This window comes from candidate division KSB1 bacterium, assembly GCA_034506395.1.
Taxonomy (GTDB): domain Bacteria; phylum Zhuqueibacterota; class Zhuqueibacteria; order Thermofontimicrobiales; family Thermofontimicrobiaceae; genus Thermofontimicrobium.
In genome coordinates this window covers 1-57,671 of the sequence record JAPDPQ010000013.1, presented here as the reverse complement: position 1 = coordinate 57,671, position 57,671 = coordinate 1, and the positions used below count along the sequence as shown (strand labels likewise).

Genomic DNA, 57,671 nt, shown 5'->3' with positions numbered 1-57,671 from the left:
TTGATGAGCTGCACACCATCGTCGGGGCTGGCAGTGCCTCTGGCTCGCTCGATGCATCGAATATGTTTAAGCCAGCTCTATCGCGAGGTGAGCTGCAATGCATCGGCGCTACCACGCTTGACGAATATCGCATGTACATCGAGAAAGATGGCGCGTTGGAGCGACGATTCCAGAAAATCATGGTCGATCCGCCCTCCGCTGAAGAGACGATAGCGATTCTGCACGGACTTAAAGATCGTTATGAGGCGCATCATCAGGTGAAGTACACCGACGCGGCCATTCAGGCAGCGGTTCGGCTTTCAGAGCGCTATATTACCGATAAATACCTGCCAGATAAAGCTATCGACGTGCTCGATGAGACCGGGGCGATGGTTCATTTGGCCAATATCGTAGTTCCCAAGGAAATTGTGGAATTGGAGGAGGAGATCAAGCGGATCCAGCAGAAAAAGGATGCGGTGATCAAGGCGCAAGAGTTCGAGCAAGCAGCCATCTATCGGGATCAGGAGAAGCGCCTGGCCCGAAAGCTGGAGGCTGCGCGCAAAGAATGGCAAGAGAGCGAAAATAAAGTGATCGCTACGGTCACCGAGCAGGACATCGCTGAGGTGGTCTCCATGATGACCGGCATCCCAGTCAAGAAAGTGGCGCAATCCGAATCAGAGCGATTGCTTGGGATGGAGAATGAACTCAAGAAACGGATCGTTGGGCAGGATGAAGTTATCGCCAAACTGAGTCGGGCGATTCAGCGGACTCGCGCTGGCCTCAAAGATCCGAATCGACCGATCGGCTCGTTCATCTTTCTGGGACCCACAGGCGTTGGCAAGACGCAATTGGCGAAAGAGCTGGCGGCTTACCTGTTCGAAAATGAGGATGCGCTGATCCGCATTGATATGTCCGAATACATGGAAAAATTTGCTGTGTCGCGGCTCATTGGAGCCCCTCCCGGTTATGTGGGGTATGAAGAGGGTGGTCAGCTCACTGAGAAGGTCCGACGCCATCCCTATTCTGTGGTATTGTTCGATGAAATCGAAAAAGCGCATCCCGATGTGTTCAATATCTTGCTTCAAATCTTGGATGAAGGCCGGATCACCGACAGTTTGGGACGACGGATCGACTTCAAAAACACGATCTTGATCATGACTTCTAACATTGGCGCTCGCCAAATTCGGCAAGGCGGCGGAATTGGTTTTGCGAAAGGCGATGAACAAGCTGATTATGAATCCATGAAAAATAGGATCATGGATGAAGTCAAACGGGTTTTCAATCCAGAGTTTCTTAATCGGGTTGATGAAATCGTGGTATTTCGCCATTTGAGCAAAGAGGATATGGTTAAGATTGTGGATATCGTGGTGGAGGAGATGCTCGAGAAAGTGGCGGATCGGGATATTCAAATCCAACTCACGAAGGGCGCCAAAGAATTCATAGCAGAGAAGGGATTTGACCCAGTATTTGGAGCGCGGCCGCTAAAGCGGACCATCCAGCGCTATATCGAAGACCCGATTGCAGAGGAGATCCTTCGCGGCAATTTCTCCGATGGAAGTCGAATTCAAGTCAGGAAAAAAGGGGACGCGCTGGATTTCATCGAGGTTGGCAAGCGAACCACCGAGCCCATTGACACCAATCCAGATGATATTGATGAGGTCGCCAATTAAAATGAGGCAATAAGACTTCGAGACCTTTGAGACCGGCTTGAAAAAGATTAATGAATTTTTGGGGCAGGAAAATCGATGGATCTGGGAATAAGCAGATAAATGTTTTCGCCATTCAATCCCAGCACCAAGGGTGCTGGGATTTTTTTATTTTACCAATTTGGATATCTGTTTGAATTCTGGTGTGCCAGCTTGTTCCAGCAGTTCGAACAGAACGGCTTCGGTAGTGGTCGGGATAACCCCGGCTTGAACCATTCGATCGATCGCGGCCTCGTGATCCAATTTTCGGCGCGACGAAATCGCATCAGTTACCAGATGGACCTGAAAGCCATGAGCCAACAGATCCAAGCATGTTTGCAAAACACAGACATGCGTTTCGATGCCGCAAACGGCCACTTGTTTTATCTGATGGGTGCGCAATTGCTCCATCAGCGGCTGAGCCATGCAACAACTATAGGTCATCTTCTCCACAATTGTCGATTGATTGATCAAATCTAAAATTGGCTTTTCGGTTGGCCCCAATCCCTTGCGATATTGTTCGGTTACGAAGATTGGCACATTTAAAATTTTTAAACCGCTGATCAATTTCGCAGTATTCTTCACAACGCGCTCTCGGTATTTCATCACTGCATTAATTCGCTCCTGAATATCAATTACCAATAAACCCGTTGTCCCTTTTGTTAAAACAGTCTCATGCCGTGTCATAATTCGTTCTCCCTTTTTGAGTTCACCAATCATTATCTTGCGATAACCATTTGCTTGTGCAACTGACAGCATTTACCTGGTTCGGGCTTGCAACAATTGTCTCTTTACGCAGGTTTTGGTCAATAATAAGAAACGCCCAAAACTGGGCGTTAGATTTTACAAACAATCAGAATAAAAAGCAAGGATTATTTTCAATCGTCTATCATGATTGAGGAAAATGCCTGGGCAAATAACGAGAAAATGAAACGGTTATCGGATCAAACCCAACGCCGGCAGGCTTTTGGGCTTTTCATGGGAGAATTTTAGGAATAGGCATTCCAAAATCACTTCTGGAGCCTGGTAATTGAGCTCTGCGTATAGCGGAGTAGTCCTTCGAAATGAGTTGACATCAATGCGAAGCTGATAGAGCCGTTCTTCTCCAAATTTGCAAATTACTACCCCATGATTGGGTGTCTCGCAGGTGAAAATCCCTTTGCCGAGGTAAATCCCAAAATATTCCGTTTCAGGATTAAGCTCATCGAATAGCGTCATTGAGTCGCCGAACATCAGCTCGTCGATGCTTCGGGGAAACATCGTGGCTTCGCTCTCGATATTCAGCACTTTTCTCAGCTTATTAAACTTGCGACGTTCCAAGGTTTTCAAAATCTGTTGAGCTTCTGCCATAACCTTGACGAATTCTGACGGATTCTGATCGGCGATCGGGGCGATATTGAAATCCTCTTTATAAGCATAACGCGTTACGATTCGGGTCCACACGGCTTTTTCAGATTCGATGGTGGGCACCGCTTCCAGATCCAAGATTTTGATCTCATAACGAGCCGCCTTTGGTTGGCCCTGAGTTGGGATATTCACGTACATCGAGTACTCGCGCATCAAATTATCGGGGCGCGGTGGTTGCGATTCCAGGATCGTATCCAGATCGTCTCGCAAACTCACCTTGCGGTTGCGAATGGATTGGATAATCGCACGATACACTGCGCGGATCGAATTTTGCTCAATATCATCCTCTTCATAAGCACAACCAAATGTCTGGATGAAATCGTGTTGCTTATAAACATCTTCTATCGGCTTCAACATAACAGAGAGCATGGTATCTAACAGCGTGGTGTAGCGCTGCGATTTCCAGCAATTGTCATAATTTGGGGATTGAGCCATCGAAGGCGATGGAATAAAAAAAAGCATCACCGCGATCCAAGGCATCAAATAGCTATGTTTTCGTTTCATACTTGTTCTTCCTTAAATCTCCTTCAGACAGAGATAGACCAATTTAATGAGTTCTGTTGGCACATCGGTTTCTGGGCTGAATTTTTCTGTAATTTCCTTCGCGATGATCCAGGAGAGCATCCAGCGGCTCCAGCAATTGTGGTAGTTTGGTGTCTCGATATGGGCGTTTAAAATTTCTGCGACCGTATTGGCAAATTTATTGCGGATCCAGGGGTCTTTGATGTTAAAGATTTCGTCGGCAGCGACTTTCTCGAGCGCCGAATTCACAATTTCCGCTAAGCGAATCACCTTTTCCATGTAAAGCCGTTTATCTTTGCTGCTCCCCGCTTTCGCAAAGACAAGGTCTTTTCCATTTCCTGAGACGCTTGATCGTTGATCGGCTGCTAATCGAGCCAACCGTGGTTTCTGGCTTCCTGGGGATTCGTACATAATGAACCAATTGACCAACGGTTCCACATAGTAGTTATGCTGTTGATTGGCGCGGATGTAGAGCGCAGAAAGATAGACATGCCGCGATGAGCGCCCCTTGGTCTTTGACTTGATGAAGTAGGAGCCCTCTGGCAAAGCTAAAAAGGTGCTACTGCGACCGTCATTGACAAGGACTTTTTTGAAGGTGTCTTTTATGCGGTCTTCTGCCAACAGGTAAGTATACTTCATTTTATCCGATGGACTTGCCACACGCATGAACTCCATTTCATCGATGTCCAGATTGGTGGTGATTTTAAAATTCCGCAAATTGAGATTCACTTTCCCAAATGCATAAAGATCGCTGCCTTTGAAATCGATGACATCGATCAGGCGAGTGTATTCTTTTGCACCAACCAAAACTGGATTCGGGAGTTTTTTGAAGATCGCAGGGATCGCATCGCTTGATTCGAACATCGCCAACGCCTGGTAATAGTCATAACAGGCTTTTTCATAATATTCCAAATTGAGGGGTGCCTTTTCCAAATAGATCAATGCGCGATAGATGAGCGCCCGCGCTGCAATATCTCGAGGACGATCCAAATTCCCATAGCCAGAAAGCGACAGCGTCTCGTAGATTTCCAGCAATTGAGACACATAAATCGAAATGATATCTTCGAATGCACGCAATTCGGCAAGACTGGATTTTTTCTCATAATAGATTTTTTGATATTCTCGATAGGTGTTCTGAATATCATTTTCATACCGTTCCATTTGTGGAAGTAAAATCCGATCAAGCGATTGTCCATGAGCTGAAGCGATCAAATTCGCCATTAGCAATAACCAGAACCACCAGAACCTGCTGCGCATAATAAACCTTCTATTCGTTGATGTCCTGTAAAGAATTGAGCAAATTAAACGCTTTATTTTTATCGTCCAGAAGATCGGCCAATCGGGTATACATCTTCCGGCCGATCCAGACCTCGTAAGGTAATTTTTTGTTCATAATCGGAATGGAAGTGCCCTTATAGAGCTGGAGCGCATACTTGTAATCGGCTACCGCCTTGTTGAAATTCTCCTTGGCCTGCTTCGAGCGCTCCAAATAAGTCAGCGATCGAAAGATCAGGGCTCGCGCCGCAACCCCGCGATAGGTCTCCAGCGATGAACCCGCTAATCGTTCCATTGTGCTGTAAATTTCTAAAATCCGATCCACATATATCGATAACAAGTTTTCAAAGGCGATCATTTCAGCAAGATTGCGATCCTCTTGCTCCAAAAATTTCTGCATCTCATTATAACAACGAACTACATCGTTCTCATAATCCACCATTTGTTGTTCGAATTTGGTTTTGATCAAAGATTGCGCCATGTTCACAGAGCTGAATAACATTATCACTATCGCACTGGTCAAAATGATCTTTGCTTTCATGGTCAATATCCTCCTCCTTTGGTGGTATAAAACGATTTCTGGGACAGGGTTTTTATAATTGGCCGCAACCAATGTAGCACGGATTGCAGCCCAAATCGCTCGGCAATTTGCTGATAGACTTGGGCGAATTGCAATAGTTCTTTTGCGGTTTGCGGCGGAATTGGGCCATAGATCTGCTGCAATTGAATATGATTGATTTCCAACACTGCCTTCCAGGCTTTATCTACCATATCAACCGCAAATTTTTCATCACCGAGCTCGTACCCGACATCGGACAGTTTCAAATAAAGATCCTCATAGCCTTCCCATTGGAATTTCTGTTTCAACCCCCCCTGACCGTCAGGGACCAAAAGTTCTTCGCCGATGCGACGGGCGGTTAAAAACGAGTTCATGCGGTCTTTCGATGTCGTGATACTAAAATAGTAATCCACCAATCGAAATATCGCATTGCCATAGACCTTTTTGATCTCGTTTTCCAGCTCTCGAGGGATGTCAGAACGATGCTCCTGGAGAATGGTGTACGCTTGACTGGCTTTTTCCCGTGCATATTGGAGTTCTGTTTCCCTGCGACTATTGCGGCCCTCTTTTTCCATGTAGAGTGCCACCTTCGTGAGTTCTTTCAGCATCTCGGCCTTTCGTTGGGTGCTTTTCGCGAAGCGCAATGCCAGCTCTAAGTAGCCGCGGCAAATGCGATAGGTAGAATCATAGGGATTGGCTTTAAAGATCTGTTCTGCCTCAAAACCTCGGGCGCGCCATTCGTTGCCGCGGAGGTTGTATTCATCGTCGATGGCTCGTCGATAATAAACATTGAAAAAAATGCTATCCTCCCGCGCTAATGTTCGCTTCTGCGCAAGATCGCAGGCCAACCGAATCATAAAACTGGGGAAGCGACCCGTAGTAAGAGCACTGTCCGGCGGTGTAATCGATATCTCGACCGCCTGCTGAATGAATATTTTGAGCTTGTTCAACAAATCATTTGACACTGTCCATTCGTCCCTCGCGTAAATACCCAAAATCCCACGCCACGCATTCACCAGGCCATCCAGATCCCGACCGTTTTTCAACTTGATCGCTCGAAGCGATTGCATGTAGCCATAATTGAACGAGATTTCTGGATCACCATAGAGCTCATAGCTTTTCGTAAGCGAATTAATCGCTTCCTCCAGTTGATCCATGTTTTGTTCCTGAGTATAAATCCGGAACTCGGAGAATCCCTTGTACCGATAAACATTCTTCATGACATCGGTATATCGGCATTCGGCGTCGGGATAATTTTGCTCGCAGCGCTCGATGATCTGCTTGCATAAATTGACTACGGTGGCGAAATTGCCAGCCTCATATTCTTTGCGAACTTTATCATACAATGTTCGCACATCTTGCGTTAAGCCAATTGATACCGAGGTAATCCAATAAACGAACACAAGGGATAGACCAAATTTCTTCATTGCTGCACTCTCCAATTTTTATTAAAAAATGAAACGGCATTATTTGGGTGGAGAGGAATTGCTTCGCCATTTTTGCCACTGCTCCCCATCCTCACGATAATATTTTTGGCGGAGTGTTTCAAATTCCTTTTGTTCTTCAGATTTAAGCTTGCCTTTTTCTGCCAGATCAAGGGCTAACAAAATAATGAACCGCGCAAAGACCCCTTGATAATTTTTGTTGGGGACCGGTTCGGTATATCGCTCTGCAATGCGAATGAACAGCTTTATTTTATCGAGCAATTCTGCTGAAACCTGCCAGCCTTCCCGCGCATGGAGGCTTAATAGCGCCTCCCAAGCTGTGACCAGGCCCGACAAATCGGTGCGATTACCGATTCGGATCGCATTGAGGGCGATCAGGTAACCCTTCACAAATTGAACGTCTGGGTCTTTAAATAAATTGAAGCTAATGGTCAGCGATTCAATGGCATCGGTTAACCGCTTGGGATCCTGCTCAGCTTTGAAAAGCTCAAATTCCGTGAACCCTTTGTAGCGGTAAATATCCTTCATGATATTGGTATACCAGCATTCTGGTTCTGGTGCGGTTTCGCAACGCTGGATCACTTGTTTACATAAGTTGACCGTGCTATAGTAGCTCTTGTCATTAAAATAGGCCTTGATCCGTTCATATTGGTCTGCCACAGACTGGCACCAAACGACGCTGACAAACAGAAAGGATGTCGCTGTTATGAGCCAACCGCCCAGAATTTTGACTATCTTATGAGTTCGGTGCATCATTGCAATTCGCATCTATGATTGATTTATGCTCCCGCAGTCTGATCGTTTGGTGAAAAGCAACGTTCATTTTCCTAACTCTGCCGAATTTTCCGAGCAGCATTGATTTGATCGAATCTTGCAGGGCTTATTTGAAAGGCATATCTATTAAGGCTGTTATCTTTTCAACAAAATCATCTCCCCTCGAAAGCCAAGTTGCCCATCCGCTTCAGTGATCGATTGCGCCAGCAATTCCCTTCCAATCTATGGATTATTGGCTTAGCAATGGTCTAAATAGAACGCACCCCTTCGCTCGGTAATATTCACAGTTCTGGTTGGGGAGCACCATACGCGCATAGGAAATTAATTACGACACATTTCGGTCACAGCAATTCTTTATCAGCCTGTTGCTTCGCACAATATTGAATGAAATAATCGAAACTAGGGGCACGTTTCTTGATGGTTTAGAGCAAAGTTAATTGGATCAATGCATCCAATGCTTTTTGCAGTTCCAATATCTGCTGTTGAGGACGGTTACCAGTAACACGTATGACCACTTTTCCTCCTTTTGTCCAAAAGATCTCATGAATTACTCCATCAGAATAACTCAAAGTGATGATCAAACCATTGCCGCTTCGTTGCACATTCTCTGGAAGCTTCCCAAAGCGGTTCTTATCTAGACGATCAAGTGCGGCATTGATCTTGTTCCACAAACGATATTCGCTCGTCCCAATTGTCGATTCTGATTCCCTGAGAAGAAATTGGTTTCGATTGATTGGGATCAACTCCGCTTCAACCGGTTTCGTCTCCGCTGGTTTCGATGAAGTCTCCATTGAAAGGGGAGGGCTGTCTAAATTTGCCCCAGTGTCGACAAATTTTTTGCTGGTAGTCGCTGTGGTCGGATCAAAAGTCAAGCCTGCATCAGCATATCTGCCGATATTCGCGCGATTCGGCGCCAGATCTAGGGAGGCGCCTCGATCATCCATCCGATTTCGCATCATCATCGCATAATTGAAATTATCAAGCTGCGAGTTAGCAAGAAGATTATCCGTCGGTTTCACCTCTAATTCTAAGGTGACATCCTCCAATTCCTCTCGGAGCTGGTGAATATCGTTATGATTGTTTTTAATCACTACTGAATAATCAGTGATCATCTCTTGAACTGGAGGAGGGGGCGGCGGAGGCTCCTGTTTCGTCACCGGTATCTCTACCATTTCTAATGCAACCGTGACCAAATCTCGTTCTTTGTTCCGATCGTTGCGGCTAGGGAACAGTTGAAAAAATATGAGCGCAATCAACAGACTCAGTGCAAGTGACATTTCGATGCGCTTTGCGTAATTCGCGCTATGATCCGTGAGCTCTTTTTCATGGGTCTGTCTTGCAATGACAAATTCTTGGCGTCCAGCGAAAAAATCCTTAATGATCATCGGTATCCTTCTTGCCAAATACAATGTTGCCTTGTTAGATGTTTATGGGAAATTCTCAAATTCTGTGCCACTTGATTTGACACATTCAACCGTGTGATTCTAAAACAATTAATCTTTCAAATAGCCAATTGGCGCGATCAAACGACTGTTTCACAACGGAACAATGTATCCTTTGATTCAAAATGAAGGAGAAAAACATTATTTTTGTCTTGCTATTCGTGCAATTTTTAACTTAAAACTTGATTTTCAGATTTTTTTTTGTAAATTAGACCAGCGAATTTATGCCAAACTGATTCAATTTAATACAATCCACTGAAAAGAGAAAGCGGCCCGTTGAACCAATCGAACGAGTGATACTTGAATCCATCCAGAATGGCAAGCTTTGATCCAGGACCGGATAATTGCTTTTAATGGGAAATTTGGTTAGAGTTTCATAAGTTAAAAAGAATTCAAAATGAGTCGCTGGGCTAAATTAACCGAAACAAAAGCCCATCCCGAATTATTGGGACAAATAATGGGTTGGCACTGAAATTTCGATGGAAACGCAAGCTCTTTTTTGGATATTGGCAATTATCGTATTGCTACATGATTTTCTGTGTCAGCCAAATCGTTATCGATTTAGATTTATTGAAAAATTTCGAGGAAACGCTATTCTCCTTCCTTCAATTCCTTCGTAGCTCTTGGCCGTTTCAGGGGCAAATAAGGCTGTGCGATGTGATATTGAAACTTGATCCAGCCTTCCGAAACAAGAACTTGTGCCAGGCAAACAGAAGAACCACCCTTCTGCAATCAGAAAGGAAATAGTGGTTTCGTGAAATAATGAATTATTAATCGGATGAACTCCCATGAACCTGTTAAAAACGTCCCTTATTGGGCTATTTATATTTTTTTTCATCATTGTTATTGTTATTCCGATGGTATTTCTCATCTTTGGGATACAATCGCAACCGAGAGTCAAATCGGGTAGTACGCTGTCGCACGAAGATGTCGCGCGGGTGAAAATGTTTTTGCAAGAGAATGATCCCAGAAATTTGAAGCCAGGTGAATTGAGGCGCACAGTGATCTCTTGTCGCGATTTAAACCTCTTGTTGAGTTATGGTCTGGTTCAATCTAAAAATCGACAAAAAGCATTGGGCCAGGTCCGCTTTTTTGATAATCAAATGCAGGCTGATATCACATATCAATTACCAGAGAATTTTTTGGGAAAATATCTCAATTGTTCGATCTTTCTGGAGCCAAAAGATGGCCAATTAGAGATTCGACGGCTTGTCATCGGCAGCCTCACAATCCCGCGTTGGGTGGTCCGGTCTATTCTGATTTTTTCTGATTGGTTGCTGAGGAAAGATGCTCGGTACCAAATGGTTAATGAGCTATCAAATTCGATAAAATTTGTCGCCATAGAAAATGAAGAGCTCGTTGTGCATTATTTTTGGCGGCCAGAGCTGTTTCGAAAGCTGCGAAGCCGGGGGGAGGCTTATTTGTTGACCGCTGATGAAAAGGAGCGGCTGAGACTTTATGCGGAGCAACTTGCCCGGGCATCAAAACCATTGAATGGTCAATCGGCATCGTTAATACATTTCTTTGTCCCATTGTTCAATTTTGCCCAGCAACGTGCCCAGAAAGGAAATAATCCCATAGACGAACATCGCGCTTTGATTTTCAATTTAGCAGCGTTCTCGATCGGTCGCGATATGAGCAAATTGATCGGATCGAAGGATGGCAAGGGCTTTCCGCGAGCAAGCAGGGTTAGGTTGACGCTTTTGGGACGCAATGATCTTGCCAAACATTTTTTAGTATCGGCAGCGATCACGGTTTCGGGAGGCACGGGACTGGCGAATTTGGCTGGTGTTTTTAAAGAATTGGATGACTCCCGCTATGGCAGCGGATTCAGTTTTGCTGATCTTGCAGCCGATCGGGCTGGTGTCCGATTCGGCGAAATGGCCAGCGGTTCGCTCCAATCGGCCAGGCTCCTATTGGAACGAATGACGATGCCCCTTGACGAAAGCGATTTTATGCCAGCTATCGAAAATCTCCCGGAGGGTATTCAAGAACTGGCATTTAAGCGCACGTATCGCGACTTGGAGAGCGAAACATATCGGGAAATAGAAGCGGAGATCGATCGTCGCATTGCCTCCTGTCGGATATATCGACAATGATCTGGGCGACAACAGCGATTCGGTCTTACCGCACTGCAATTTCATCTGAAACCGATTGAAAAGACAGACGATCAGATAGCCAGGATGTAGTTGTCTGCGAGTCTTTGAAACTGCACGATTTGGGATTGCACCCAATCCTGAGTTCTACCCAGGTGCTGAGCCATGATTTCGGCAACGGCGGGTGCGATCTCCCGGCTGGCACGGGCATCCAGCAGCAAAGCACGGGTGCGTCGCGATAAAAAGTCTTCTACAGTTCTCGCCATCTCATGCCGTATTGCCCAAATTACCTCGCCATATCGAATCGGTAGCTTTGGATGGAGCTGCCGGCGATAAATTGGTTTTTCCTGGAGAAGGTCTTGAATGGCTGGCGCATCGGAACCATAGACGGCAAGCTCACCGAATTGTTCTGGGTGACGATGGTAGCCATGAATTTGAAGCGTTTTTGTGATGCATGGCTGGGCATCCAATCTGGCTAAAATTTCAGCCTGGTCGATGGTATCCTCAGCCATCTTCCGGTAAGTGGTCCATTTGCCACCAGCAATTGTCACTAATCCAGAGCGAGAGATGATAAGCGTGTGATCGCGGGACAATGCCGCAGTGTTCTCCTGATCGGCGCGTCCAATCAACGGACGCAGCCCAGCAAAGACGCTGAGCACATCCTGAGGCGATGGATCTTTGGTCAGATATCGGGCGGTGTGTGACAGCAGGAATGTCACTTCTTCTGGCAATGGGCGCGGTTCTATCGAAATTTCGCTTACTGGTGTATCGGTTGTACCAACAATGACCCGATCGCGCCACGGGATTGCAAACAATACCCGACCATCATCCGTGTGCGGGACCATGATTGCGCTGTTTCCTGGAAGGAACGACTGGTCCAGCACGATATGAATACCCTGGCTGGGACGGATCAATGCTGGCGCATCAGGATCATCCATGCGTCGGATCGTATCGCTGAATACACCAGTGGCATTGATCACTACCTTGGCTTTGATCTGATGCGTGATACCAGTCTCAAGGTCAGTGGCAATAACGCCATTTATCATTTGGTTTGCTCGAATTAAAGCTGTCACTTTCATGTAATTGATGACCGTCGCCCCTTGTTCGACTGCAGTTTCGGCCATATTGATGATCAAGCGCGCATCATCGAATTGTCCATCGTAATAGATCACCCCGCCGCGTAACCCAGCAGTTTCGATGGTTGGAAGCCGCTGAATGGTTTCTTCGCGAGATAGCATTTTTGAAGGCCCAAAGCCATGTTTGCCTGCGAGAATGTCATACAACTTCAGGCCAATGCCATAAAAGGGACCCTCCCACCAATCGTAATTTGGCACAATGAACGGCAGATTATGCACCAGATGGGGGGCGTTCTGCCGCAGGATTCCGCGCTCCTTTAGTGCCTCTAACACAAACGAAATATTTCCCTGTTGCAAATAGCGAACCCCTCCGTGGATCAATTTGGTGCTGCGACTGGACGTGCCTTGCCCAAAATCAGCCTGCTCCAAAAGCAGCGTTCGATAGCCGCGCGAAGCCGCATCGATCGCCGCACCGATGCCTGTTGCGCCTCCACCGATGATGGCGATATCCCATTCCCCGCGAAACAGTTCCAGCCGAGCGATCATATCCTCGCGTCGCATGATTCCCTCATCTATTTCTTTTGAAAAAACCGATAATCTTTGTCAGTGCAAAATTCAATTGATCGGACAACCAAATCATATATTGACTCCGGCCATAATTGAGAAATTCGTGCACCACCTGGGCAAACTGAGGGGCACGAAGATATCCATAGATTTTGTGGGGATTTTTTCTCCCTTTGTAAACATAATTATTGAACACGATCTTGTCAACCACATGAACGCCGCGACTGTTGGGTCGGTAGTCATCACCAAGGTTATAATTCAGTGTCACGCGATCCCTCAGATCCGAAAAATTGTACCAGAATCTCATGACATTTTCTGGCGTCTGAAGTTTGGCGCGCCTCACCAGACGGCCCTTCATTTCAGATGCCACCTTGGCGATGATGATTGGCATTCCCAAGGGCGATCCCACTGTCACCAATGTATCAATAGCCACATCTGGAGCCGTCTGGCTTAAGACATCATAGGCGATGATGGAGCCCATGGAATGGCCGATGAGCATGATCCTTTGCTTGCGATGGCGCCGAAGCACTTGTGCCAACCGCTGACGGATGACTTCTCTCAGCAATTGCTCCTGCCCATTGATGGTAATAGTGGTCGATGAATAATAGGCATCCAGGTCTTTGAAGAAACTCCGCATGATGAAATCGGTTACTGCAACAAAATGAATGGAAAGATTCTTTTTTAAAAAGAGCTTATCAAGTTGACGTTCCAAATAATCCAAAAATCGCTGTCTGACCCGACTTGGTGTTCTAACCTCATTTGGATTGCCTGGCGTATAAGGCTCTTTGAGAAATCTCGGATGTCGCGGATCTGTGATCTTTGGATCGCATGGTTCATGGAGCAAATCTGCCCAATAGACAAGCTTGAACCGAAACCACAAGCGCGGGTGCCCCAGCGCCGATAGTCCCTCTTGAATTGATCTTTTCCACCATTTTTCTAAGATCGGTTCCGCTGGCTTTTTCCCCAGTCCGTGAATGCCAATAATAATCTTCGACAAGCCATTCTCCCCATTAGTTACCAATAAGTTTCTCTTATATGATCTGAAATGTTTTATCCCATTGAGCAAAAAACAAAATCCTCTCACAGCGTTGGCGCCGATTGCTCATCCCTAAAAACAGATCGAAGCTTTGATTTCTCTGCTCAGCCGTTTGAAAGTGCCTAATTCAGCGTGATGATCCGCCTCAAAATTATTTTATAGCAATTTTTGGGCATTGTTCCCATGATGAAGTTGATCATGCCAACCTCAGGTAATGTTGCAGCTCATCAATTGTTGAGCAAGCCAATAAGCGCGGTCACTGGTGATGCCATCGACACCTGCAGCGATTAAATCCTTGGCCGCCTCCAGCTCATTCACAACCCAGACATAAAGCGTCAGACCAGCCGATTTAACCTGCAAAATGAAGCTGGCATCGATGGTTTTCCAATATGATATATCCAGCCCATCCAGATGAGCGAGAACAGCTCGATCAATGAGGCGCTGCAGTTCTGAGCGCCAATTTGCGAGCCAGTCAAAATAGCGAATGTCTCTGACCCAGAAAATTTTGAGTTCTGAAAATAGTTTTTTAGCTTGAGCCATCACTCCCAGATCGAAACCGATGAGCTGGATTTGCTCAGAGGAGAGATCGGTCTCATCCAATTCTCGGCGAAGAGGTTTTAGAATTGCTGGTCCCGACTTGATTTCGATGAGGAGCTTTTTGGACACGGGCACGGTTGATAGCACTTCCCTTAGGGTCGGGATCCGCTCATGTTCCCATTGGCTACCCCGATAGCTTCCAGCGTCAAGGCGCTTCAACTCGGCTAAGCTTAGGTTCCGAACGCGTCGAAATTGGCCGTCCAATCTGCCAGTATGGGAATCATGGATCACCACAATGTGATGATCTCGCGAAAGATGAACATCAATTTCGACGGCATCGACATTCCGTTGCCATGCCAGGTTGATGGCAGCGAGGGTATTTTCGGGAGCATCATAGGATTCTCCGCGGTGTGCAATAAATAGCAATGACGTCCCTTCCAATTTCATTTTAATGGGTAAAAATTGAGCTGCAATTGCAATTCCATCCATGGTAAATTCCACAGAATGGATTTCATCTCAATAAAGTCATCTTTTTGGATTTTGTTTTGCCGTCCGCCTCCATCCGATAAAAATAGATGCCAGCCGAGACAATTCGATTGGCGCTATCCGTTGCGTCCCAAAGCACAGCATAATGTCCGGCCTTTTCTAATTCATCTACCAGAGTTTTGACCAACTGTCCTCTAACATTAAAAATGCGCAGAATGACGCGAGCTTCGGCTGCCAGATCATATTCGATCCAGGTGGTTGAGTTAAATGGATTGGGATAGTTTTGCGCTAAAGAAAATGAACGTCGGAAGAAGTTGCTGTCTGCGGGTGACGCATCGGTGGTCAATCCCTTGATGCAAAAATTGGCGGTGTGATCCCAACTAGGGTCTTCAAAATGATAATCGAATAGATCCATCCAGCGACCCGCAGCCAGATAATAGCTTTCTCCGGGATGAGCGGCAGAAATAACGATCGTGTTCTGTCGTGATGCGCCTAACAGCACAGGAACTTCGGAAGTGCGGTCGATTGGCTGGCCGCCATGAGAGAGCTTGAGGTAAATGAAAAAATCGTCGAGGGCGATCAGCGGGATCGGTTGCTCCAAATCAATAGTATGGAATCCGCAATATGGGATGACACCGCTGACGCTCGCCAGCTCATCGATCAAATTGCCGTTTCTAAAACGATCGAAGACTTTAATTGTGTACGTAACTTGATCGGCAGCAGTAAAAAAACTCACCGATTTGAGCCATTGGTTTCCAGTAGCTGAAAAAGCATTGAATGCCTCACTGATGTCAGTTAGTGTGCTGCGCCAACCGTGATAATCATGGTAATAGATATGATCGTAGGTCATGGGTTCCACATGTTGGAACGAGATGGCACCCATTTCGGAGTGAACGCCGCAATGTTTGTCGTAATAAGAGATCCAAAAATAGCCGCTGTTGCCCCAGTTCTCTCCCCAACTATTCTTGCAAAGCCAAGCTCCGGGGCGTTCGAACTGGGTCTGTTTTTGATCATCCCAACCCACGATGGCGATGGCGTGATTGGGGTCCAAATCGCTGGAAGTGGGTTGATAATGGGTATAACCCAGATTATAATCGATGAAATTTCCGTTGTAGCACATACATGTACCGAGCACGCCGTGCGTCATAATGGCTGTTTTCATCCTGTCTTTGCAAACGTAACTGGAATTCGGAGTGTACCATTCGATATCCCGCACATAAAAGTAATGGTAGCTATCGCTTCGGCGCGCCGGAGGCTTGTCGAACGATTGGCCATCGATATCGCGCACTGCACCTTCGCCGCGGGATAGGTAAGCAGCCGTGATCCGATAATCGCCCCCGTAATGGACCTGCAAGCCAGCGCCGTAAGGCGGAACGAGATCGTCATTATTATGCTCGTTGAAGCCATTCCACCAATCGAGATGGTACTCGGCAAGATTTGGTTCATCCTGCTCACCAGCAGCCGACCAAACGCCAGTCATCAGCAGATTTCCCTCGATTGCTGCCATTGCACCATGCGTCCAACAGGTTCCCCCGCGTTGGTTCTTTACGCTGGTGACGTAATTTTTTCCATCCACATTGCGCAGATCAAACGATCTGGGAAGCGATTGGGGATAAGAGACCGAAAGTAGGAGCGCGATCCAAATCATGCAAATAGTCAGTATCTTTCGCATTTCAGATCCTCCCCAGTTAGGTAGCGATTGATTTCTCCAAAATTGATGATTCAGTGTCTTTCTAAACGGCGCACAGCAGAACGAAGAAACCCTATTTTCCACAGAATTGAACAATCAAACAAATTTCTCCCCGCCAAATCGCAGGATAGGATAAGAGGTTAGCCTATTTTTCAGCACTCTGTCACATTTAGAATGATGAAAGTCTTTTACATGTTTATCGCGTTAGCCGTTCAACTGGATCAGGCAATGGGAAGTGCCTCTGGTTTTGATCGATTGAGGTGATCGAGGACCCGCTCAAAAGCAATTTTGAACCAGACCGTGTAATGATCGGGATGAAGCGCAATATCGCGCCGAAGCTCCGACATGTCTGTCCATCTGTAATCTTCGGCCTCCTCAGCGTTGAGCTGAATTGGTCCATCGTATTGCCCGATGAACACGTGATCGAATTCATGCTCGGTTAAACCGTGATCGAATTCCGCTTGATAGATAAAATGGAATGCGTGCTGCAACTCGGTATCAAAGCCCATTTCTTCCCGGAGGCGACGATGTGCTGCATCCATCAGGTCCTCACCGGGCCGTGGATGGCTGCAGGTGGCATTCGTCCACAGGCAGCCGGAATGATATTTTTCACAAGCCCGTTTCTGTAACAACATTTGTCCCTTGGAATTGTAGATAAAAATCGAAAAAGCGCGATGCAATTTGGCTTCCTCATGCGCTTTGATCTTCTCTTCGATCCCAATTTCACGATCATTCTCATCGACTAAGATCACATACTCTTTCATATCTATATCCCGCCTTTTATCATTGCCCATTTTTTAATTCGATTCTAGGATGAATTTTTAACAACATCAAATTGGATATTTTGCCAAAAGGCTTTTCAAAGTTTCTTTTCTGCTCATATGTTCAAATTCGTGCTTGGTTTCCAAAGTTCCTTTAGGATTCAAAGATGTTCAATTTTAGAAGTCCAAAGATCGATATGGTTATGAAGTTTAATACGACCATTTGGCTGATGAATAAGGTCTTCCGATCCATTTAATCGAACTTTGGTCATTTATAGCTATCAGAAATGAAATTGCCTAAAACAAAGTGAATTGGCTTCTTGTTTTGAAAATTTACGAAGAATGGGATTAATTAAGGTATAGCTTTCAAAAATCCTTCAAGAAAATATGAAATGAGGTGCTAAACAATTCGTAATGGCGCATGAGTATTTGAAGTGCCATTGAAGTGCCCATTAAAATCGACCTGGCCAGCCTCGGTTGAGAGTTTTGAAACTAAACTTCTCACAAGTTGGAAATGTTCAATGGTCCGAGCCTCGTTTATCGCCTAACCCAGCTCAAGGAATTAATCGCCTCAGAATCCTGCTCGGATTAATCACTAAAAGAGATGCTGATCTGTGACCAACGCATCTTCGCCAGGTTCGACCAGAATTGTCTTCTGAACGCCATCAATACTGTCTAAAATTTTTTGCAGCTCCAGCATATTTTGGGGCTGGCATAAGCAATGGACGTTAGGACCGGCATCGATCGTGAAATAGCAAGGGAGCCCAGCTTCGCGCAATTGCTGGATGGTTTTGATAATTTTCAGGGTGGTGGGCTGCCAATAAAGCAGGGATGGCTGAGAGGTCATCATCACCGCATGCATGTAAAGGCAGTTGGCCTCAGCCATTTGTCCCACGGCGTTGAAATCATTTTCCAAGATCAATTTTCGGATTTGCTGAGCTTGCTGTTGGGATTTTCGGATTCGAATTTCATTGAATGGGCTGGTGGCTGCTAGCCGATGTCCTTCGTCAGAAGTGATCGTTTTCCTACCCATGTCTACGATGGCGATCACAGCGTTCATCTCAAAGCAATTGCGCGGGCAAATTTGTTCAGCATAGGCAGTTTCATGCGACTGGCCGCGATAGCAATAGACAAAGCCGCCATGGATCGATCGGGCGGCCGAACCAGAGCCCAATCGTGCGATAGTCGAGAGCTGCTCACGAGTGAAATTGAGTCCCAGCGCCGTAGCAGCGGCCAGCGCCAGCGCAGCGAAGGCCGAAGCGGATGAAGCCAAACCTGCCTGGGTCGGAAAATCGTTCCGACTTACCATGCGGAACCGGTGACTCACCTGGGCCTGCCAGCGAAGGTGGTCCACCACTCGAACCACCCGTTCCAAATGACGGCCAACCACCTCCTGATCTTCAACTACCACAATATCTCGATCCAACTCAGGCGCAAATTCGATTGTGGTGTGAGTTTGTAAATGTATCCCGTTTGTGAGACCGTGTTTCGTCATGCTCACGGTATCGTTCAGCGGGATGTTGAGCTGGGGATCGTGTTGAGAGGAACGCCCCCAATATTTAATTAGAGCGATATTGGAATGAGCGATCGCTGAGGCCTTCATGCTGCATCCTTTGGTTACCCTATTGCGCGGTGGCACTGAATCGAGTTACAAAACCATTAATTGATCCAAGGAACATAATGACGATTCCGAAAATTGCACCGCATTCATCAGAAAATTGGTAGCTTGTTAATCGATGGGAGTAAACTCACCGAATTGCTTTGAATAGATCTTGCATTGTCCGGCTGTTTGCCATCGAGCATTGAAATTATAATAAAATTCCAAGAACTCGGAATCACCGCCGCCGATGGTGGTGATCAAATATCGATTGCGCAACACGCCGATGGTTCTGGCGCGATTGGCAGGGATTGGGGAATCGCCAGCCGAGACATCGACCGGGATCCATCCGTAATTGGGCAGATAGACCTCAGCCCATCGATGCCATACGTCATCAATCCCTTTATCTTGGCTTCTTACCACAATTGAGCCGGCATAGCGCGCAGGCAGACCTGCAGCGCGACACATGGCAATGAAAATGAACGTGTACTCACTACAGGAACCAGTGCCGCGCTTGAGAACCGTGGGCGCAGGATTCCAACCACCTAGCGGCTTCAAATTGTATTCGATCTTATCGCAGATATAATCGAAGATCTTTCTTACCATCCAATACGGATGGCGTTCTTTCCCAACCGCCTGTTTTACCGCTTCCTGAAGGACAGGATGATTGATATCGTACTTCATGCCATCAGAGAGATATTTTGCTGCGATTTCTTTGGGAATATCCTCCAATTTGCCAACTCGCTCTGGAAAAATGATATACTCGGTGTGATACAAGCGCGCATTGACTTTCATTTTCGGATGAAGGATTGTCCCAGATGGAATGTCCTTGAATTGAAAATGGGCCAACTTCTGTCCCCAACGGTCCATCACAATCGCATTGGGCTGCGGTTCAAACTGCACACCATCGAGCAGTTGTTGATTTGGCAGATCGACTGGAATCGCGATATAGCTATCTAACTGAGCGACCGAATCAGGGCCGTAATTGCGAAATTCATGAATCACCTCCCATCGGTAAGCACGTGGGTCTTTTTTGAGGATAAAATCTGGATCGCTGAGATCAAGCCGATACAGCTCTGCCTTCTGGTAATCGGCGCACCAGAGCGTTTTTCCATCCCAGCTCAGGCCATAAGGATACGGGCCTACTGATGGCAGAAAAGTGACCACCTGGCCCGAAGCAGAATCCACCCGGTAGAGCATGTCATCACCGTTGTCCGCTACCCAGATGTATTTTCCATCCCAAGCCAGACCTTTAGAATTGGCTGAAGGCGCTGGGATATTCTCATGCATCATGCCATCGATGCGATTGATTTTGAGCAGCTTTTTCTCTTTATTATCCACCAGCCAGAGAAACTCGCCATCAAATGTGAGCCCGATGGGATCTGGCGAGTTCGATTCAAGCAATTTTTCGGCGATCCCAGTAGTTACATTAATCCCATAGATCCAACCTTCTCCAGCATCTACGCACCAGAGCCGTTGACCATCCCATGCCAATCCTCGTGGATCGAAGCCAGGGGCTTTCATCTGCCGAAGCACACGGCCATCGGCAGGGTCGATCTGGTAGATCAGACAGGTTCTGGCATCTGCCAGCCAGAAGAACTTACCGTCGAACGCCAAGCCAGTTGGATGCTGCGCTGGGGTTTTGAAAACCTTATCAGCATGGCCGATCACTGCGATTGCGTTAGCCATTGGCATGTAACAAAAGGCAATTAGCAAGCAATACTTGAGCCAGAGTTTAAAACGATGATTGTCCATTCGATTTCCTCCCGCCAATGCTTAAAAACTGCGATTATTCCAATGCCGATAAAAATGCTCGGTTATAAATCGCTGCTCTGAAGTTGGTCCGAAAGAGATTTGCATTCTTCCTCTGAGCTACCTTTTCATTTCTGGGGCGTTTCAATGATGAGTATTTCGTTTAAATATGATGAAGTATGTCCAGCAGCCTGACCGAAATAAATGGCGCTGTCATAATCTATTGAATCGAATCGTAAAAGTCAAGCACAAATTCTAATCGGATTTGTTCATATTTCTGAAAAAATCAGGGAAAATCGATCCGGTTTTGATCCATTTTAAAATTAATTGTTCGCAGGGTAGAACGCCAAAGGATCATTCCATTGGAATAGATTTGTGCAATTTTGGCGATGGAGGAATCGATTGAATTATTGGGCTTTGGCCCAATAAAACACCCCCCGTTCCATCTGTCGCGTGTGAACGACGCCCATTTCTATTAACTGACCGAGATATTTATTGACCTCGGTGATGTGGAGTCCCAACATTTGCGAAAGATCTTCTGCTGTACCAGGTCGTCGCTGGATCACTTCTAAAATCGCTGCTGCTACATCTTCGCGATAAACTGGAGTTTCCTTTTTCATCGGAAATTTCGCGATAATTTCAATTGGCCAATCTAATCGTTCAGCAATGTCTTGAAGCTGTTCCAAACTCGCTGATGAAACCCAATGTTCGGTCCCAGGCCGATCCAACGAATTCAATTGCACTAGATCGGGTTTTATTTGATGAATCGCCTCCTTAAGCTTCTCAATATGGTCGGGATGGTCATTTATCCCAGGAACGATAAAAACTTCGAGCCACATCAATCCAGTCTGGATTTTTTTGAGCTCCACCAAACCGGAGATCAACTTTGAAGCCGTGATGAGACGATGGGGGCGATTGATCCGTCGCATGGTTTGGTCATCGGCGGCATCGAGCGAAGGAAGGATCAAATCGATATTGGCGACTTCCTGGCGCAATGCAGGTTGGAAAAATAGTGTTCCGTTGGTAAGCAGCGCAATTTTGTATTGAGGAAATTGCTGTTTTAAAAAAATTATGATCTGTCCCAATCCGCTATGCAATGTCGGCTCGCCAGCCCCAGAAAAAGTGACGAAATCCAGCATGGGTCCTTGGGAGAGGTACTTGGTCAATTCTGCGATCACTTCATTCGTAGGGACATATTCCGCCCGCTCGAGAGTCATGTGCGTCGTTTTGCCGCATTCGCAATAGATGCAATTGAGGGTGCAAGTTTTGTGTGGGACCAGATCTACACCCAGAGAGCGGCCCAGCCGGCGGGATGGAACTGGTCCAAATATATAGCGATAGCCCATAAATTTGCTTGTATTTTTCTTCTGATTTGCTTATTTTCCGTCTCCAAAAGGCAGCCCAATATACGAAAAAAATAATTGAGTTTCAAGCTTATAATTTGATTGCGGTGGTCATCAAATGCGAAGTCGGTCGATGATTGATCTATCTCAGTCAATTTCGACGAAGCTTGCAAGCTCACGAATCGGGTAGTCGGCTAACTCTAAAATATAGAGAACCGTGATTCCGTGAAAGGAATGTTTCTTTTTCAACTTTGGATCTTGAGGATTGTTTCTCCGGTTCATTTTCTGCAAAGGCTCAAAATTGATTCATCTGTTTCTTTTGAAACAATCCAAAAACAGGCTGAAACGTCATGCCGTCCGTTAGCTGACGGACAGGCATCTTTGATCTCTAACTTGTTTTGATTTTTAAAAAGCCATTAGAGATGTTCCTGCATTCGCAGGAGCGACGCGACTGAATTTAATTTCGCATTTTGCACCAGAAACTAATTTGCAGAACTCGATTAAACAAACAAGAAGCTGATTGTACGGATAAGGTAAGCCGGTAAATATTTTTCTGTGGAGGTGACTTTATGATTACCAGAGATCAGTACGAGCGAGCGCGATTGAGGACCTTGGAGTATTTCCAAAAGGCAGGTATTGTATTAACACCAGTCGAGCAGCAGGCCATTGAGGTGGCCGATTTCGGATTGAACGAATTAGAAAGCACTGGCTTGGAGATTATCACCTACGTCAATACCGATCGGGTGTGTGCGAAAGAATTGGTTCTGTTTCCTGGGCAAACCTGTCCCGAGCATCGCCATCCGCCAGTGGAAGGCGAGCCAGGCAAGGAAGAGACATTTCGCTGCCGCTGGGGAGAAGTTTATCTTTATGTGCCAGGCGAGCCAACCCCTAATCCCAAAGCCACGCCACCGAAAGGGAGAGAGAGATGGTACACTGTTTGGCACGAGGTGGTATTGAAGCCTGGGGACCAATATACCCTAAAACCCAATACATTGCATTGGTTCCAGGCTGGAAAAGACGGAGCCATTGTTTCGGAATTTTCGACCAAAAGTCGTGATGAGAGTGATATATTTACTGATCCCGAGATTGCCCGAGCGCCGGTAGTCAGTGATCAGTGATAGAAATCAGTGACCAGTAATCAGTGAGCAGTAATCAGCAAGGGTGAGAGGCAATGAGGATGCGGAAAAATTTCTTGACTTTTAAATGAATAATTTATATTTTAGCTCGCCAAATTTGGGATCAGTTCGTGAGCAAGCGTTTTTTTAATGTGGCGAATCGCCTTATGTCGGCTTCCATGGATGACCGTCGCTGGTCAAATGGATTAACGAGATGAATCAATTGGTCAACTAAGAGCGTGAAGCAGAAAAAGTTGAAAACCCAATATATTTGCCAGAGCTGTGGCTTTGTCTCGGCGCGCTGGTTGGGGCGATGTTCGGAATGTGGGGCTTGGAACAGCATGGTTGAGGAAGCTGTGGAGCCAAAAGCAGATATCCCGGCTGCGGCAATCAAGCCTGCGGTTCCAGCGATGCCGTTAGCCAAGATTCAATACCAGCAAGAGCCTCGGATTCTTTGCCACAGCCAGGAGTTCAATCGGGTTTTGGGCGGCGGCATCGTCCATGGATCTTTGGTGCTCATTGGTGGCGATCCTGGGATCGGCAAATCGACTTTGATGCTTCAGGAAGCTGCCCGCTTGGCAAATGAAAGTTTTAAGGTGCTCTACGTTTCGGGAGAAGAATCGCTATCTCAGATCAAAATGAGAGCCGAGCGATTAGGGCTGACGGCCCAGCACTTATTTGTCCTGACGGAGAACGATCTTGGTAGTATTTTGCATGAGGTCGATCAACTAAATCCCCAATTGATTGTGATCGATTCCATCCAGACAATCTATCGCACTGAACTTGAGAGCTCGCCGGGCAGTATTAGCCAGGTCCGTGAATGTGCCCAGCAGTTGCTCAGGCTCTCCAAGGAACGAAGCATTCCCGTATTTCTGGTAGGTCATGTTACGAAGGACGGCTTCATCGCCGGCCCCAAGGTTTTAGAGCATACGGTGGACACGCTGTTGTTCTTTGAAGGAGATCGAGATCATTTTTTTCGCATCCTCCGAGCGGTGAAAAATCGATTTGGATCGACGAATGAGATTGGCGTGTTTGCGATGACCGATCGGGGGTTGAAGGAAGTACCTAATCCTTCTGAGATGTTCCTCGCCCAGCGAGCCGGCGATAGCTCTGGCTCATCGGTCATTTGTGTGATGGAAGGATCAAGGCCCATTCTTTTGGAAGTGCAAGCCTTAGTTAGTCCCTCAAATTACGGTTTGCCCCAACGCAGCGCTACTGGTATCGACCCAAAGCGGTTAGCCATGTTGCTGGCCGTGCTCGAAAAGCGAGTGGGCGTCCGAATTGGTACCTTCGATGTATTCGTCAACGCCGTGGGAGGGGTTCGCATCGATGAAACTGCGGCAGATTTGGGGATCGCTATGGCCATTGCCTCGAGCCTAAAGAACACCGTGATTCAACCCGATGTGGTTCTGATCGGCGAGATCGGTTTGGCTGGAGAGATCCGACCAGTGCCCCAAATTGAACGCCGCATCAGCGAGGCTGAAAAGCTTGGTTTTAAGCAAGTGATTCTTCCATCTGCCAATGCGAAATCGATCAAGCAACCCAAAGAACGGATCAAATTCCATCCCGTGGATCGATTGGCCCAAGCGGTAGCGCAATTGATCGCTTAATGGCTGCGCACCAGTGAATGGATCGAGCATCCTGAACTGAGTGCTCGCATCTAATTAGTGTCTCAACAGAGACCATTCAATTTGAATGGAAAAGGTCATTCCGAATCATTTGAATTAAAAAAGTCATTCTGAACGAAGTGAGGAATCTGGTTACATTCAGATTGTCCCATTTAAAGATTTCTTTCTGCGATCGAAATGATAAAAAGAGGGGTTTTCGTTCTGGCACTCATCAATGTCTGAGTCTGATCGGAGACCATTCAACTTGAATGGAAAAGTCATTCCGAACGAAGTGAGGAATCTGGTTATATCTAGATTGCTGAACTTACTAATTTCTCCCTTCGGTCGGAATGACAAAAATTCGAGCTCTCGTTCGAGCGCTAATCAACGGCAAAGGACGAGCCTCAGCATTTCAAAATCGGTTATGAATTTGGAAGCAGCGGAAGAAGCCATTACAAGCCTTGAAAAGGTTGTTAGCTATGGATAATGTCCTTTAACATCGTGCTGCTTCTTCATGAATGAGACCATGAGGAAATTGCCAATCGTTTTATTTGATAACCGATAATTATCACATGTCAAAGTCGATCATTGGAGATCGCCTGATGGCTGATGGATAATTAAACATGAATTATGAGATCCGATAATCTATTTTGAAGTTCGAATTAGAAAAAAAAGATCGTTTAACTTCTGCTCGGGCGGGAAGAATTATTCTGGCGCACGGCGAGGTCATAACGCCCATTTTCATGCCAGTGGGAACGCAAGGCACGGTGAAGACGCTTTCTCCAGATGAATTGGAACAAATTGGGGCTCAAATCATATTGGGGAATACTTATCATCTTTATCTGCGCCCCGGAGAAGATCTGATCCACTTCGCCGGCGGTTTGCATCGTTTTATGAGTTGGCCGCGGCCAATACTTACGGATAGCGGCGGGTATCAAGTCTTCAGCCTGGCAGATTTGAATAAAGTTAAGTTCGAAGGAGTGCAGTTCCAATCGCATCTCGATGGGTCATATCATTTTTTTACGCCAGAGCGGGTGATTCAAATTCAGCGCAAATTGGGCTCTGATATTATGATGGTGCTGGATGAATGCACAACCTATCCATGCCCGTTAGATCAGGCCATCCAATCCAACGAGATCACGCTGGATTGGGCGCGTCGCTCGTTGGAGGCCTTTCGAAACAGTGATCCGCTCTACGGCTATGACCAAGCGTTGTTTGCCATTGTACAGGGCAGCACATATGCTGAAGTCCGAAGGCACAGTGCCAATGCGCTGGTAGAAATGGATTTCCCAGGATACGCGATCGGCGGTTTATCGGTCGGGGAACCAAAGGATGCAATGTTCGAGATGACGCAGATTTGTACTGAAATTTTGCCCGAGAATAAGCCGCGCTATCTGATGGGTGTCGGCAAACCAGAGGACCTGGTGCAAGCGATCGAAATGGGAGTGGATATGTTCGATTGTGTGATGCCAACGCGCAATGGACGAAAAGGTACGGCATTCACGTTCGATGGCCCATTGGTGGTCAAAAATGCTACCTATAAAGACGATTTTCGGCCGATCGACGAGGCTTGCTGTTGTTATACCTGTCGAAACTTTACCCGAGCATATATTCGGCATTTATTTAAGGCGGAAGAGATTTTAGGAATGCGGCTGGTTAGTCTCCATAATTTGTATTTTTATTTGGAACTGATGCGCCGGGCAAGACAAGCGATCTTAGAGGATCGATACTCGGAGTGGAAAAATCAATTTCTGGCACGCTATTTTTCAGACAGCGCCATGGTTATAGAAGACACAAGGGACAATCATATCAATTCAATTCATCATCATGTATCAATTTGAGGAGGAAAATAGGTGTTAAATTTCGTTCTACTCATGGCTGGACCGGCAAGTGGCCAGGGACAGGCCAATCCATTGGCATTGTGGTTGCCGATTATTTTGATCTTTGCGATCATGTATTTTCTTATTTTTCGCCCACAGGCCAAAAGACAAAAGCAGCATCGCATGATGCTTGATGCCCTTAAGAAGGGGGATAAGATCATCACTGCTGGTGGTATTTATGGAACGGTTTTAAGCGTCAAAGACAAAGAGAATACGGTTGTCGTGAAAATCGATGATAATACCAAGATTGAACTGGTAAAGAGCTCGGTAGCACAGGTCGTAGAGAAGGCGTAATTTGAGGAACGAGAATTTGGGCGATTGTGCGACTCACTGATTCAAAGAGATATCATATCCGCCCACTGAACTTCGATAGACGATGGAAAATGGAGAAATTGAGAATCATAAAATACGGCAATCCGATTTTGCGGATGAAGGCCAAAAAAGTGGAAAAGATCGACCCATGGATTGAAAAATTGATCGAGAATATGATCTTGACCATGCAGGTTGAAGGTGGCATTGGTTTAGCGGCACCTCAAGTGGCGGAATCGATCGCGCTGCTGGTGGTCGATCATAGCTTAATTTTTGAAGACGGCAAGCCAACAGCATATATCAATCCTGTCATCCTCGCGGCGGAGGGCGAATCGGTTTTAGAAGAAGGCTGTTTAAGCATCCCCGAGATCCGTGCCGAGGTGAAGCGTCCTGAAAAAATCAGGCTTCGCTATCAGACTGTCGATGGCGCAAATCATGAGGATGACTTCGATGGCTTGCTGGCCCGAGTCCTGCAACATGAAATTGATCATTTGAACGGCGTCTTGTTCATCGATCGCATCAGTCCATTGAAAAAGCAAATGCTCAAAAAAGAGCTGAAAGCCATTGCAGATGAAGAAATGATGCTCATGAAAGAAGTCGCTTAGTTGCGGACCGTCCGTAGCTATCCTTCAGATAGCTGGCGGGCGAATTGAATTTTCATCATGGCGATATTTCGGCTGACGCAACAGTTCTCTGGATCGATATATGAAAAAGGGCGGATAGATGAATATCCTATTCATGGGAACACCAGAATTTGCGATCCCCAGCTTGGAAAAACTGATTGCCAGCCACCATCGGGTGCTGGCAGTCGTGACTGGGCCGGATAAGCCAGTGGGGCGAGGCTTAAAGCTCTCTCCAACGCCGGTCAAGCAGGTCGCACAACGCCACGGTATTCCAGTCCTAACCCCAGAGAAGCTCTCGGAGGATTCGTTTATTGCAGCGCTCAGGCAGATACCGGCAGATCTATATGTTGTGGTGGCGTTTCGCATTTTGCCAACAGCGGTTTTTACAATTCCAAGCCAAGGGGCAATTAATTTACATGCTTCCTTATTGCCGAAGTATCGCGGAGCAGCGCCCATTAATTGGGCCATTATTAATGGTGAAAGTGAAACGGGGGTGACCACTTTTTTTATCGAACAACAGGTAGATGCGGGGAATTGGATCTTGCAGCGAGCTATTCCCATTTCTCCCGATGAGACCGCTGGCGAGCTGCATGATCGGTTGAGTCTAATTGGCGCTGATTTGCTGCTGGAAACAGTGGATTTGATTGAAAGTGGGCGGGCACCACGCCATCCGCAACAAGGGGAGGTCACTCGTGCCCCTAAAATCACCCGAGAAATTTGCCATATTGATTGGCAGAAAGATTCTCTTGCCATCTATAATTTGATTCGCGGGCTTTCGCCGCTCCCGCGAGCATTCACGTATTATCAAAATCAAGAATTGAAAATTTGTCGGGCTCACGTCGTGACGCCTGATGTAGCTGCTCCTGGTTTGCCAGGACAGATCATCGATATCAATAAAGAGGCTATCTTCGTTGCAACAGGAAGAGGTGTGCTGGCAATCACCGAGCTTCAACCGGAAAACAAGCGGAGGATGTCTACCGCAGAATATCTTCGGGGTCATCGGCTGCGGATCGGGGAGTTACTGAATTAGCGGGCCGAATGGGTACGTTTGAGATAATTCTTTCGCCGGTTCCGTGCGATGACTGAAGTTGATAGAGGGTAGTTCCACAGAAAATATGAACTCACTTATGAAGTTAGCTCCGCGCCATTGTGTCCTCAAACTGCTCGATCGTCTCGATCAAAGCGATGCTTATGCGGATTTGCTATACGAATCTGAGATGCGCCGATCGCAATATAGCGAATTGGACCGCGCCTTGATTCAACAGATTTTTTATGGGACCGTTCGCTGGCGCAAACGTCTGGAATGGATTGTATCGAAATTTTATCAGGGAAACTATGGCAAGGCTCCTCGATTTGTGCACTATATCCTTGATGCTGCGTGCTATCAATTGCTCTTCCTTGATAAAGTTCCTGCTTATGCCGTAATCAACGAGGCTGTGGAGCTGGGCAAGAAAAAGGGGGGGAAATTCTGGGCGCGGAAGATCAATGCGGTGCTCCGCGCAGTGCAAAAGGGATTGCCGTCTGTGGAATATCCAGATGTGGATCGAGATCCCATCGCTGCCATAGCGATTCGCTACTCGCACCCTGAATGGTTGGTAGAGCGGTGGATCAATCAATGGGGGAGAGATGCAACCTTAGCCCTTTGTCAGGCTAATAATGTGAATCCTCAATTATCGATCCGCGTAAACCGCTTAAAATCGGAGCCAGCTAAACTTCAGGAGATGTTAGCTCGAGACAAGATAACAGCCCAAGCGACGGAATATCTGAGTGATTTTTTGTATGTCGATCACTTAACCAATCTGTGGAATTTTTCGCCCTTCCAACAGGGATATTTCTCAGTTCAGGATGTCAGTGCTGGGTTGGCGTGCCAGTTGTTGCAACCTGAGCCTGGCGAGCGGATTATCGATCTTTGTGCTGCCCCTGGGGGGAAAGCCAGTTACATCGCGGAGTTGACGCAAGACAGTAGCCACATTATCGCGGTCGATGTAAACGAATCTCGCCTCAATTTGGTAGCCAAAAACCGCGATCGACTGGGATTAAAATCAGTGCACCCGATCCTTGCTGATGGTACAAAGTTCCACTGTGAGCCAGTTGATCGGTTGATTTTGGATGCGCCGTGTTCTGGATTGGGGGTGCTGGCCAAGCGGGTAGACCTCCGCTGGAAACGAACGCCAGAACAAATCCAAGAGTTAGTTCAACTTCAAATGCAATTGATCCACAATGCTGCGACGTTGCTGAAACCAGGCGGGGTGATGGTCTATTGTACCTGCACCATTGAGCCAGCTGAAAATCAGCAAATCATCGAACAATTCCTTAAACAACGGCCAGAGTTTTCTATTGAGCCCGCATCGCGCTTTGTTCCGGGCTCGGTGACCACGCCGGAAGGTTATATTTTGACGCTTCCCCATGTGCATGGAATGGATGGATCGTTTGCGGTTCGATTGAGGAAATCGTGAAGCAGGGGAAAAAGCATGATACCTTTGAAAGACTTGGACTGGAATCGTATCGCTAAGGCAATCGGAAAGATTTTTATCGGATTGCTCCTGTTCTATTTGATTATTGATAAAATCGTGATGCCGTTGTATACCCGTCATGGCCAATCGATCACGGTCCCAGATCTGACCAATCTATTCTATGAAGATGCGCGCGAATTATTAGATCGCCTCGATCTTAAAATCGTCGAAGAGGCGAAGAAGTTCGATTCCAAAAGCGAGTTCCCCATTGGGACGATTATGTCTCAAAATCCGAGGCCTGGGGCGACGGTGAAAAAAGGCCGTCGGATTTATGTGATCGTCAGCAAAGGGGAGCCAACTGTTACGATGCCGCGCCTGATCGGAGAATCAGAGCGAAATGCTATTTTCATGCTCGAAAATCTCGATCTGACTGTTGGTAAGATTTATTATGAGCCGTCGGATAGCAGCAATTATTTATTGGTGGGAAAAGTGGTTGCTCAAAGCATTCCGGCTGGCAGCGAAGTCAAGATCGGCACCACAGTAAATTTCACGGTTATATCGAACGCCGAACTGGTGGTGGTTCCTGATTTGGTGGGGATGAATTTGACTGATGCGCAACGGGTTATTGCCAATAACGGCCTGAGCGTCGGCGAAATTTTTTACGAGGAAAAATCGGATCTACTCCCAGAGACCGTGATCGATCAATTTCCTCGGGCAAAAGAGCAGGTGCCACGCGGCGAATTGGTTCGGCTGTGGGTGAGTAGCCTGCCTGGCCGCGACTGAGCAATTCGAATGTTGGATTGCTGGCCTGGGTTATTGCAAATGGTCGTGGGACGAAGCATCATGAGATGGTGAGGATAAAAGTTAATGGTCATTATTGCTCCTTCGATATTGGCGGCTGATTTCGGCCGATTGCCAGAGCAACTCGCCTTAGTGAAAGACGCTGGGGCGAAATGGATCCATATCGATGTCATGGACGGCCATTTCGTGCCTAACCTGACATTCGGCCCAATGATAGTCGCAGCGGTCCGGCGCATGACCGATTTGTTTTTAGATGTGCATCTGATGGTCGAAGAACCAGATTTTCTGATCCCCGCATTTCGTGAGGCGGGTGCGGACATGATCACGGTCCATATCGAGGCTGTAAACCATATTCATCGCAGTGTGCAGCTTATCAAAAACACTGGCGCATTGGCTGGGGTGTCATTGAATCCAGGCACTAGCCCTTGTCAGATCGAAGCGATCCTGCCTGAGGTGCATTTGATTCTGGTCATGACTGTCAATCCCGGATTCGGGGGACAGGAATTTATCCCTGCGACCCTCCCCATCATTTCTCGGATCGCCCGAATGATCAAGGAGCTGGACCGAAATATTTACCTCGAAGTGGATGGAGGGATTTCTCCAAAAACTGCGCCATTGGTGGTGCGTGCTGGGGCCAATGTGTTGGTAGCTGGAACCGCCATTTTCCAGCAGCCCAATATCATCGATGCTGTGAGACAATTACAAGCCGCAGTTCCCAGAAAGGATGAGCTGATCATTTGATTTCGAAAACGATTCAATTTTGAGTTTTTCAATACTTCTCAATTTAGGGTACAAAATGCTTCTTGAGCAATTAGCTTCTATTGCAAAATGGAGAATTGGATTATGCCGTGTCATTGCTGCAAATGCAAAAATCTTTTTAATAATCAAAAGGAGTAAGAGATTAGAGATGCCTACATGCGCAGGCATGACATTTCATCGCGTTTTTGAAATCTTGCAACAGAATCTGATTAGCTGGAACACATCTTCTGGAGCAAATGAGCTTCACAGAGATCAATTCAGAGTTTTGAAAAAAAGGAATTCGAATTTCGATTGTCACGCGCTTTGGCGATCAAATTGGAGTGGCGAGTGAGTAACTTGAGAGCAACTTTCGGGTCGATCAGATCATGGTGTTAACGAAATCAATGCATCGCGGCGTGGTGAAGTGGTTTGATGATGTGAAAGGTTTCGGGTACATTCAAAGCGAAACCGGAGAGGATGTTTTTGTGCATTTCACCGACATTATTCAGGATAAGGGTTTTAGGACATTATCACCGGGGACGAATGTCGAGTTCGAGATATTCTGGGGGGAGAAAGGCCCCAAAGCAATGAATGTCGTGAAAAAATGAGGCTGGTATGGGCGAGATTTTCACTGAGGCTGCGATTGATGAAATTGCAAAAGTTTTAAATTGTGCTTGGAAATATCAGGGCAATAATTACCGGCTCGTAGTGGAAGATCCTGCGACCGATCGGAGATTGGTTCTGGAGATTTACCCTAATATCAAAATTGGAGATCGAGTTGGCAATCTGATCTCAGTGAATACGAAACTAACTCAGCTTCAATTGCACTTTTGCACTGGATATGTGGTGAGTGAGCTGCTGGGGGAGGTGACATTTTACAGCGAGGCGAATGGGAAGGTCTCTGGCTTGGTTGTGGAGCGCGTGGTTGGATGCGCCATGTACGCCAATGTGGATCGCTCGGTGCTATCTGGCGATTTTACCAATTTAGGGCCAGAGGTGTGGCTGAGCGGTATCGCCCTGTCGCTTACTGAACATGTTTTAAATTCATCAAAGGAAGTCAAATCATGACGAAGGATGAGGCCTGGAAATTCATAACAGAATTTTGTGCGCAGCATGAGGTGCCGCTGTACGGAAGTTGTTCCATTGATGAATTGAAGTCCCAATTTTATCTTTCGCCCCAGGAATTAGAAGGCCTCACCCATGCGGTCTCGATGGGCGTGCCGCTCTCTTCGGCGGTGCTGAACGGTATTGTTGACCATCCAACGATGTTGTATAGCTGGCATTATCGACAGGCTAATATCCAATTGGACAAATTGGCATTCTTGTTAAGCATGAGAATTCAGGAAGCGGGTTATCGCGCGTTGCCGATTGCAGCCTCGCAGGTGATCGACTGGAAACGCCAGATTGGGCATGTATCCCATCGCCATGTGGCGCTCAAGGCAGGGCTCGGCTGGCATGGCCGAAATAATCTGCTGGTCACCAAAAAATATGGCTCTCAGCTCCGGCTGGTCACTGTGTTGACCGATCTGCCCTTGCCTGATGGCGCACCTCAGCCTTTCCAATGCGGTGATTGCTACGCCTGTGTGGCAGCCTGTCCAGTCCAGGCTATTGGCAACCAGGCCAGCGAACACAATTTCCAGAAATGTTTTGAATTGCTCGATTTTTTCTGCAAGAAAAAAAATTTGAACCTTCACATTTGCGGCATTTGCGTGAAAGCCTGTCCCAGCAAAAAATAGGAACATTTCATCGTCCAGCGATCGTTCTTTTGCAATCCAGTCGTTTTGCAAGGATCAACATATTGACACATGGATCAACAGCTTGATGATTTTATCACCTTTTTGACGGTGGAGCGCAATTTGGCAGCGAACACCATCTCGGCTTATGCTTCAGACCTGGTCAAATACATCGACTTTCTCTCGAGGCGTGGGATCGAGCGGCTAAATGATGTCAAGCCTGCAGATGTTGTCGCTTACATCACCCAGCTCCACAACGGCGATCTTTCGACGTTCACGATCGCGCGCAATCTATCGGCGCTACGGATGTTCCATCGCTTCTTGGTCACCGAGAATCTCACCGATAGCGATCCAACTGATTCGATGAGTTCGCCTCGGTTGGCTAAGCGGCTGCCTCAGGTTTTGGATCAGGCCGAAGTTGCGCGGCTGATCGAGCAAGCAGACACGTCCACTGTGCTGGGACTCCGCGACCGAGCACTATTGGAATTTGCTTATGCCACGGGCGTGCGGGTTTCAGAGCTGATCTCGGTCAAGTTGCATGATCTGATGCTGGATGATCAACTGGTTCAAGTGGTCGGCAAGGGGAGCCGAGTTCGATTGATCCCCATTGGCGAACAGGCCATTGCCGCTGTAATGCATTATCTCCAAGGCAGTCGACCGATGCTGCTCAAAAACGAGAACGAGAGCACGTTGTTTCTTAACCAGCGAGGTAAGGGACTTACCCGAATGGGCTTCTGGAAAATTCTAAGGAAATATGTGCTCCAGGCGGGCATTACTCGGCCAGTCTCGCCCCATACACTAAGACATTCGTTCGCGACACATCTAATCGAAGGCGGTGCCGATCTCCGAGCGGTTCAGGAAATGTTGGGACATGTGAATATTGCCACCACCCAAATATACATGCATCTTGATCGCGAATATCTGAAGGAGGTGCATCGAACCTTTCATCCGCGCGAAAAGGAATATTATGCCGCGCGTCAAAAGCAGCGACATGCGCAGTGAGTCTCATGACCGCAGTTTTGGTCGATTCATTAATCATTTTAAGAAAGCAGGACCTGGATCAAGTGGGAGCAGAGCGAGCCATGAAGGATAAAGCGGGTTTCGATCTTTTATCTGAAGATAAATTGAAATCGGTGATAAAAACTGAGCTGTTTGCAAAGAAGATCTACTCGTTCTGGAGTATCGGTTCGACCAACGAGTTCGCTCACAATCGAGCAATCCAGGGGGAGCCGGAGGGGACTTTGGTCATTGCTGAGCAACAGGTTCGGGGACGAGGACGAAAAAATCGGCGTTGGGAGTCACCGTTCAACAAAGGACTGTGGTTTTCTGTCGTCTTGCGGCCCAACATCGTTTCTGATCAGGTCGGGTTAATCCCGTTTCTTGCAGGGGTTGCCGTTGCAGAGGGGATCGAAAATTTCACTGGCCTAAAGCCAGAAGTGAAATGGCCCAACGATCTATTGCTCAATGGCAAAAAGATCTGTGGCATTCTCTCTGAGGCTGAGTTCCAAAATGGCAAAATTCGCTTTATTATCCTTGGGATCGGCATCAATGTCCATCATAAACCACACGAGTTCCCTGAGGAGTTCCGTGATCGGGCGACATCGTTGCGGGCAGAATCGAATTTGCGAATTGACCGCTCCGAGCTATTGGCCGAAATCCTACTTCAGCTCGAAAAAAATTATCAAACCATGCAACATCAGGGCTTTGCGCCCATCATTTCCAATTGGAAAAAACGCTGTCCGCATTTAGGGAAACAGGTCACCATCATCCAGGACGATGAACGGCTTGAGGGCATTTTCGAAGATCTGAATGAACAGGGCTGTCTTATGTTGCGGACCAGGGATGGTGAGCTGAAGAAAATTGTCACGGGAGACTTGCTATTTTAGGAGGGCTATGCTGGTAACGATTGATATCGGCAACACTAATGTGGTAGTCGGCATATATGAAGGGACGCAGTTGAAGGCGCATTGGCGGTTGTCCAGCCAGACAGGGCGTACCAGCGATGAGTGCTGGATCATGCTCTCGGCGATGCTGCGCGCAAGCGGCATCCAACCTGATCGATTAACTGGGGCTGCCATTTCTTCCGTCGTCCCCAACCTGACGCCAGTGTTCACCAGATTGCTGGAGCAACATCTGAATTTGAAGCCAGTTGAAGTGAGCTCTGAATTACCTTTGAAATTGAAGATCTTGTATGATGACCCCCGATCCGTTGGCGCCGATCGGATTTGTAATGCCGTCGCTGGCTATCATTTCTTCGGCGGCCCTTTGGTGGTCCTCGATTTTGGCACTGCCACCACCTTTGATGTCGTTTCGAAAAATAACGAATATTTGGGCGGGATCATCGCCCCAGGCATTGAGCTAACCGCTTCGGTGTTGCATCAACGAGCCGCTCGCCTGCCTAAAGTAGAATTGAAATTCCCTCCGTCCGTGATCGGCACAACCACCGAGACCAGCATCCAGTCCGGCTTAATGTTCGGCACGGTCGAATTGATCAATGGGTTGATCGACCGGATCGAGCGACAGCTTGGCAATCCTGTCCGCACGATTGCCACCGGCGGTCTCGCCACTGTTGTAGCTCCCTATACTCATAAAATCGAACGCGTCGAACCGTTTCTCACCCTCGATGGCTTGCGTTTGATTTATGAGCAAGTGAGTAGTTAAAGGGATGGCAAGAAAGAAGAATTGCAGCAGGCAATCCTTTGATTCTGACATCAGCATCGTAGCGATCTGCTGCGTCTCGATCGGGCAACTTCGAGACAGATCCCCACAACGATTCTGTCGATTGGTTTAAAGTCACGAGTCACAAACTGAAGCATTTTAAAGATCACCCTCTTCTTTTGGATCTCATTGATAGATCCTGTTTTCAACAATGAAAAGAGGAGCTCAGCTTAAGGGAGGACGATTGAAAGGGCTTCAGTATAGAATAAATTTTGCCAGCCGGCCATCAATCCCACCGTTTTCCAGGGGTTTCTTCCATGCGGGTCGAAGGCCAATATGCTTCAGCATCGTTCGATTACCAAAATAAATGTACGCTGTCGCTCCCTGGCATTTCTTCTTCAGAAAATCGCCCAACGCCTTATAAAATTGTCCCAAATTTTGCGGATCGCCGAGCCGAATGCCGTAGGGTGGGTTACACAGAATGGTGTTGTCGGTCAGGTTAGCGATGTCTTTGAAATCCATGATCGATAAATGGACACGGTTTCCAAATGGAAGGCTATGAATGTTGGTTGTTGCAGCTTGAATCGCTTTATGAGAGATATCGCTGCCAGCGATCAATCCATCGGGCAGTGCCTGCATTTGCTGATCGGCTTGGTTTTTAATTTGTCGCCAAATGTCAGCTTGGAAATCAGGGAGCATTTGGAACCCGAATCGGTCGCGCAAATAGCCAGCAGGAACCTGACAATAGGCCATAAGCGCTTCGCACAGCAAGGTGCCAGATCCGCATAAGGGATCATAGAGTGGTCTTTGGCCAACCCATTCTGCATAACGAATTATGGCTGCCGCGACCGTCTCCTGCATGGGCGCTTCGACCGATCGTTTCCGATACCCGCGCCGATGCAGCGATCCTCCAGAAGCATCAATGCTGATAGTGGCTTGATCAGATTCGATATGGAGGTTAATCCAAACATCGGGATTTTCACGGTCGACACTGGGCCGCTCGCCAGTCGCATCGCGAAAGGCATCGGCGACGGCGTCCTTCAGCCGCAGGCTGGCAAATTGAGAATGGGTGATCTTGCTATGCGAGATGTTGGCAAATATGGCGAAACGATGATGGATCGAAAACAATTTGCTCCAATCAATGCTTCTTGCGACTCGGTACAATGTCAGCTCATCGGGGCAATCGAATGTGATAAGCGGGGCAAGCACGCGAGTGATGAGGCGAGAGCAATAATTAACGCGATACAAGGTGGCATGATCAGCCGAAAAATAGATACCGCGAAACGCAGGGTCGATCTCCTCAGCGCCGAGCTCGGATAATTCCTGACACCCCAATTCTTCTAATCCCCCTGCGATTTGCGCAAAGAAGCGAAACGATTTTTGATATTCGAACGTCATGTGGCTCTCGTCCAATCAATGTAACCTTTTTTCTTGCGAATTTGGGAAAATGGTTCAAAGCTGCTTAGTCTCTCAATATGATCATCTGGAATGGCTTTGATATCCGTGGGACATTATTTTTTAGGATGATCCTCTGCTGTTGCAACACGTGCCAGGATGAGGATCAGAATGCCTGCCCAACGGAGAAATACAGTTCCCCTTTGGATTCATCCTGGCGTCGATCGAGTTTGAATCCGTAATCAACTCTGAGAATGCCCAGCGGCGAATTGAACCGGAGTCCAATACCAGCGGTCTTCCGCAGATTGAATTTTCGCAACTGTTCGGCATTTTTCCAAACGTTTCCCATATCAATAAAGCTGATGGCGGAAAATTTTTTATAGAACGTGTAGCGCCATTCGATCAAATTGAGAGTCAATAGGACGTTTCCGCCCACGGGACTGTTGAGCTCATTTTTGGGGCCAACATATTTTTCTTTAAAACCACGAAGCGATGTTGCACCCCCGGAGAAAAAACGTTCTTGAATAGGGATCTCATCATTGATCCCATATCGATCCATCCATCCAGCCATGAGCGCGGAAGCGATGACCAGACGCTGATTTAACGGATAGAAATAGCGGAAATTAATAATGGTCTTGTAGAAAGTGGCCGTGCCTTTAAGAAAGGCTCCGGCGGACTCAAAATTCAGCGATGCAAAGGAGCCACGGGTGGTATTGATCAGATCGTCTCGGGAGTCTCGGATCAATAGTCCAGTGAGGCTTCTGGTGTTGCCCTTATCATCCGGTCTTGGTGCTAAGCCATTTAGCTTATCCGTGCGCTGAGCGATTTCGTAGCGATAGCTGAGATTCAAATTGGAAAAATTACCCAATTTTTTTCCAAGTGTAAATTTGAAACCATGACGATCAAGGTTATAGGCTGGTTCATCGCGTTGCTCAAAGTAGCCATTGAGGTCGGCCTTGGTTTTGGAGCCGAATAACCAGGGATCAGTAAGAGAGAGCTCTGCGCGACGTGCAATGGCACTGGCAAAGCCAGATATGCCAGCCTGGCGTCCAGTGCCAAAAAGGTTATTGTGCAGCAATTCAACCGAGCCGCGCAGTCGATCCAACGTTCCATAACCAAATCCAAAATTCATCTCACCATTTTTCCTCTCTTCAAGACTGATCCTGATGTTCCGAATCGTTGGAAGAGTGTCTGCTTTCTCATCGGGTCGAATGATTACGTTTGAGAACAAGCCTGTAAGATAAAGCTGGCGCTGGCTGATCAAAATATTCGCATAGTTATATGTATCTCCCGATCGAAAAGCCAGTTGGCGAAATACCACTTTGGGCCGAGTTTTTTTAATCCCCTCTAATTTGATAGCGCCAATGCTCACCAATGGCCCTTCATCGATATTAAAATCGATCAGCATCTCATGGGTTTCAGCGTTCAATTTGAGCGATGGTGTGACGTTGGCTTCGATATATCCCTGGTTCGCATAATGAAACAATATCTGATAGCGATCGTCCTCTAAAACATTTTTTCGGAATGGTTTTCCGACGGCGGATTTGATCTTCCGCATTAAAACAGAATCGGAAAATGCTCGATTTCCAAAAAAAGCAATGTCCGAAATTTGGGTCTGCACGCCCTCTTCGATGCGGATCTGAATGTTCACCCTCTGGGATGAAGTATCGATTTGGACTTGATGGTCAATGATTTTGGCCTCTAAATAGCCTTCATTCAAATAAAAATTGCTAATCGCCTCCAGATCATCCTGAAAAATTTCGGGTCGAAAATAGCTTTTGGCGTACCAGCGGTGTGGCCGACTTAACATTAACCGCCGCAAAGTCGCATCGGAAAATCGCTCATTTCCTTCAAAGCGCACTTGGGCGATTTTATATCGCGTTTGGGCGATCGTGTTCTCGGTAGTCAAGATAAAAGCCCACCCCCAACAAATAATGATAGAAAGAATGATGTTTCTTTTCAATGCCATAGCAACGAAGTATTCCAGAAACGAAATGAAGAAAGGATATTCATTTGGTCTAAACTAATTAAATTTGTTCATTTTTCTATAATCCAAGCCAATCATTTGACCCAAAGGATCGACAAAAATGGTCGACCCAACTCAGTCATTTAAATCATAACATCGATGGAATGAATCAATCCACCGCAGGCTAAATAGTGCCAGATGAATCAATAGAACTTATAATGAAATTTCAGATCAAGGCCGGATTGACCAACTTGGCCGGTATTACCGATGATCGAAAAATACTTCGAGAATTGATAACCCAGCTTGATCTGTTGCTCGGTCGCATGGCCCACCACGGTAGAATAGGTGATATTGAACCGGTCAGATAGCCGCTTGGACGCAGTGATCCGTGGCGCCCAAGCCCGATCCCATCGTAACAGATTGCCCTCGATGGTGATATTTTCCAAGTCGAGCGCTTCGCTTAATTTTTGTTCCGTGAAATCGGCCAATCGATGCGCACCGAGCTCCTGAAACCGAGTTAGCATCACCTGTTGCAACGATGTTCGTTGACCATTGGAGGATTGCGGAATTAGTGTTTCCCGGGTACGGCCTAACGTGAGCAAGGAAACAATATTGGCGCGATCCAATACTGGATCGGAGGTGAGCGAAAAATCCAATTTTTCCAGCAACCCAGATAGCTTTAATGTAACGGTGTATTTCGTCTCTTTCGATCCCTGGTAATCTGTGACCTCGGAAACTGCCGTAACGTCTATCAATGGATTGATCCGCTGCGGATCGCTGAAATATAATGAGCCGCTGGTTAGCCTGAACTTGCGATCGAGATAAAGCACATATCCTTTGTGGATGATGACCCGACCAGCAATATTTGGCTGGGCCAATGTTCCCGTCAGATTGAGATTGGCCGAAAGTTGCAATTTAGCGAGATTATTATCGATCCAAATGTTTTCATTCCCCTGAAAGAGGATATCGAGTTGAAGATGGTTCAATGCCGGGTCGGGCTCGATGCTGGATCGGCTCGGCAGTCGGGTTAAGAACTGGCTGAGGCGCGGCCGAAAGTCCTGAATATATCTCGTTTCGCTGAGCCGAATGTTACCTTGGATCCGATAATTTTCGCCCGATTGGACCAAGGTCATTTCCCCGCGCTCGATGCCAGCCATAGCGATCTTCGGAAGGGTCAGCTTGATTCTTTCCATGCTGAGATTGAAATTGGTAGCGGAAAGTCCATTTTCGCTAAAGATGGTCCACCCTTGAGCAAGGAAACTTCCAGTCCCAGCCTTCCCTGTCAAATTCGCGATGGTCACTGTATCGCCCAGAAATTCGATGCGGCAGGAGATGTCGCTAATTTCTGGTTCAATTCCTTTGAGTTTGATCAAACCAGAATTGAGATCAATCGAACCTTCGGCCTTGGGTTGCCCCAGTGTGCCAGAGAAGAGCACGCGGGAATTAACCTTTCCACGCAACAATTCTAAGCCTGGGAAAAACGGTCGCAGCCAATCGATGGCAAGTTCCTGGGCCGTGAAATGAAATTGGAGCAATTGATCAGATGTTTTGGAACTGTCATTGATTAAGACAGCCAGCGGCAACTGACCCTCCAATCGAACGAGCCCATCGCCGACTTTTGCCCCAGATTGCGTCAAAGAAATCTGATGATTTGAGTAGGTAGCTCGAAGAATCAGAGAATCGAGCTGGGCGGTCTCATAAGCAATTTTAGAGCTGTGTAGCATAACGGCGATCGTTGGGTTGGAATCTGTACCGCTTATTTCTGCGCGAATATCGATTTCCCCTTTCGGCTGGAGGTCGATTGAAAGCAGTTCAAATAGATGGCTGAGGTTAAACTCTGAGACATTTAATGAGCCAACGATCGCATGATCTTCATTGCGTTTGAATTGGAATTGCAATTGAGCCAAATTCATTACTTCGCCATGAAGTCGCGTTTCAAATCTGGCAAAAGGTTCAAAATGCGCTTCTCCCTGGAATCTAAACGGAAATTGATTGATTTTGCCAGAAAATTGCTCCATTTGAAATTCAGAATCCTTGAAATTGGCTTGCAGCTCGAGGGAAGATAGCATCAAATTGGGCAGTTTCGTTATCGCATCATCGATTTTGAAATGACCTGTTAATTTTGGCTGAGGTCTCCAACCTTTCAAATCGATCTCACCTGAAAATTTGCCAGAAACCTGCAGCGAATCGGGCAGAAACCCGGTGATAAATCCCAAATCGAAATTATCAGCGGAAAGCGATAGCTTTGGATGTGATGGTTCTGATATTTTGTTTCCCTCGGGAAGAATTGGCCAACGGCCTTCGATTGTTAATATGCCATGGTCACTTGTGGCTTGAAACTGTGCGATCGTCAGCATTCGATCCCGGTATTCGAAATCGGTGGCTACCGAATCGAGCGAGTGTCCCCGATAAGTGGGATGATGCCATCGACCGCGGAAGGTGAATTCTGGATGGTCGAGTCGACCATGCGCCGAAGCATCAAAGCTGAGTACTCCACCGATCGATTCCGTTTTCCCAAGCAACTGAGCGAACGGGGCTGGGGAGATCGATTTCCCTACCAACGTGGCTTGTAGTAATCGATGTGACAATTTCCCGTGCAATAGCAGCGAGCCGTAAGTTTCCTTTTTCTCAGTTAAGGAATCTTTTGAATGAATTGTGAACAGCATCTCAGTTGCCAATGCTGGCTGCCAGTGAAATTGCCCCGAAGCAGTAAGCCAATAATTCAGCCAATAGATCTGGAGCGAGTCGATGGTAAGAATGGTTCCGGCGCTGCTGGCAAAAAGCTTGGCATGCTCTAATTTGATGTCATTGATTCTCGGCTCATCCAACTGAACTTCGATCTGACTGATCAAGTTCTGAAATGTCCCTTGTGCGGAAATTTTATATCTGAGGTTCCCAGCCAGCGTATCCAACGCCAGGCTTTCTGCCAGCGGCCATAGTTCACCTGACCAACCAGTGGCAAGCAGATGGGAGATCTTCACTTGTCTCGATTCATAAAGAGCAGTCGCATCCAGTTCGTTCACTGGAAAGCCCTGAAATTTGCCGTCGCGAACATGAAGCTCAATGGTAGCAATTGGACTAGAAATGCTGCCAGACAAAAGAGCGTTCAATCGAAGCTGACCAGTAAGCCCAAAAAGCCCAGAGATGCTGGCGAGAGGGGCGACGTCCAGTAGATTTGCATTGAGCTGTCCCGTAATTGACTGATCGGGTTCGATATGACCCAAAAACTGTAATTGCGATCCGTTTTCATCGAGCAGAAAATGGATATTCCTGTAAGAATAGGAAAGATGGCCAACGATTTCCGAGAATTTCTGGGAATTGATCTCTAACTGGGATAACCGAAAATCTGCCGATGCGGTCATTCCCAGCCAATCGCTCGTATTCCCAGTCAAAGAAAATTGTGCATTCAGTTGGCCTTGGATTAGATCAGTTGATTTTGCAGATAATTTCTGTAATAATCCGTTCAAGTCCAGCCGATCCAGACTGAGGACCAAATGATATTTCATGGAGTCATCCGCAAATCCCAGCTTACCGTGAGCTGATATGTTACCCTTTAGCATGGCTGCCGAGAGATCGATCAGTTGCAGAGTTTCATCCTGAAGGGAGAGTTCTGCATGAAGTCCCTCGATTGGCAATTTAACCAGTTTTCCCTGGTCAAGCTGTAATCTCATCGAAGCGCAGAGCTGGTCTATTGGTCCAGAAAAGTCAGCCGAAAGGCTCAATTGCCCTTGATAGGATGTTTGGTCTGGATCAGCCAGCAGATGATTCAACAAATCGAGCTGAATAGCTCCATCTATATGGCCTGAATAGATGGATCGTTCCTCAAAATGATAACGAGCCGCTCCGGCGAGCTGAATATCCTGCGTTGATAGAATCGCTTTTGTGATTTCTATCTGTCTTTGGTCCAATTTGAAGAAGACATCGAATTGGTTGATAGGCTGCAAAGCTTGCTTCCAGCTAAGCTCTCCTGTACGAGCTCTCAGCCAGCCGATTTTGTAATCAGTTTCTGTTTCGGTATCCAATTTGATCTGCATTTGCATTAATTCCACACGGAGCGAATTGCGCTGTTCTGAGTATCCGATGCTCATATTATTGATACGCAATTGATCAATCATTACCTCAAAGCGGGCAGGCGCTTCTTTGACCGTAGCCGGGGGCGATGGTTCTTTGGTGAATAGTTTTTTAGGGAGATTGAATTCACCCACCGAATCTTTGAGCACATGAATCTCAAGCTGGTCGATTTCTATTTTTTTGAGCGATATTTTTTTGTTGAAGAAGTCCCAAATATGGAAATGAACAAGCAATTCTTTGAAGCTTAAAAGCGGGGGCTGGTTGGGTTCTACGGATCCCAGCAAAAGGCTTTTCACATGAATGCGGCTAAACAAATTGGTCTGAATGTGATCAATCTGAACTGGCATTTCGATGAATTCAGCCAATTGTCGCTGAACCAATCGAGTGAGCAACAAGCTTCCTGGCTGTAATGTAATCAAAAGATACAATCCAATTAGGCAGAGGGCAAAGTATAGCGCCGTTTTGCTTATTCTTTTCACGATAGGAACCTTCTAATCACTCACTAACATGGCCTGATTCACCTGCTGCAATCAAAATCAAGTCCAATGAATCTTAAAAACACTTGATATAATAACCTCTCTCGATGTATTCAGTTCCGCTCCGAAGTGAAAATAATCATGTATCTTGAGCGTTCGATGGATGCTTCGATCTTATTTTCAGCTCTCACTCAAGTGCAGATCTCATAGCATAAAAAACAGCTTAGAATTATTGATGAGCAAATTTCAGCTTAATGAATCTGCGGGACAATTCTTACCTATCGCATTCACAAATCCACCGCGGCGCAAAGCAGCTCGATATTTAGCCAGAAGATTCATCTTGACATTTTTGACAAAATTATGTAAAATAGCTCGGCTTTTCTTGATTGGAAAAATCACTAAATTGTTTGATACTGTATGGAAATTTGGGGCCGAGAGAGTCGCTCATCAAAAAATTAGAAATTCTATAAAATCGCTTTTGATCATTTCATTCTGAGTTCTTCATAAAGTGGGGAAAACGCATTTTGATTCCTGTGCAAATCCGCATTCAGATAATAGCCATCCGAGGTGGGGGAGACCAAGTTCACATGCAAATTAGCTGAATAGACCATGATGAAGAAACTGGTTTTGTGGAGATCATGGGGGAGTTTCTCGATTGCACTCGGTTGCTTATTTGCGCTAATCTTCCATGACAGTATTTTGGCGCATCCAATCAAAAGCAAAGTGCCGCAATATGGGCTATTCGAAGCTGAGTTTCAAGCCCAACTCAGCTATAATAACCCATATGTTGAGGCATTTTTATCCGTTTCGGTCGACGGACCGAATGGGATCCATCTCGAAATCGAAGGTTATTGGTATGAGGGCAATTGCTGGCGATTTCGCATCATGCCTACGGCACCGGGGAGATGGATCTATATTACCCATTCCAATGACCCAGGGCTGGATAGCCTGTCTGGCGAATTCGAATGTGTCCCTTCGGATCGGCCAGGCATCCTTCAAGTGAATCCTGATTTTCCTTATAGTTTCCGATTGAGCGAGGGAACGCCGTTTCTCTGGTTGGGTGAAACCAACTGGTGCCTAATGAGCGATGGGGTACCTTTTAGCGATGGCTCATTTCAAAAATATATTATCCGGCGCAGAGAGCAAAAATTCAATGGCATTCATTTTGTGCTTGGAACTGGCGGATTACCGCTTGGGACCACGAATCCAAAAAACGAAGGGGGGAGCTTGTGGATCTCGCAATCTCAGCAACGCATCAATCCAGAGTTCTATAAATGGATGGACCGACGAATGGCTTTCCTCGATTCGGTTCAAATGGCCGTTGGTTTTTTTATCACATGGGCCCAGCACTTTATGACTTTTCGCCGCGAGCAATTCGAGCGCTGGGAACGGTATTTGATCGCGCGATACGCCGCTTATCCTTTGCTCTATTGGGTCCTCGTCGGCGAATTCGACGAAGCCGGAACGATCGAAGATTATCACTATCACGGTCGCGTGTTCTACAACTTTGATCCATACGGCCACCTCATTTCAAACCATCCGAATCATTGGGATCCGAATAATCTCGGTACCAGCCGCATTTTCGCGGGACAGGATTGGTTCGGGATGGTACTCCAGCAATTGCCCCGCTATCCGATCACTGCCACACCTGCCGAAGTGAATCGCTCTATTTTGGTCGATCGGCAATATAACATCCCAGTGGTGAACCTCGAATTTGGCTATGAAGATAAAAATTATTATGGCAAAATCGTCACGGCACAATGCATTCGCAAATACGCTTGGGCCATTATGTTCGGAGGCGGGTTTCTCAGCTATGGTCACGAAAAAACCATCCGAACGGTAGACCCATCTGCGCTTGAGTCCGAAGGAGTTCGCTATTTGGGCATTATGTACGAATTTTTTGAGCGGCTCAAATGGTGGGAATTTAGTCCAGACCCAGATCGTGCGGATCGGGGTTTCTGTTTGAGCAGTCCGCGGCCCGAGTTTCTGGTCTATCTCGTCGAACCGGGACCAGTCAAAGTCGATTTGAGCCAGGTGAACGGGCTTTTTATGGCGAACTGGTTTGATCCAATAACTGGGGATAGCGGTGATACTTTGTTGTTTAGCGGAGGGCGAGGGCAGACTTTCGATCCTCCTTTTGCTAACGATGCGATATTGCACATATTTCCCAATTGCCAGCCCATCATGGAGGTCACTCCGGATCGATTATTATTCGAGGCAGTGGAACACGGTGACAACCCTGAAGCTCGGACGATTCGGATTCGCAACATCGGCGCGGGCGAGATGAAATGGTCCGCTACAAAATTGGCGAATAGCGAATGGCTTCTTATCAATCCCAGCACAGGAATTGGCGATGCTGACGTTTCGGTCTCAATAGAGTTGAATGGTCTTAGCCCAGTAATTTATCGGGATACAGTCCAATTCAGTGCGTATCGTGCGATGAATGGACCGATCGCAGTACCAATCGAATTGAAGGTCGATTCTATGGCCTGCATGAAAGTGATTTCACCCAATGGGGGTGAGTATTGGGAGATCGGTAGCCAGCAGCAAATTACATGGTGGTCCCAGCGGATCAGCGATACTGTGCGAATTCATTATAGCAGCGATGCTGGATCAAGTTGGCATCAAATCGCACGGGCACCGAATATCCATCATTACACCTGGACCGTGCCCGCCGTGCCATCCAGCAACTGCTTGATTCGGATCAGCGATGAAATCAGCCGAATGGAAGACCAGAGCGATTCAACATTTTGCATCGCTGAACCGCTGCAGCCAGATTTCTCGGCTGAGCCTTTGATCGGCTATTTGCCGCTGAATGTGACCTTCCACGATCATTCAACGGGATTGATCGATCGGTGGCATTGGGATTTCGGGGATGGTGGCATCAGTAAAGAACAGCATCCAGTGCATTCATATCTAATTTCAGGTTGTTTTTCGGTTCAATTGACCATTGCGGGCAAGACAGGCGAACGAAGTGCGATAAAATCGAATTATATCACTGTGCTGGAGCGCAACGCCAGCAATGTTGACGGCAACGTGAAATATTTCAACCAATGTCAGCCAGTATCGGACGTCACACTGGAATTGGTTCATGAGAATGGCAAGTGGCAGGCATCAACCTCTTCGTCTGGTTATTATTTGTTTGAAGCAATTCCGCATGGGTACATATCAATTTGCGCAAATAAACCTGGTAAGAGCCATGGTGCGGTCAAAGGAAGCGATGTTGTTTTGGTATTAAGATATCTAGCAGGGCTGCAAAAATTATCAGAGGACCAAAAAATTGCGGCTGATGTAACCCGTGATAGTTCGATCACCGAATTGGATGCTCGTTCGATGTTGAGCTATTTGTGTTTCGATGCGGAGCGAGCCGCTCACACGGACTCGTGGCGATTCCGACCAGATGCGTGTCATTTTATCCACCGATCGGATACAACCATTCATTGGTGCGCTGTTGTGCTTGGCGATGTGAATGGCGATTGGCAAAACGATCAGGAGGAAAATTTTATTGCCGGGAGTGCAGATATATCAGCGGTTTCAAAACAAACCCAATTAAAGATAGGGACGATTGCTTGGCGTGATCAAGGTCAAGCTTCTGTTCCGATCCTCATTGCAGGTTTATCTGAGCCGCTCCAAAGCCTGATGTTAACTGTGGAATACCCGCCAAGCATGCTGAAATTTAAAACTGTCCAATCAGGCAGCCTTTGGGGGAAATTCTTGGTGGAAAGCAATGGCAAATTCGATGGCAAAATACATATCGCCATGGCAGCAGCGGCAGGCTGCAAGAGCGAGGGCGAAATCCTTCGGATTATCTTAGACTCCAAGGAGCAAAACATTTGCATTGATGAGACTGATTTTCTCATTACGCGTGCGATAATGAACGACCACACAATTATCACTTTGACGAATGCGATCTTGGATGCGAAGAGATCAGGGAAGCCAGAAGAGAATTTGGTGCTTCGCAGCGAGCCCAACCCATTTCATGGTCAGACACGCATTCAATTTGCTCTTCCCAAAGCGATGAAGGTGGAATTGAACATTTACAACATTCTGGGTCAGCGGGTGCGTACCCTAATCAGCGGCAATCATCCCGCTGGGCTGCATGAGCTCTTTTGGGATGGAACAGATGAACAAGGGCGCGATTTGAAATCCGGAGTTTATTTATATCAATTAAGAAACTTGGAACCAGGGCAGCCCTTCCAATGTACCAAGAAAATGTTTCTGCTCAGATGAACCAATCTGAAGGGAGCGGCTCCGATGAGATGGATTCTATGGCATCGCCGGAAGTGATTATTGGATAGCTTCATTCCAATAAGAGTGATAACATCATCGCATTCCAATTGAAAGATTGTGCAGTGCCAAAAGAGGATTTTTCGCCTTATCTATTTGCAACTCGATTCGCATGAAAAGATCCAATTATGAGAATTTTAGATTGTATCGCGAGAGCAATCTTGCGCAGGAGAGCAACCTGGTTGAGCTCGAACCAGAATCATTGCTTTCCATTGCTCTCGTGTTTCCCAATAGCTACCCTGTGGGGATGGCGAATCTTGGGTTTCAGTCCATTTATCGTCTGTTCAATGAAATGCCTGGCGTTCGATGCGAGCGGGCTTTTTTATACGATCGATTTCCAGGTATTGCACAGACATTGGAGACCGGCCGCCATCTGCGTGATTTCGACATCATTGCTTTTTCGGTTTCTTATGAATTAGATTTTCCAAATCTCGTGCAAATTCTACTTGATGCTGGCATAACCCCATTTGCCGCAGAGCGCCATTCTAGGGAGCCATTGGTCATGGCCGGTGGGGCCATTGCTTTCATGAATCCCACTCCGATCGAACCATTTATCGATCTCTTCTATCTGGGCGAGATCGAACCCCAGGTTCGGCAACTTTTATCAACTATGCTAAAATGCAAGCAACAGCGCTCGGAACGAAAGGAAACACTTGATCAGTTGTCTGAATTGCCAGGGATTTATCTTCCAGCACGAAAGGCGGATAAGTCAATCGCCCGAGTCTATTCCACAAACGATCGTTATCATCCACAATATTCGCCTATCATCAGTCCGAACTGCCATTTTAAAAATATGTTTCTGGTCGAAGTCGGCCGTGGTTGTGGTCGTTATTGTCGATTCTGTGCCGCCAGCCATATTTATCACCCATTTCGCATTTTTTCTCAAGATCGAATTTTGAGCACTATCGACCGCTATCATCAGAACACGCGTCGAATAGGATTGATCGGTGCAGCACTGTCCGATTATCCTCAGCTCCATGCCCTTTGCGAGACGTTGGTTGATCAGGGCTATGAGCTGGGTCTATCCTCGTTTCGATTGGATATGATCACTCCGGAATTCCTGAAGGTGTTAGAGCGCGGGCAGGTGCGTTCGCTAACCTTCGCCCCAGAAGCAGGCACTGAACGATTGCGCTGGTTAATCCACAAGAACCTTTCAGATCAGCAGATCATAAATGCTGCTGAGGCCATCGCTTATTCCAAAGTCCAACAACTGAAGCTCTATTTCATGATCGGTCTCCCTAACGAGTCAGAGGATGATCTGGTCGGAATTATCGAATTGGTGAAATCCATCCAAAAGATCACCAGCAAACGAAAAAAAGCAGTCTCGCTGATGGTCAGCATCAATACCTTTATTCCAAAGCCATTCACGCCATTCCAATGGAGTCCCATGCTGAGGGAAACGGAAATTCGACGTAAAAGAAAATTCTTGGAAAGAGAACTGAGAAAACTCCCTGGAGTGCAGGTCGCACGCAAAAATGTCAAAGATGAAATTCTACAAGGGATGTTCTCATTGGGGGATCAGCGGATTGCCAAAGCGATCCACTTCAAATTGACTCAGCATGTCGATTGGTCTGCGGCATGGAAACAGGCTGGAATAGACCCTGATTTTATCCATCAACCGCGTCCATTTGACACCATACTGCCTTGGGATTTTATCAAGTCGGGATTTGAAAAGCGGCGGCTTCTGATGAGAGGGGAGCTTGCGCAATCGACCGATGGAGACAGCAGGCCGAACTGACATCGCTTAACTTAAAAATGATCAGTTAAGGCAAAACAGACACGCTGAAAGGCTCGCCACGATCCAGTAATAAGATCTCACCCAAAAAAATCGCCGATGACTATTGCTTATAGATGGATGACTTCGCTCCTACCATATTGAAACCCAGCCATTCAATCGCAAAGCTCATCCAATTCGGCTCCACTGGGATATGTTTTGTCGCGATCTCAACCTTCGATTCAGCGGTTATTTCTCATCGCCGATCAAAAAGACCGAGCAGCGAAGATCGTTTTATCGATCATTTTCGAACGCTCTCGCTGCTCGGTCATTTGCTCTGGCAGTTGCTTAAATGACCAAAATGAATGGGCCAACTTGGATCGCAAAAATGTCCGTTCGCACAAGTTCGATGGAGCGGTTTGCTCTAAAAATCGCCAGGGATCACGCCATAGATTTCTAAACCCATTGCCTCAATTGTGCTGGACCAGTTTGATCGGGGAGTTTGCAGAAAGCGCATCGTCCAATTGCATTCCGTTTAAGATGGCGATGGCTTCGAATTGGTCCTGAGGCACGCCAAATTCCTGAAGAGCGCTCCGGAGCGAGCCCTGTCGTGTGGTCCGTTTGAGCACCAACTTATCTGGCTTCACGTTGATTTTGCTGGGATCATTCAACGGTTTGAATTGTCCCATGGTCTGATTGAATGAAGGCAGATAGTTGTTGAATTGCTGCGGCCCAGTGTAGCCGTGGAACACATAGACCTTATTGTCCTTCTGGATAAAATAGGAGGACAGGCTAATCACCCCTTGCTCGGTCGTGACATCGGAGATCACGCGATATGCGGGAAGGCCGTTGACCTGAATCGCTTCGCTGGCTTTTACGGCAGCTTTTGCATTGTTCACGAAGCTATTGGCCGCTGCGGCTGGAGATGATTCCTGGGCGATCGAAAGGAGCATCACGGCATCTTGCTGTTGCGTGAACATCTGAACTTGAGATGGGGTATTGTTCAATTTCCAACCTGCGGGCACTGGAAACTGGATCCGCAGCTCTGGATGATAAAACGTGTTGCCCGCTACATAACCCTGTCGGGGGTCCTCGCCGAAATTGATCCCATCTACCTTAGTCAAGAATTGATCGCGATTGACCATATATTGGGGGAGCTGCAATTGGGCTTGCCATTTGGCAGCATCTTTTTTAATCGCAGCGATGCGATCTGGTGGATTCGGATGCGTCGAGAACCAACCTGGTAAGCCACTGCGATCCTCCCCAGGGTACAATCGTTCCAAAGTGACGAAGAAATCCGCCATGTGGTTGGCATCATAGCCAGCCTTGGAAGAATATTCAACGCCCAGCGCATCGGCCTGGCGTTCGTTATCACGACTGAATCGGAGAAACAGCAATCCGACGCCGAATTGCGCCAAACCAGCATATTTGCGGAACGTCTCGGAAAGCATGAATCCAATGCCAAGACCCAACTGGGCCATAGTGGCGCGGCTGTACTGCTGCGCTGTATGGCGCGCAGTCACATGCCCGATCTCATGTCCCATTACGCCAGCCAATTCCGCTTCATCGTTCAAATACGCCAGAATGCCTCGGGTAAAATAAACATAGCCCCCAGGCACAGCAAACGCATTGATCACTGGGGTATCGAGTACTTTAAATGAATAATTCAAATTAGGCCGATGGCTCAATTTGCCCATTTTTGTGCCAATCGCGGTTACATAGCTTGTGAGTTGCGGGTCGTCATAGATCCCATAGGTTTGAATCACTTCCTGATCCGTTTGCTGGCCTAAAGCGATCTCATCGCTCTCGGTTAAAAGCATAAATTCCCGTTTCCCAGTCACGGGATTCACCGCACAGGAAATCGCCCAAATGATCAACGCCAGCATCATGATGCTGACGAACGATGATAAGATGATTCTGCGCGTCATCTCATTCCTCCTTCATTAAGTTGTATGGTTCTTGAATGCCATTCTCGCTGTAATTTATCCTTGCGCTGCGGAAGTTAGGACTGCATTCAGATCAAAAAATGAATTCAAACGATGCTCTTAAAAAAATTTGATCAAAAGCTTTCTAATTGCTGAAAAATGGAATCGAAAACCAAAATTTGGGAACAAGTCATCGTGGATTTCCATGAGCACGATGTCCTGCTCGGTAGCGAACACTAACTGCTGCCTTCCACATCCGATGAAAAATTACAGATATTTTTTCTAAATTACAACCATTTTTTTCTTCGAAAATAAAAAACCATCCCAAAGCCTATAACGATCATAATCCCCCAAATGATAAAATATCCCCAGCGCCATCTCAGCTCCGGCATATACTCGAAGTTCATCCCATATACCCCAGCGATAAAGGTCAGCGGAATGAAAATGGTGGCAATGATGGTCAACATCTTCATTACTTCGTTCATTTTATTGCTCAGGTTCGAGAGGTAAATGTCCAGCATCGCCGAAACCATATCCCGATAGGTTTCGATGGTATCAATCACCTCAATGGTGTGATCGTAGATATCTTTTAGATAAACCATGGTGGATTTCCTGAGCAAATTGGACTCGCTGCGCTGCAGCGTGCCGATCACCTCTCGCAGCGGCCAGACCGATTTGCGAAGTTGGATCAAGTTGGTTTTAAGTTGATGGATCGATTGCAAAGTTTCCCTGCTCGGATGATCCAGTAATTCATCTTCCAACCACTCGATCTTCTCGCCAATGTTTTCCAGAATGAGAAAGTAGTTATCGACCACGGCATCAATCAATGAGTAGGCGACAAAATCAGCCTTGCGTTTTTTGAGCTGAAAGCGACCGCTAGCGATCCGATCTCTCACAGGGTCGAGTTCGTCGCCAGGTTGCTCCTGAAAGGATATCACATAATCAAGGCCGAACAACAGGCTAACTTGATCCTCCTCCAATAATTCTTGAGAAGGATCGTAATTCAGCGATCGAACCACGACGTAAAAATATTTTCCAAAATCTTCAGCTTTGGGACGTTGCCGAGGATGAAGGATGTCTTCCAGGACCAGCGCGTGGATATTAAAATGTTTTCCTACCCGCTCAATAACATCTACCTCATGGAGCCCGTCAATGTTGATCCAGACAACATCGAATTGCTCTTTCCAGAAAAAACACTGTTCAATATTATCTGCTGTTTTGCGAAACACTTCGTGATCATTATAGCCGATGAATTCGATGCGAGTTTGTTCTGTTTTTTTCTCACCAATATAGACCAAAGAGCCAGGCGGAAGTCCGATTTTTGCCGAGCTCCGTTTTGTTTCATCATCGATGTTCATTTATCACCTCATCAAAGAATGGCGCGCCTGCAGCAACTTCTGCTTTTAATGCCATGTGCCAGTGTCATCCATTCGACTCAGGCGAATCTGATCGCCAAAATTTCAATTTATATCATCGTCTCCATTTTTTGAATCACTCGCATGAGTCGGCTTATGGGTCTTTTTGATTAAGTAGTAGGCCACCGAGAGCGCAAGGATCAGACTGGCGATCCCAATAAAAGTCAGGCTTGAATATTTATCGATGTCCAGAATGATGACCTTTCGGGCAATGGCGATCATGGCCACCACCAACACCACTTCAACGTGGATGACATTCTCCGCGACGTAGGTCCGAATCGAATCCAGCAGCTCGATTCCAATGAGCACCAGCAGGAATAGACCAAAGATATCTAACAACTCGCGGATTTCCAGAATGAAAAGCGGCTCACTGATAATATCGATCGCTAAAATCCATCCCAATTCGATAATCGAAAGAAATAGCACGATGGTCATCATTACAATGAGCGCCAAGATCATGATTCGTTCGATCTTCTTAAATAGTGACATCATAACGCTACCTCGCGTGAGTTTTTCGATTCGCCAACTATCAAACTATTTCCCGAGCTATGATGGTAACCATGACGCGCCAGCACAAAATTGAGGCAGGATATCATCTCATTCATTTTTGGTGCAAAATTCACAAAAACGGTAAAAATGTCATGCCTCCGTCTGCAGGCGTCCATTTTGCCAATTGGTTTAAAGATCAGCTTGAAACGAGATTCCTGTATTCGCAGGAAAGATATTGTTGATTCAAGTTGTGGTTTTTGCAACAGAGACCAATTAATTTTTCGGGTGATCACCTGACAATTTTCTGGGCAAGTTAAATATACTCGTTAAACCTTTCCCAAATGCTATGAGCTGATCTTCTTTTGTCTGAGACTTGGCAGGATCAGGATGATCCCAATGATGATCAGTGCGATGGGCAACACATAATTGCCGAATTCTGACGGACCGAAAAATAAAAACAAGAGCCCCATGAACGCCAAGATGCTTCCGGGGATCAATGGCCACCAGTGCTTATCCTCGGTCCCCAATAAGATGAGGTAAAGCGCGATAAAGGTGGTTCCCATACCCAATAACATCAATCCGACCCCGGTCAAATGCCCGAAAAAAATCAATAGCGAAACGCTGCCCACCATACCAGCGGGAATCACAGCCCACCAATTTGCTGGATGGAGGATATATACGACCAAAAAACTGAGTCCGATGAACAATATGAAGAGCCCGGCGCCGACCGTGCTGGTGAGACCAATGGCTTCGCTGATAATCAATAACGCCAGGCCTAACATGATCACACCGGGAATCAATGGCCAGAACTGTTTTTGGCCTAGTGAAATATACATGCCGATGAAAAAAATGAATGCCAGAAGGAACAAAAAGCTGAAGAGCCACGAGGTGTTGATATTCATCTTCAAGACATCTGTGGTGAGTAGCAGCAAAAAAATGCCGAGCAAAATAATAATGATGCCCCAAACGATTTTCATGGTGCGCTGATCCATTTTTCCCTCCGATCGGTTAAATGTTCTGCCCGTGCGAAGGATTCAAACATTCGCACGGGTTAATCTTTAGACACTGGGGTGAAAGTAAGCTTGTTTCCATTCCCAAATGCTTCACGATTCATGAAAACCAAAAAAACGATGTATCTCTTCCTGTCACTGCCTCGGATGCGGCCGTCCTTTTTGCCAGTTTATCAATGAGAGGAATAGATGCCTTCATTCGTAGACATGAGCGCGCTCCAATATGAAATTTGAATTACGCAGCAGCATGCTGCTGTTTTGTGTAATTCAATAGTCCGCCAGCGATGATGATCTCCTTGGCCCGTTCGGATAGGTCGTAAACAGCGGTGATGTTCACTTTTCGGGTGAGATTTTCGATCACCAGCGGCTTATTAGCGCGCAGTGAAGCGATCACGTTTTGAATGCGCAATCGATCTCCCATCTCCAGCTTATTGTAGTCGGCTGGATCTTGGAACGTGAGTGGCAGAATGCCGAAGTTGATCAAATTGGCCTTATGAATTCGAGCGAACGATTTGGTCAGTACCCATTTGATGCCCAAATACATTGGCGCCAGCGCGGCATGTTCCCGACTAGAGCCCTGGCCGTAATTTTCGCCGCCAACGATGAAGCCACCGCCTTTTTCCAGCGCCCGCTGCGGAAAAGTTTCATCGACTACTTCGAACACATGTTTGGAAATCTCTGGAATATTTGACCGCAGCGGCAAGATCTTCGCCCCAGCAGGCATGATGTGGTCTGTGGTGATATTGTCTTCGACCTTAAGTAATAATTCTCCTTCAAGGGTATCTGGCAGCGGCTTATTGATGGGCAACGGCTTGATATTGGGCCCACGGATGATCTCCACTTCGTCCGGTTTTTCCGATGGCGGGAGGATCATCCGATCATCAATATGAAACTTCTCCGGCATTGTTACCACGATCGGCTTGCCCAAATCTCTGGGATCAGTGATCACACCGGCCAAGGCGGTGGCAACGCAGACCTCCGGGCTGGCGAGATAGACGCTGGCGCTTTTGGTGCCGCTGCGGCCCAAAAAATTCCGGTTGAATGAGCGAACTGAGATCCCATTGCTCGGCGGCGCCTGGCCCATGCCGATGCAAGGACCGCAGGTCGATTCCAAAATTCTCGCACCAGCAGCGATCATATCCGCCAATGCCCCGTTGCGTGCGATCATTTCCAAAACCTGCCGCGACCCAGGCGAGATCACCAAACTGACATCGGGATGAATTTGCTTGCCCTTCAATGCGCCAGCCACGGTCATCATGTCTACGTACGAGGAATTGGTGCACGAGCCAATCGCCACTTGATGAACTTTTGTTCCCGCGATCTCCTTCACTTTGACCACGTTATCGGGACTATGCGGCTGGGCGATCAAAGGCTCTAATTTCGACAGATCGATCTCGATTACTTCGTCGTACTCGGCGTCTGGGTCGGCCTTCAATTCCCGCCAGGCTTTTTCCCGACCCTGGCTTTTCAAAAAGGCTCTGGTGTTTTCATCGCTGGGGAAGATGGAAGTCGTGGCGCCTAATTCCGCGCCCATGTTGGTGATCGTCGCCCGCTGGGGTACGGTCAAGCATTTCACGCCATCACCGCCGTATTCGATGATCTTGCCCACGCCGCCCTTGACGGTCATAATTCGCAGTACTTCTAAAATCACATCTTTGGCAGAGACCCAGGGCTGCAGCTTGCCCGTAAGTTTCACCAGCACCACTTTGGGCATGGCCAGGTAGAACGGCCCGCCGCCCATGGCCACGGCTACATCCAGTCCACCTGCACCGATGGCGATCATGCCAATGCCGCCGCCAGTGGGGGTATGGCTGTCCGATCCCAACAACGTTTTGCCAGGAACCCCAAATCGCTCCAGATGCACCTGATGACAAATGCCGTTCCCTGGTCGTGAAAAATAGATGCCATATTTGGCAGCAATGGATTGGAGAAACAGATGATCATCGGCATTTTCAAAGCCAGTCTGCAGCGTATTGTGATCGACGTAGCTGACGGATAGCTCGGTTTTCACCCGCGGAATGCCCATGGCCTCGAATTGCAGATAGGCCATGGTGCCAGTGGCATCCTGGGTTAACGTCTGATCGATTTTGATGGCGATTTCTTCACCAGGTTTTAATTCGCCCTTGACGAGGTGGGCCTGTAAGATTTTTTGAACCAAATTCTTTGCCATGAAGTTTCCTCCATTCAGTTATTGTGGGACAGGTTGCCAACCTGTCCTACTTTTCAGTTATTGTGGGACAGGTTGCCAACCTGTCCTACTTTTCAGTTATTGTAGGACAGGTTGCCAACCTGTCCTACACACAATTCAGTTATTATGGGACAGGATGGTATCCTGTCCTACGGTCCAGATCACTCCTTACCTAATCCGCTGTGGCGGATTCGGTAAGACGGTTTGGTTATAAAGATTTCGCTATTATCAACCTGCGTTATTTTTTCAATTTCAATCCCGAATGCCTAATGGCCGTTGTGAGAACCTTAGTAGCCAGCGAAAAACAAGACACATTTTAAACCTTATTTTCCTTTTTCAAAGGAGAAGTGATCCAGAATAAGCTAATAAGGTTCAGCGAGGTTTTTTACCCATTAGCTACTAAGGTTTTCTGCAACTATCAACAATGGTAAACCAAAAGGACCATATTGTGCCAGATTAACTTCAACCAGCAGGTTGATTTTGGCCTGGCGATTGGTGGTGTAATAGGCCGCAACATAATGTTCTAACAAGTCCAATATGAGCTGCGTGATGCGATCTCCCAGCGTAAATTTGTAATCGCAGGGAAAGCGATTGACCACGGGAATAAGATATTTCACCAGGTCATACATTTTGGTGACGATGGTCTCTTTTTCGGCCATAAGTTTTTTCGCTCTTTGTAAGGCAAATTGCCAATTTGCCCAACAAGTGTTGGGTGCATTTGTACCCTATTTTTACAAAAAAATTTTCGACTGGGGGCTTCGCCCCCAGACCCCCAATCAAAAAACATTCAGA

43 protein-coding genes (1 of these 43 running past the window's edge) are annotated in these 57,671 nt (G+C 46.9%); 19 read left to right on the top strand and 24 right to left on the bottom strand.

Features of this window, described 5'->3' with window-relative positions; genetic code table 11:
* Positions 1-1,649, top strand: the 3' portion of a protein-coding gene (locus ONB37_10375; protein ID MDZ7400558.1) for an ATP-dependent Clp protease ATP-binding subunit. It extends 829 nt beyond the left edge of the window; only the last 1,649 of its 2,478 coding nucleotides appear in the window; its start codon lies beyond the left edge, outside the window; its stop codon occupies positions 1,647-1,649.
* Between the two features lie 144 nt (positions 1,650-1,793).
* Here ONB37_10375 and ONB37_10370 read toward each other — a convergent pair whose 3' ends face one another.
* The 7 genes from ONB37_10370 to ONB37_10340 form a co-directional block, all read right to left on the bottom strand.
* On the bottom strand, positions 1,794-2,351 hold the full coding sequence (locus tag ONB37_10370; protein ID MDZ7400557.1) for a hydrolase: 558 nt from the start codon (positions 2,349-2,351) through the stop codon (positions 1,794-1,796).
* A gap of 249 nt (positions 2,352-2,600) precedes the next feature.
* Positions 2,601-3,575, bottom strand: coding sequence for a hypothetical protein (locus tag ONB37_10365; protein MDZ7400556.1), 975 nt, complete (start codon positions 3,573-3,575; stop codon positions 2,601-2,603).
* 12 nt (positions 3,576-3,587) lie between these two features.
* Positions 3,588-4,850 carry a hypothetical protein gene (locus ONB37_10360; GenBank protein ID MDZ7400555.1) on the bottom strand — a complete coding sequence of 421 codons (1,263 nt, stop codon included), beginning with the start codon at positions 4,848-4,850 and terminating at the stop codon, positions 3,588-3,590.
* A gap of 10 nt (positions 4,851-4,860) precedes the next feature.
* Entirely contained in the window at positions 4,861-5,409 is a 549-nt protein-coding gene (locus tag ONB37_10355) for a hypothetical protein (protein MDZ7400554.1), read from the bottom strand.
* A gap of 2 nt (positions 5,410-5,411) precedes the next feature.
* The gene (locus ONB37_10350; protein MDZ7400553.1) at positions 5,412-6,854 is read right to left on the bottom strand and encodes a hypothetical protein; all 1,443 of its coding nucleotides are present in this window, start codon (positions 6,852-6,854) and stop codon (positions 5,412-5,414) included.
* A gap of 39 nt (positions 6,855-6,893) precedes the next feature.
* Complete coding sequence (locus tag ONB37_10345) at positions 6,894-7,628, bottom strand: hypothetical protein (GenBank protein MDZ7400552.1); 735 nt, start codon at positions 7,626-7,628, stop codon at positions 6,894-6,896.
* A gap of 440 nt (positions 7,629-8,068) precedes the next feature.
* Positions 8,069-9,031, bottom strand: a complete 963-nt coding sequence (locus tag ONB37_10340) for a hypothetical protein (GenBank protein MDZ7400551.1) — start codon at positions 9,029-9,031, stop codon at positions 8,069-8,071.
* A gap of 845 nt (positions 9,032-9,876) precedes the next feature.
* Here ONB37_10340 and ONB37_10335 point away from each other — a divergent pair.
* Entirely contained in the window at positions 9,877-11,187 is a 1,311-nt protein-coding gene (locus ONB37_10335) for a hypothetical protein (GenBank protein MDZ7400550.1), read from the top strand.
* A 71-nt stretch (positions 11,188-11,258) separates the two neighbouring features.
* Here the strand turns inward: ONB37_10335 and ONB37_10330 are convergent, their stop codons facing one another.
* The 8 genes from ONB37_10330 to ONB37_10295 form a co-directional block, all read right to left on the bottom strand.
* The gene (locus ONB37_10330; protein ID MDZ7400549.1) at positions 11,259-12,821 is read right to left on the bottom strand and encodes a glycerol-3-phosphate dehydrogenase/oxidase; all 1,563 of its coding nucleotides are present in this window, start codon (positions 12,819-12,821) and stop codon (positions 11,259-11,261) included.
* A gap of 7 nt (positions 12,822-12,828) precedes the next feature.
* Positions 12,829-13,821, bottom strand: coding sequence for a GPI inositol-deacylase (locus ONB37_10325; protein MDZ7400548.1), 993 nt, complete (start codon positions 13,819-13,821; stop codon positions 12,829-12,831).
* A gap of 246 nt (positions 13,822-14,067) precedes the next feature.
* Positions 14,068-14,886, bottom strand: coding sequence for a glycerophosphodiester phosphodiesterase family protein (locus tag ONB37_10320; protein MDZ7400547.1), 819 nt, complete (start codon positions 14,884-14,886; stop codon positions 14,068-14,070).
* 22 nt (positions 14,887-14,908) lie between these two features.
* Positions 14,909-16,555, bottom strand: coding sequence for a lectin like domain-containing protein (locus tag ONB37_10315; GenBank protein MDZ7400546.1), 1,647 nt, complete (start codon positions 16,553-16,555; stop codon positions 14,909-14,911).
* 239 nt (positions 16,556-16,794) lie between these two features.
* A complete protein-coding gene (gene idi / locus ONB37_10310; GenBank protein ID MDZ7400545.1) occupies positions 16,795-17,337 on the bottom strand; it encodes an isopentenyl-diphosphate Delta-isomerase in 543 nt (180 codons plus the stop codon).
* A gap of 592 nt (positions 17,338-17,929) precedes the next feature.
* Positions 17,930-18,937 (bottom strand): diphosphomevalonate decarboxylase, encoded by a 1,008-nt coding sequence (gene mvaD / locus ONB37_10305; GenBank protein MDZ7400544.1) that lies wholly within the window; start codon positions 18,935-18,937, stop codon positions 17,930-17,932.
* A gap of 126 nt (positions 18,938-19,063) precedes the next feature.
* Entirely contained in the window at positions 19,064-20,686 is a 1,623-nt protein-coding gene (locus ONB37_10300) for a hypothetical protein (protein MDZ7400543.1), read from the bottom strand.
* Between the two features lie 404 nt (positions 20,687-21,090).
* Entirely contained in the window at positions 21,091-22,029 is a 939-nt protein-coding gene (locus ONB37_10295) for a radical SAM protein (GenBank protein ID MDZ7400542.1), read from the bottom strand.
* A 566-nt stretch (positions 22,030-22,595) separates the two neighbouring features.
* Here ONB37_10295 and ONB37_10290 point away from each other — a divergent pair.
* The 15 genes from ONB37_10290 (at position 22,596) to ONB37_10220 (ending at position 35,946) form a co-directional block, all read left to right on the top strand.
* Positions 22,596-23,144, top strand: a complete 549-nt coding sequence (locus ONB37_10290) for a D-lyxose/D-mannose family sugar isomerase (GenBank protein ID MDZ7400541.1) — start codon at positions 22,596-22,598, stop codon at positions 23,142-23,144.
* Positions 23,145-23,395: 251 nt separating this feature from the next.
* The gene (radA, locus tag ONB37_10285) at positions 23,396-24,751 is read left to right on the top strand and encodes a DNA repair protein RadA (GenBank protein ID MDZ7400540.1); all 1,356 of its coding nucleotides are present in this window, start codon (positions 23,396-23,398) and stop codon (positions 24,749-24,751) included.
* A 647-nt stretch (positions 24,752-25,398) separates the two neighbouring features.
* On the top strand, positions 25,399-26,589 hold the full coding sequence (gene tgt / locus ONB37_10280; protein ID MDZ7400539.1) for a tRNA guanosine(34) transglycosylase Tgt: 1,191 nt from the start codon (positions 25,399-25,401) through the stop codon (positions 26,587-26,589).
* 12 nt (positions 26,590-26,601) lie between these two features.
* The gene (yajC, locus tag ONB37_10275; protein ID MDZ7400538.1) at positions 26,602-26,922 is read left to right on the top strand and encodes a preprotein translocase subunit YajC; all 321 of its coding nucleotides are present in this window, start codon (positions 26,602-26,604) and stop codon (positions 26,920-26,922) included.
* Positions 26,923-27,011: 89 nt separating this feature from the next.
* Positions 27,012-27,542 carry a peptide deformylase gene (gene def, locus ONB37_10270; protein ID MDZ7400537.1) on the top strand — a complete coding sequence of 177 codons (531 nt, stop codon included), beginning with the start codon at positions 27,012-27,014 and terminating at the stop codon, positions 27,540-27,542.
* A 118-nt stretch (positions 27,543-27,660) separates the two neighbouring features.
* The gene (gene fmt / locus ONB37_10265; GenBank protein ID MDZ7400536.1) at positions 27,661-28,590 is read left to right on the top strand and encodes a methionyl-tRNA formyltransferase; all 930 of its coding nucleotides are present in this window, start codon (positions 27,661-27,663) and stop codon (positions 28,588-28,590) included.
* Positions 28,591-28,687: 97 nt separating this feature from the next.
* Positions 28,688-30,016 (top strand): 16S rRNA (cytosine(967)-C(5))-methyltransferase RsmB, encoded by a 1,329-nt coding sequence (gene rsmB, locus ONB37_10260; GenBank protein MDZ7400535.1) that lies wholly within the window; start codon positions 28,688-28,690, stop codon positions 30,014-30,016.
* A gap of 15 nt (positions 30,017-30,031) precedes the next feature.
* Positions 30,032-30,796, top strand: a complete 765-nt coding sequence (locus ONB37_10255; protein MDZ7400534.1) for a PASTA domain-containing protein — start codon at positions 30,032-30,034, stop codon at positions 30,794-30,796.
* 84 nt (positions 30,797-30,880) lie between these two features.
* Positions 30,881-31,555, top strand: coding sequence for a ribulose-phosphate 3-epimerase (gene rpe, locus ONB37_10250; protein ID MDZ7400533.1), 675 nt, complete (start codon positions 30,881-30,883; stop codon positions 31,553-31,555).
* Between the two features lie 401 nt (positions 31,556-31,956).
* Complete coding sequence (locus ONB37_10245) at positions 31,957-32,160, top strand: cold shock domain-containing protein (GenBank protein ID MDZ7400532.1); 204 nt, start codon at positions 31,957-31,959, stop codon at positions 32,158-32,160.
* Between the two features lie 7 nt (positions 32,161-32,167).
* Positions 32,168-32,620 (top strand): hypothetical protein, encoded by a 453-nt coding sequence (locus ONB37_10240; GenBank protein MDZ7400531.1) that lies wholly within the window; start codon positions 32,168-32,170, stop codon positions 32,618-32,620.
* Positions 32,617-33,288, top strand: a complete 672-nt coding sequence (locus tag ONB37_10235) for a hypothetical protein (protein ID MDZ7400530.1) — start codon at positions 32,617-32,619, stop codon at positions 33,286-33,288. The genes ONB37_10240 and ONB37_10235 overlap by 4 nt, the downstream gene beginning before the upstream one ends.
* Positions 33,289-33,357: 69 nt before the next feature.
* Positions 33,358-34,287 carry a site-specific tyrosine recombinase XerD gene (gene xerD, locus ONB37_10230; GenBank protein ID MDZ7400529.1) on the top strand — a complete coding sequence of 310 codons (930 nt, stop codon included), beginning with the start codon at positions 33,358-33,360 and terminating at the stop codon, positions 34,285-34,287.
* 5 nt (positions 34,288-34,292) lie between these two features.
* Positions 34,293-35,171 carry a biotin--[acetyl-CoA-carboxylase] ligase gene (locus ONB37_10225; protein MDZ7400528.1) on the top strand — a complete coding sequence of 293 codons (879 nt, stop codon included), beginning with the start codon at positions 34,293-34,295 and terminating at the stop codon, positions 35,169-35,171.
* Between the two features lie 7 nt (positions 35,172-35,178).
* Entirely contained in the window at positions 35,179-35,946 is a 768-nt protein-coding gene (locus ONB37_10220; protein ID MDZ7400527.1) for a type III pantothenate kinase, read from the top strand.
* A gap of 252 nt (positions 35,947-36,198) precedes the next feature.
* On the opposite strand, the gene ONB37_10215 is transcribed toward ONB37_10220, so the two are convergent.
* The 3 genes from ONB37_10215 to ONB37_10205 all read right to left on the bottom strand — a co-directional run bounded on the left by ONB37_10215 (position 36,199) and on the right by ONB37_10205 (position 43,854).
* Positions 36,199-37,341, bottom strand: coding sequence for a THUMP domain-containing protein (locus tag ONB37_10215; GenBank protein ID MDZ7400526.1), 1,143 nt, complete (start codon positions 37,339-37,341; stop codon positions 36,199-36,201).
* Between the two features lie 163 nt (positions 37,342-37,504).
* Positions 37,505-39,307, bottom strand: a complete 1,803-nt coding sequence (gene bamA / locus ONB37_10210; GenBank protein MDZ7400525.1) for an outer membrane protein assembly factor BamA — start codon at positions 39,305-39,307, stop codon at positions 37,505-37,507.
* Between the two features lie 200 nt (positions 39,308-39,507).
* Positions 39,508-43,854 (bottom strand): translocation/assembly module TamB domain-containing protein, encoded by a 4,347-nt coding sequence (locus ONB37_10205; protein ID MDZ7400524.1) that lies wholly within the window; start codon positions 43,852-43,854, stop codon positions 39,508-39,510.
* 606 nt (positions 43,855-44,460) lie between these two features.
* Between ONB37_10205 and ONB37_10200 the strand changes: the two genes are divergently transcribed.
* A complete protein-coding gene (locus ONB37_10200) occupies positions 44,461-48,081 on the top strand; it encodes a DUF4038 domain-containing protein (protein ID MDZ7400523.1) in 3,621 nt (1,206 codons plus the stop codon).
* A gap of 169 nt (positions 48,082-48,250) precedes the next feature.
* Positions 48,251-49,876 (top strand): radical SAM protein, encoded by a 1,626-nt coding sequence (locus ONB37_10195; protein MDZ7400522.1) that lies wholly within the window; start codon positions 48,251-48,253, stop codon positions 49,874-49,876.
* A 446-nt stretch (positions 49,877-50,322) separates the two neighbouring features.
* Here ONB37_10195 and ONB37_10190 read toward each other — a convergent pair whose 3' ends face one another.
* From ONB37_10190 to ONB37_10165, 6 genes are all read right to left on the bottom strand, one after another.
* Positions 50,323-51,780, bottom strand: a complete 1,458-nt coding sequence (locus tag ONB37_10190) for a M48 family metalloprotease (GenBank protein MDZ7400521.1) — start codon at positions 51,778-51,780, stop codon at positions 50,323-50,325.
* A 284-nt stretch (positions 51,781-52,064) separates the two neighbouring features.
* Positions 52,065-53,135, bottom strand: a complete 1,071-nt coding sequence (corA, locus tag ONB37_10185; GenBank protein ID MDZ7400520.1) for a magnesium/cobalt transporter CorA — start codon at positions 53,133-53,135, stop codon at positions 52,065-52,067.
* A 102-nt stretch (positions 53,136-53,237) separates the two neighbouring features.
* Entirely contained in the window at positions 53,238-53,684 is a 447-nt protein-coding gene (locus tag ONB37_10180; GenBank protein MDZ7400519.1) for a phosphate-starvation-inducible PsiE family protein, read from the bottom strand.
* A gap of 341 nt (positions 53,685-54,025) precedes the next feature.
* Entirely contained in the window at positions 54,026-54,673 is a 648-nt protein-coding gene (locus ONB37_10175; protein ID MDZ7400518.1) for a hypothetical protein, read from the bottom strand.
* 253 nt (positions 54,674-54,926) lie between these two features.
* Positions 54,927-56,861, bottom strand: coding sequence for an aconitate hydratase (locus ONB37_10170; GenBank protein ID MDZ7400517.1), 1,935 nt, complete (start codon positions 56,859-56,861; stop codon positions 54,927-54,929).
* Positions 56,862-57,271: 410 nt separating this feature from the next.
* Positions 57,272-57,538, bottom strand: coding sequence for a four helix bundle protein (locus tag ONB37_10165; protein MDZ7400516.1), 267 nt, complete (start codon positions 57,536-57,538; stop codon positions 57,272-57,274).
* Positions 57,539-57,671 lie beyond the last annotated feature (133 nt).

Coding starts and splice junctions, on each gene's coding strand:
- ONB37_10370 (MDZ7400557.1), bottom strand. CDS start 2,351: ATGACACGGCATGAGACTGTTTTAACAAAAGGGACAACGGGTTTATTG.
- ONB37_10365 (MDZ7400556.1), bottom strand. CDS start 3,575: ATGAAACGAAAACATAGCTATTTGATGCCTTGGATCGCGGTGATGCTT.
- ONB37_10360 (MDZ7400555.1), bottom strand. CDS start 4,850: ATGCGCAGCAGGTTCTGGTGGTTCTGGTTATTGCTAATGGCGAATTTG.
- ONB37_10355 (MDZ7400554.1), bottom strand. CDS start 5,409: ATGAAAGCAAAGATCATTTTGACCAGTGCGATAGTGATAATGTTATTC.
- ONB37_10350 (MDZ7400553.1), bottom strand. CDS start 6,854: ATGAAGAAATTTGGTCTATCCCTTGTGTTCGTTTATTGGATTACCTCG.
- ONB37_10345 (MDZ7400552.1), bottom strand. CDS start 7,628: ATGATGCACCGAACTCATAAGATAGTCAAAATTCTGGGCGGTTGGCTC.
- ONB37_10340 (MDZ7400551.1), bottom strand. CDS start 9,031: ATGATCATTAAGGATTTTTTCGCTGGACGCCAAGAATTTGTCATTGCA.
- ONB37_10335 (MDZ7400550.1), top strand. CDS start 9,877: ATGAACCTGTTAAAAACGTCCCTTATTGGGCTATTTATATTTTTTTTC.
- ONB37_10330 (MDZ7400549.1), bottom strand. CDS start 12,821: ATGCGACGCGAGGATATGATCGCTCGGCTGGAACTGTTTCGCGGGGAA.
- ONB37_10320 (MDZ7400547.1), bottom strand. CDS start 14,886: ATGGATGGAATTGCAATTGCAGCTCAATTTTTACCCATTAAAATGAAA.
- ONB37_10315 (MDZ7400546.1), bottom strand. CDS start 16,555: ATGCGAAAGATACTGACTATTTGCATGATTTGGATCGCGCTCCTACTT.
- idi (MDZ7400545.1), bottom strand. CDS start 17,337: ATGAAAGAGTATGTGATCTTAGTCGATGAGAATGATCGTGAAATTGGG.
- mvaD (MDZ7400544.1), bottom strand. CDS start 18,937: ATGAAGGCCTCAGCGATCGCTCATTCCAATATCGCTCTAATTAAATAT.
- ONB37_10300 (MDZ7400543.1), bottom strand. CDS start 20,686: ATGGACAATCATCGTTTTAAACTCTGGCTCAAGTATTGCTTGCTAATT.
- ONB37_10295 (MDZ7400542.1), bottom strand. CDS start 22,029: ATGGGCTATCGCTATATATTTGGACCAGTTCCATCCCGCCGGCTGGGC.
- ONB37_10290 (MDZ7400541.1), top strand. CDS start 22,596: ATGATTACCAGAGATCAGTACGAGCGAGCGCGATTGAGGACCTTGGAG.
- def (MDZ7400537.1), top strand. CDS start 27,012: ATGGAGAAATTGAGAATCATAAAATACGGCAATCCGATTTTGCGGATG.
- fmt (MDZ7400536.1), top strand. CDS start 27,661: ATGAATATCCTATTCATGGGAACACCAGAATTTGCGATCCCCAGCTTG.
- rsmB (MDZ7400535.1), top strand. CDS start 28,688: ATGAAGTTAGCTCCGCGCCATTGTGTCCTCAAACTGCTCGATCGTCTC.
- ONB37_10255 (MDZ7400534.1), top strand. CDS start 30,032: ATGATACCTTTGAAAGACTTGGACTGGAATCGTATCGCTAAGGCAATC.
- rpe (MDZ7400533.1), top strand. CDS start 30,881: ATGGTCATTATTGCTCCTTCGATATTGGCGGCTGATTTCGGCCGATTG.
- ONB37_10245 (MDZ7400532.1), top strand. CDS start 31,957: ATGCATCGCGGCGTGGTGAAGTGGTTTGATGATGTGAAAGGTTTCGGG.
- ONB37_10240 (MDZ7400531.1), top strand. CDS start 32,168: ATGGGCGAGATTTTCACTGAGGCTGCGATTGATGAAATTGCAAAAGTT.
- ONB37_10235 (MDZ7400530.1), top strand. CDS start 32,617: ATGACGAAGGATGAGGCCTGGAAATTCATAACAGAATTTTGTGCGCAG.
- xerD (MDZ7400529.1), top strand. CDS start 33,358: ATGGATCAACAGCTTGATGATTTTATCACCTTTTTGACGGTGGAGCGC.
- ONB37_10225 (MDZ7400528.1), top strand. CDS start 34,293: ATGACCGCAGTTTTGGTCGATTCATTAATCATTTTAAGAAAGCAGGAC.
- ONB37_10220 (MDZ7400527.1), top strand. CDS start 35,179: ATGCTGGTAACGATTGATATCGGCAACACTAATGTGGTAGTCGGCATA.
- ONB37_10215 (MDZ7400526.1), bottom strand. CDS start 37,341: ATGACGTTCGAATATCAAAAATCGTTTCGCTTCTTTGCGCAAATCGCA.
- bamA (MDZ7400525.1), bottom strand. CDS start 39,307: ATGGCATTGAAAAGAAACATCATTCTTTCTATCATTATTTGTTGGGGG.
- ONB37_10200 (MDZ7400523.1), top strand. CDS start 44,461: ATGATGAAGAAACTGGTTTTGTGGAGATCATGGGGGAGTTTCTCGATT.
- ONB37_10195 (MDZ7400522.1), top strand. CDS start 48,251: ATGAAAAGATCCAATTATGAGAATTTTAGATTGTATCGCGAGAGCAAT.
- ONB37_10190 (MDZ7400521.1), bottom strand. CDS start 51,780: ATGACGCGCAGAATCATCTTATCATCGTTCGTCAGCATCATGATGCTG.
- corA (MDZ7400520.1), bottom strand. CDS start 53,135: ATGAACATCGATGATGAAACAAAACGGAGCTCGGCAAAAATCGGACTT.
- ONB37_10180 (MDZ7400519.1), bottom strand. CDS start 53,684: ATGATGTCACTATTTAAGAAGATCGAACGAATCATGATCTTGGCGCTC.
- ONB37_10175 (MDZ7400518.1), bottom strand. CDS start 54,673: ATGGATCAGCGCACCATGAAAATCGTTTGGGGCATCATTATTATTTTG.
- ONB37_10170 (MDZ7400517.1), bottom strand. CDS start 56,861: ATGGCAAAGAATTTGGTTCAAAAAATCTTACAGGCCCACCTCGTCAAG.
- ONB37_10165 (MDZ7400516.1), bottom strand. CDS start 57,538: ATGGCCGAAAAAGAGACCATCGTCACCAAAATGTATGACCTGGTGAAA.